Source organism: Caballeronia udeis, assembly GCF_044909315.1.
Lineage (GTDB): Bacteria > Pseudomonadota > Gammaproteobacteria > Burkholderiales > Burkholderiaceae > Caballeronia > Caballeronia udeis_A.
In genome coordinates, this window is the sequence record NZ_JBIYEB010000035.1 from 1 (window position 1) to 57,671 (window position 57,671).

Consider the following 57,671-nt stretch of genomic DNA (forward strand, 5'->3'; position numbering starts at 1 on the left):
CATCGACATCTTCACGTTCGCGATGTCCACTGCGCTGCCATCCGGCTTTACCCGGACTTTCACGTTGTAGTCGACCACGCGTTTGACTGGCACCATAATCTTCAACTTCGTCTCCCCTGCAGCGTTTCAAGACTTCAACTCTGACAGAGCGCGCGCCACGGTGGAATTCAGCATTGTTGAAGATGCGCTTCACGGTCCGTTAAGATTGCAGTCTCGCGTCGTTTTTGCATTTTCGCCGCCGCTATCCGTCACGGCCACCCGCGCCGACCCACACCGACCCACGCCCACCTGCCACCGACATGCATTTCGATTTCGTCGATCTGACGCTCATTGTCAATCTGGCCGACACCAGGAACCTCGCAAGAGCCGCCGAGCGCTGCCATATCTCCCCGCCCGCCGCGAGCAACCGTATCAAGAACCTTGAAGAGCAACTGGGTTTCAAGCTGCTGTACCGCACCAGCCAGGGCATGACGCTGACACCGGCGGGCGAGGCGTTCGTGCATCATGCGCGCCTCGTGCAGGAGCGCGTGGAGCATCTTGCGGGCGACATGCAGGAGTATGGCGAGGGCATCAAGGGGCATGTGCGGATCTGGGCCAATACCACCGCGATCAGTGAATTCCTGCCTTCGGTGCTGAGCGCTTTCCTGCGCGATCACCCGGATATCAATATCGACTTGCGCGAAGTACTGAGCGGCGAGATCGTCAAGGGTGTGGCGGAGAGCGCGACGGACATAGGCATTGTGGCGGGCAATGTGCACGCCGAGCACCTGGAGATGTTGCCGTATCGCGATGACCGGCTCGTCCTGGTGACGTCGCAGGATCATCCGCTGGCGGCGGAGCAATCGGTCGACTTTGCCCGTACGCTGAACGATAACTTCGTCGGACTGCCAACGACCAGCGCGATCCATGCGTTTATTGTCACCGCCGCCGATGCACTGGGCGCGCGTCTGAAACTGCGCATTCAGGTAGGTAACTTTGAAGCGGCATGCCGGATGATCGAGCAGGGTGTCGGCATCGGCATTGTTCCGGAGTCGGTCGCGAAACGCCACGGCAAGGCATTGAATATCCGCATGATCCGCCTCAACGATCCCTGGGCCGAACGTAAGCTCAAGATCTGCGTACGCAGCATGAAGGACCTGCCGCCGCTCGCACGGGCGTTGGTGGACCGGCTGACGAGTACTGCATAAGAGACCTCTTGAGCGCTACTCAAGCCGTGCGCACAAGAATTCCAGGAACAGCCGCACGACCATGGGCAACGTGCGCCCGACCAGCGTCTGAACTTCCATATGCCGCGCGTCCATGCCCCGGTCGCGGATCGGGATCATCACCAGCTCACCCCGTGCCGCACGGTAGCGAACCGTGACTTCGGCGGCGATCGAAATGGTGTCGGACATGATCGAGAAATTATGCAGGGCCTCGACATAGTTGCTCACCACGGCGGGTTCGAGCGTCAGCCGCTGCTGACCCACGACAATATCGAAGAGTTGCCGGATGGTCGTGCCGATGTCGGGCAGGGCGAGCGGATATTCACTCATTTGCGACACCGATAGGGTCTCGAAGCGCGCGAGCGGATGGCCGCAGCGCATCACGGCCATCATCGGCGCGGGTTTCCTGGACTCGACCTTGATTTCCCCGTGGGTGGTCCGGCTGAAGGTCAGGCCTATGTCCGTCTCGCCTTCGCGCACTCGCCGCGTGACCTCCGCCGGCGAGCTGACCAGCAACTGGAACACGATGCCCGGATATTTTTCGCGAAAGTCCGCAATGGCCTGCGGCAGGAATTCGATCGCAAACCCTTCAGACGCGGCGACTCGCACCTGACCGCGGCGCAGTCCATGCAACGCGTCGATGTCCTGCACCAGCCGGTCCGCTTCAAGCGCGGTCCTGAACGCGAACGCCGCGAGCATTTCGCCCGCTGCGCTCGCGACCATTCCGCGCGGCCGCCGTTCGAACAACGGTGTTCCGAGCGCTTCCTCCAGACCCGCGATCTGGCGGCTGATCGCCGAGCTGGCGACGTTCAGGCGGGTGGACGCCTCACTGATTGAACCGGTACGCACGACCTCGAGAAAATAGCGTAACGCGGTCTCCTGCAAATGGTGATGTTTCATTCTGGTCCGTTCGAGCGCATCTGCGATGCCGATTCGGCAACGGGCGATTATTGTTTCGATGATAGTCGCGACAAAATTCAGCGTTTAGTCTTGATTCCGAAAACTCGTCGAATGTGGGCTGAGCATCCCGGCAAAGCCCTTCCACTGGAGTCAGTACGATGAATGTTGCCGGTCGATTGAAGGTGGCGTTGCTTGCCGCTTTGCTGCTTCTTTCCAGCCACGCCTTCGCTGGAAAGTCCAACGACACGCTGGTTTATGCCTCGGACAGCGAACCGGAAAACATCTCGCCGTATCACAACAACCTGCGCGAAGGCGTGATCGTGGCGCACATGGTGTGGGACACGCTGGTCTACCGCGACCCGGCGACGGGGCAATACAAACCGGAATTGGCGACAGCCTGGAAGTGGGAGTCACCGACCTCGCTGCTGGTCGACCTGCGCCACGACGTCACGTTCCAGAACGGCGACAAGTTCAGCGCCGACGACGTGGTCTTCACGTTCAATTATGTGGTGTCGCCCGACTCGAAAGTGGTCACGCGGCAAAACGTCGACTGGATCAAAGGCGCGGAGAAAGTCAGCGACTATCAGGTCCGCATCCTGTTGAAAGCGCCGTTTCCGGCTGCGCTGGAATACCTGTCCGGCCCCACGCCGATCTATCCCGCCGCGTACTTCAAGAAGGTCGGGCTCGAAGGTTTCAGCAAGGCGCCGATCGGCACGGGCCCCTACAAGATCACGGCTGTCACACCGGGCGTTGGTGTGACCATGGTCAAGAACACCAGCTATTTCAAGGGCAGTCCGCTCGGCACGCCGAAAATTGGCACGGTCAGGTTCCTGGTGATCCCCGATCCGGAAACGCGCTCGGCGCAACTGATGACCGGTGCGGTCGACTGGATCTGGCGTGTTCCCGCCGACCAGGCCGACTCGCTCAAGGCGATGCCGAACCTGAGCGTGATCGGCGGTGAAACCATGCGGGTTGGTTACGTGTCAATGGACGCTATCGGTAGCTCAGCGCCCAATTCACCGTTCAAGGACGTGCGTGTGCGCCAGGCCGTGAACTACGCGATCAACCGCGGCGCGCTTACAAAAGACCTCGTGCGCGGCGGCAGCCAGCCGGTCTACGCGACCTGTTTCCGGACCCAGTTCGGCTGCGACATCTCGGGCGTCATCAAGTACGACTACAACCCGGCGAAGGCTATCGAGCTTCTGAAAGCAGCGGGTTATCCGAACGGTTTCGATACCGACATCTATGCGTATCGCGAGCGTGAATATGCGGAAGCGATTATCGGTGACCTGCGCAAGGTCGGTATCAACGCGCGCTTGCATTACCTGCAATACGCGGCGTTGCGCACGGCCCAGCGCTCGGGCAAGACGCCGATGACCTTCCAGGCCTGGGGTTCGTTCTCGGTCAACGATGCGTCGGCGTTCGTCAGCGTGTATTTCAAGGGTGGTCCCGACGACAGCGCCAAGGATCCGGCCGTGATCAAGGTACTCGATGCCGCCGATTCATCGAATGACCCGGGGGTGCGCAAGACGGATTACGCGCAGGCGCTCAAGCGGATCAGCGAACAGGCCTACTGGGCGCCGCTCTTTTCATACTCGACCAACTACGCGTTCACGAGCGACCTGAATTTCAAGGCGTACCCAGACGAACTGCCGCGTTTCTACGAAGCCAGCTGGAAGTAGCACGCTGCAACTCTGGCCCTTGCAGGCCGCTTTGCCGATGGCGTTCGACGCCATCTTCGCGCGCCTTCATCTATGAGGAAGCTCTCATGCTCGCCTATATTCTTCGCCGTCTCGGGCTGGCGATCGCGGTTGCACTGACCGTGTCGATCGTCAGTTTCGCGCTGCTGCATGTCTCGGGCGATCTCGCGACCTCGATCGCCGGGCCGGAAGCCTCCGCCGCCCAGGTTGAAGCATTGCGGGTGCAATACGGACTCGACCGACCGGTGACCTCGCAATATATCGACTGGCTGTGGCACGCGGCTCACCTCGACTTCGGGCGCTCGTTCTTCTTCCAGTCGTCGGTCATGGACCTGATTGCCGAGCGTCTGCCGATCACGCTGAAGCTTGGGGGCATTGCGCTGGCTATCGCGGTGTTCGTGGCGATTCCGCTTGGCGTGCTTGCCGCACTGTATCGCGATTCGTGGGTCGACCGGTTCGCGTTGCTGATCGCTGTGATCGGGCAGGCCATGCCGAGTTTCTGGTTCGGCCTCACGCTGATCCTGGTGTTCTCGGTCGGACTGAAATGGCTGCCCGTCGCGGGGAATTCGAGCTGGCAGAACTTCGTACTGCCAGCTATCGCGCTGGGTTACTACGCCACGCCCGCGATGATGCGGCTCACGCGCGCCGGCATGCTCGACGTGCTTGGCGCCGACTACATCCGCACGGCGCGCGCCAAGGGCCTGAGTCCCGCTCGTGTGGTTTTCAAGCACGCGTTGCGCAATGCGTTGATCCCGGTTGTTGCGCTGGCTGCGGTCGAACTGGGTTTCATGCTGGGCGGCTCGGTGGTGATCGAATCCGTGTTCTCGCTGCAAGGGCTCGGCCAGCTCGCTTGGGACGCCATCGCCCGCAACGATTTTCCGGTCGTGCAAGCGGTCGTGCTGATCATCGCGATGTTTTATATCGCGCTGACCTTCGTGGCCGATGTCGCCAACGCCGCGCTCGATCCGCGCATGCGTACCCGCTAGGAGAGCACCATGACGTCCGATGCCCGCATCCTGCCCGTGCTGCGCGTTGATGCAGCAGCCGTGCCGCCATGGCGGCGAATCCTGCGCCGCATGCTCGGCCAGCATGGCCTGACACTCGGCGCGGTCCTGCTTGGCCTGATCGTGCTGGCGGCACTATTTGCGCCGCTGCTTGCGCCTCACGACCCCTATGGGCAAGACCTCTCACGCCGTCTGGTGCCGCCTGTATGGAGCGCACGCGGCAGTTGGCAATACGTGCTGGGTACCGACAAGCTCGGGCGCGACTATCTCAGCCGGTTGCTCTACGGGGCGCGGGTGTCGTTGCTGATCGGCGTGGCGGCAGCGACCCTGTCCGGGTTGATCGGCACGACCCTTGGCGTGCTGGCCGGGTATTTCGGCGGCCGGGTCGACGCGCTCATCAGCTACGTCATCACCACCCGCCTCGCGATGCCGGTCGTGCTCGTGGCGCTGGCCATGTCGTCGCTGATCGGCGGCTCGCTCAAGACTGTGATCCTGCTGCTCGGCCTGCTGTTGTGGGACCGCTTCGCGGTTGTGTCGCGTTCGGTCACGCAGCAGTTGCGCGACGCGGAATTCATCGCGGCAGCCAAGGCAGTCGGTGCGTCGACCCCATACATCCTGCTGCGCGAATTGCTGCCGAATATTGCAAGCGCGTTGATCGTGGTTTTGACGCTCGAGATGGCACATGCGATCCTGCTCGAAGCCACGTTGTCCTTCCTCGGACTTGGTGTGCCGCCGCCCATGCCGTCCTGGGGGCTGATGATCTCCGAGGGCAAGGCGTACATGTTCTTCCAGCCCTGGGTCATCGTGATCCCGGGTGTAGCCCTCGCGGTGCTGGTGCTTGCGATCAACCTGGTCGGCGATGGCCTGCGCGACCTCAACGCGCCCGATGGCCGGAACTAGGAAGCAAACCATGAGCGTACTACTCGAAGTCGAAAACTTGCAGGTTGAATTGCCGACGCAAAACGGTCCGTTGCACGCCGTGCGCGGCATCGACTTCCACGTCGAGCGCGGCGAGATGCTGTGCCTGGTAGGCGAATCCGGCTGCGGCAAGTCGATGACATCGCTGGCGCTGATGGGCTTGCTGCCGCGCCGGGCGAAGCGGCAGGCACAGCGCCTGAGGTTTGACGGCGTGGACCTTCAGGCGCTGGACGACCGCGGCATGGCGAAGCTGCGGGGAAACCGCATGGCGATGATTTTCCAGGAGCCGATGACCTCGCTGAATCCGTCCTACACGCTGGGAAATCAGTTGTGCGAAGCGTTGCGCCAGCATCGAAAGGTGTCGGCGGCGCAGGCTCGCGAGCGGGCTGTGTATCTGCTCGAGCGGACGGGGATCACGAATGCGGCCGAGCGCCTCGGACAGTATCCGCATCAACTGTCGGGAGGTTTGCGGCAGCGCGTGATGATTGCCATGGCGCTGATGTGCGAGCCGGACCTGATCATTGCCGATGAACCGACCACCGCGCTCGACGTGACGATCCAGGCGCAGATTCTTCGCATGCTGCGCGACTTGCAGCGCGAGTTCGGAACCGCGGTGCTGTTCATCACGCATGACCTGGGTGTGGTCGCCCGCATTGCAGACCGGGTCGCGGTCATGTACGCGGGGCAGGTAGTGGAAACGGCGCCGGTTGGCGTGTTGTTCGGGCGGCCGAGCCATCCCTATACGCGCGGTTTGCTGAACAGCATTCCGGTGCGCGGGCGCACGCGACCCGGCACGCATCTCGCGGCCATTCCCGGTGTCGTGCCTTCATTGATCGGTGACATAACGGGCTGCGCGTTTCGTAACCGCTGCGAACGGGCTCACGATGCCTGCGCGCAGAAACCGCCGCTCGTGGCGGTGGAAGGCGGCCACTGCGCGCGTTGCGTGCTGGCCGAAACACTGCTCGAGGAGCCCGTCCGATGACACCCGCGATAGCTTCTTCGTCAGCCGCCGTACCGGGCCAGGATATTGCGCTGGAACTCTGCGCACTCAGCCGCACGTTTTCGATCGGAGGCGGATTGTTTCGTACCGCCCGCCAGTTTCAGGCCGTCAATGATGTCTCGTTGCGGCTTTACCGAGGCGAGACCCTTGGGCTCGTCGGGGAGTCGGGTTGCGGTAAAAGCACGCTCGCGAAGATGCTGCTCGGCCTGCTTGCGCCGAGTTCGGGCAGCGTGTTGATTGACGGCAAGCAGATCGATCCGCGTGCGTCGCTCGAGATGGCGAAGCGTATCCAGCCAATCTTTCAGGATCCCTATTCATCGCTGAATCCGCGCAAGACGGTGGCGCAGATTGTCGGCTTGCCGCTGATGCTGCATAAGCGCGGGAGCCGGGCTGAATGCAACGCCGAAGTCAAACGCATGCTCGATCTCGTCGGCATGCCAGAACGTACCCACCAGCAGTATCCGAACCAGTTGTCGGGCGGGCAGCGCCAGCGGGTGGCGATTGCGCGCGCGCTGGTCCTGCGCCCCGGGATCCTGGTCTGCGACGAGCCAACATCAGCCCTCGATGTCTCCGTGCAAGCCCAGATTCTCAACTTGCTGATCGATCTGAAGGCCGAGTTCGGCCTCAGCTATTTGTTCATCAGCCATGACCTGGGCGTGGTCGAGCATCTGGCCAATCGCGTTGCGGTGATGTATCGCGGCAGCATTGTCGAGGAGAAGAGTCGCGAGGCGATTTTTTCGAATCCCGAACATCCGTACACGCAAATGCTGCTGTCCTCGGTGCTGACGCCCGAGCCCGGTCTCGGCCTGCCCGAACTGGCGCCGTTCTGACGTTACCTGATCCCAGATCCTTGATCCCCAACCGGAGATACGACCCGATGAGTCGCACCCAAGCCATCGACCTGGCTACTTCCTATTTCGACGATGGTCATTTCATGCAGGTGCTGGCCCGGCGCGTCGCGCAACGCACCGAGAGCCAGTCGGCTGCGAGCCTGCCGGCGTTATACGCGTACCTGACTGACACGATCGTGCCTGAGCTTGAAGCGCTCGGCTTCACCTGGCAGATCATCGACAACCCGTTGCCGGGCAAGAGTCCGTTCCTGATCGCCGAGCGCATTGAAGATCCTGCCGCGCTCACCGTGCTGACCTATGGTCATGGCGACGTCGTTCTGGGCTATGAGGAACAATGGCGCAGCGGCTGCGAGCCGTGGAAGATCGTGGTCGAAGGCGACCGCTGGTACGGCCGCGGCACCGCGGACAACAAAGGTCAGCACACGATCAACCTCGCGGCGCTTGCACAAGTGATCGAAGTGCGCGGGGGCCAGCTTGGTTTCAACGTCAAGGTGATCCTGGAGATGGGCGAGGAAACCGGCTCGCCGGGGCTCGACGCCGTCTGTGCGCAATATCGCGACGCGCTGAAGGCCGATGTATTCATTGCGTCCGATGGCCCGCGCGTGTCGGCATCGCGACCGACGCTGTTCCTCGGTTCACGCGGCAATCTCAACTTCACGATGAAACTCCAGTTACGCGACGGCGCCCATCACTCGGGCAACTGGGGGGGCCTGTTGCGCAGTCCGGGCATTCGCCTCGCCAACGCGATTGCTTCAATGGTCGATGAGCGCGGCCGGATTCGCGTGAAGGGCCTGTTGCCTGAGACCTTGCCGCCAGCGGTGCGTGATGCGCTGACATCGATCGAAGTGGGCGGTGGCCCGAACGATCCTGAAGTCGATCCGCAATGGGGCGAGCCGGGTCTCACGCCGGTCGAGCGTCTGTTCGGCTGGAACGCGCTTGAAGTGCTGGCGTTCAAGACGGGCAATCCGGAGGCGCCGGTGAATGCGATTCCCGGTTACGCGTTCGCATGCTGCCAGTTGCGTTATGTGGTCGGCAGTGACAGCGACAATTTCATGCGCCATGTGCGCGAGCATCTGGACGCGCTCGGCTACAGCGATATCGACGTCGCGGAGAGCGGCACGCGGATGCACGCGACCCGGCTTGATCCTGATGATCCGTGGGTGCGCTGGGGTATGGCGTCGATCGAAGCAACCGTGGGTGAGCCACCTGCGTTGCTGCCGAACCTTGGCGGTTCATTGCCGAACGACGTGTTCGCGCAAACGCTCGGCTTGCCGACGCTATGGGTGCCGCATTCGTACCCGGCTTGCTCGCAACACGCGCCGGACGAGCACCTGCTTGGCAGCGTCGCGCGGCAGGCATTGCAGATCATGGCCGGCCTTTTCTGGGATCTCGCCGAGCAGGGAGCGCAAATCCGCACGCGCCGGGCCGCCTGAGCGCGTTGAAGCGTTGCGTTCAGAATCGGTCGGCCCTGAAGGGTTGCAGATCGACGAGGGGTTTTTCGCCCGTCACCAACTCCGCTATGAGCCGCCCCGTAATCGCACCGAGCGTCAGCCCGTGATGCGCGTGTCCGAATGCGAACCACAGGTCGTCATGCTTCGGTGCGGCGCCAATGATCGGCATCATGTCGGGCGTGCAGGGACGGCGGCCCATCCAGGGTTCGTCGTCGAGGCGCTGTTCCAGCGGGAACAAACCGCGTGCGATCGGTTCAACCGCGTCCAGTTGCACCGGCGTCTTCGGTGCATCGCGAAACGCGAGTTCCGCGCCCGTGGTGAGGCGGATGCCGCGTGACATCGGCGCGATCAGGTAACCGTTTTCAACATCGAGTACCGGATGGTTCAGGCGCGCATCCGGCCTCGCCGCATAGTGCATGTGGTAACCGCGCTTGACCGCCAGCGGCAGGGTGTACCCGAGCCGCCTCGTGACATCGCCGGACCAGGGTCCCATCGCGATCACGGCCGAACGCGCGCTCAGCAAACCCGCTTGCGTGCTGACGGTCCAGTGGTCCCTGAGCGTAGTCGCATCGCCGATAAAAAACCGTCCACCCAGCTTGTCGAAATACTGCGCATAGGCCGTGACCAGCGCGTTCGGGTCGGTGACGGAATCGGCCGCGGTGTAGCGAAGCGCGCCTTTCAGCGAAGTGTCGAGATCAGGTTCGGTCTCGCGCAAACGCGCCGGGTCGAGGGCGTCGAAGCTCACGCCGAACTCGCGCTGCCAACGCTGCACGACGGCCATTTCCGAATCCTGCTTCGCGTTCGTCCTGAACACCTTGATCCAGCCGCTAGGCCGCAGCAACGCGCTTGCACCGGCTTCGGCCGCGAGCATCCGGTGCTCCGTCACGCAATGCTCGATCAGCGTGGCGTACCAGCGCGCGATCACGGCATGCCGCGACGGATGCGAGTTGCGCCAATACTGCCAGAGAAACGGCGCGAGCTTCAGCATGGCGTTGGGGTGGTAGCGGACGTCGAGCGCGGTGTTGCGGGAATACTTCAGCAGAGCGCTCAACGCGCGCGGAAACGCGTACGGATAAACCCCTTCGCGCTGGATCAGTCCCGCGTTGCCAAACGAAGTCTCGTTGCCCGGAGCCTTGCAGTCCACGAGCGCGACCGAGCGGCCGCGCTTTTGCAGATGCACCGCAATGGATACGCCTACTATGCCGCCGCCGAGCACGACGGTATCGAATTTCATGTGGGTTTCCTCAACAGGTCAGGCCGGGGTCAGGCAAGCGCTGTCACGGCGACTTCGACGTCGCAGCCGGGCTTCATCAGCAGTGCCTGGACGCAGGCGCGCGTGGGGGCATGGCCCTCGGGAATCCACGCGTCCCACACGGCATTGAATTCGGCGAAGTGCTTCGGGTCGCTCAGCCAGATGTTGGCCGTGATCAGGCGGGTCTTGTCGACGCCGGCGGACGCGAGCAACGTATCGATCCGTCCGAGGATGTTGCTCGCCTGTTCAGTGATCGACTCGTTGGCATGGTCCGGAACCTGGCCCGCAAGATGGACATAACCGTTCGCGATCACCACCTGGCTCATCCGCGCGTTGGTTTGAAGACGTTTGATTTCGTTTGTCATGGTCTAGACGGTCGATGTGCCGGTCGTGCTTTCACCGGTGGTATTGAAAACGGGCGGCGCAGTGACGATCGATTTCAGCGATACCGTCGGCTGCGTCAGCTTCGATAAATCGGGCCGCGGACGGCGCAGGACCGGCGAGTTTTCGAAGGCCTGCTCCAGCGCATGAGCCACTGCGAGCGTCTTGTGATCGCCATGAAACGGCCCGACGATCTGCAGCCCGAAGGGCATGCTCTCGTGATCAACGCCACAGGGTATCGAGATCGCCGGGTGCGTGGTCAGCGTGATCACGTAGGTTAGCGCCAGCCATCGATAGTAATTCTCCTGCGCCCGCCCGCCAACCTGCGCGGCATACAACTCCCGCCATGGGAACGGCGAAACCGGCGTAGTCGGCGAGAGGATCACCTCGTACTCCGCGAAGGCGGACTGGAAGCGCTTGAATATGCGCGTTTGTTCGGCTTGCGCCCAGGCGCTGTCGGCAAGCGTCATGCTTGCGCCCAGTTCGTAGTTCGCCCGCGTATTGGGGCCGAGCGTGTTCGGGTCGCGAGCATACGCGTCGCGCAGGCCCGCGACGAAACTCTCCGCGCGGATCACGTCGAAGCAGCGGTGGACATCGCCGAGATCGAAGCTCACTGGCTCACAGGTATGGACCATCGGCTTGAGCGCCGCCATACGTTCGCGAAAGATCCGGCGGATGTTTTCATCGACGTCGCAGCTGTCGAAATCTTCCGTCCAGCCAATGCGCAATGTGCTCAGGTCCAGTGCTTGCGGCGTGGCAAAACTTAAGCGGTCGGACTCGTAGCCAAGCGGATCAGTCGCGGAAATGCCGGCAGTCGCAGCGAGTTGCAGGCAGGCTTCGGCAACGGTCCTGCCCATGGGGCCGACAACGGATATGGGCGTCCAGCCCAGCAGCTTGCGTGAGTTCGGCACGAGTCCGGGCGACGGCCGGAAGCCGACCACGCCGCATTTCGATGCCGGTATGCGCAGCGATCCGCCTGTATCCGAGCCGGTGCAGACCGGCAGCATGTCGCAGGCCAGCGCGGCTGCCGCGCCACCCGATGAACCGCCTGCATTCAACTCGGGATTGAAGGGGTTGCCGGTCGCTCCCCAGACCGGGTTACGCGTGTTCGCACCCGCGCCGAGTTCCGGAACGTTGGTCTTCGCGACGAGGATCGCACCTGCTGCACGAAGGCGTTCGACAAGCAGGACATCGCGGGACGGGACGTTGCCGCGGGACATTGGCGAGCCGTAGGTGGTCAGAAGGCCTGCGGTATCTTCCAGGTCCTTCACGCCGAGCGGCAAGCCATGCAGCAAGCCGAGCGGTTCTCCGTTCAAGACCTGGCGCTCGGCGCTTTTAGCAGCAATGCGCGCTTCGGGGTAACACGTGGCCGTGACCGCATTCACCGCCGGGTTGATTGCCTCGATCCGTTCAATACAGGCATCGAGCAACTCGACCGGGGAGATCTCTTTTGAGCCGATCATGCGGCGCAGTTCAACGGCGGATCGGCTGATCAGTTCAGTGTTGTGACTCATGACGTTGAAGTCTCCTTAAACGTGTTCTACGTGTGAACGCGCGTTCATGCAAGCGATTCGCCGGTGCGGTCTTTCAGCCAGATTACCGGCACGAGCGAGATCGCGCAGGCCGCGGCGACGTACCATGCCGGCGCGAGCGGGTTGCCGGTTTTCGTCACCAGCCAGCTTGCGATGAACGGCGAGAAACCACCGAAAAACGATGCGCTCACCACATAGGTCAACGCAATGCCGGTCGCCCTGACATGCTTCGGAAACAGCTCCGGGATCATCACGAGGACCGGCACGATCTGGCCGGCGACGAACACCGCGAGCAAGCCCGACACAATGCATAGAGCAGTCATTGAAGGGTGGTTGCCGAGGAATGAAAACGCCGGATAGACGGCCAGCAACATGATGACACGAGAGATCACGAGTACGCGCTTGCGGGTGAAGCGGTCGGCGAGCTTGCCGGTCAGCGGCGCGGCCACGAACAGGACAAGCGAGCTGACGACGCCCGATGTCACCGCGGCGGTAGGCGAAAGATGCAACGCGCGAACCGCATGGCTCGGCAAGAAAAACGCCGTGATGTACACCGACACGGAGCCGCCGAGTTCGGCGAACGTGCCTAGAATGGTCAGCTTCAGGTGCGTGGTCAGTGCCGCTTTTAAAGCGCCTTGAGGTCGGGGCGCACCGGGTGCGCGGGTCGCGCGGGTTGTGCTATTCACCAGCGTTTCCTCCAGGCGCCGGCGTATCAGCATGCCGGCTGGCGCGGCGATGATCCCAAGCAGGAACGGCAGGCGCCAGCCCCATTCGAGGACGGCCTGCTTCGGCAACGCAACGTTCACGAGGGTGGCGACTAGCGCACCGAGCGCGAGACCCAGCGCAGTTGCCGCAAAGTTCCAGCTCGCGAAGAAAGCGCGGGTCTGGTCGGTTGCATATTCGACCAGCAGCGTCGTGCCCGGCCCGAACTCACCGCCTGCCGCAAAGCCCTGGAGCAGCCGCGCGGCCAGCACGATCAGCGGCGCCGCCATGCCCGCGACCGCGTAGGGCGGGGCGCAGGCGATCATCGCGCAGCTCAGCGCCATCATCATGATGGTCAGGACCATCGCCTTCTTGCGGCCCACGCGATCCGCATAGGCGCCAATCACGATCCCGCCCAGCGGACGCACGACGAAACCGACGCCGAACACGCCTATCGACAGCAGGAACTGGTTTACCGGCGACGCGCCCGGGAAGAAAAGCTGACCGATCTGGATCGCGAAAAAGCTGTAGATGGTGAAGTCGTAGAACTCGAGCGCCGTGCCGACCGTGGTCGCGGCAATGACGTGCGTCTTCGACAAACCGGCCTTGCCCAGTACAAGTGATGACACGATCAGCGTCCTTCAATTTGAGGGAATCGACGTGAGTTATCATATACGAGAAAAAATAAAATTCTCATATCCGACAAAGATCTTGACCCCAGGTGTAGAGGCAAAGCGATGGCGAAAGCGGTGGTTGCAACGGCAGAAAAGGTGAAACGCGATGCGCCGCCGGCCCTCGATCACAAGACCGTGGGCGCACGGATTCGTGAAGCGCGCAAGGCGAGGGGGCTGACGCTGATGGAGTTGTCCGGGCGATCGGGAATTGCCGTATCGACTATTTCGAAAGCCGAACGCGGGGACATTGCGCTGACCTACGACAAGTTCGCCGCGCTTGCGCATTCCCTGCAGCTTGAATTCGACGCAATTTTCGGACGCACGCGGCTGTCGGCCAGCACGGCCGCACGACCCATGAGACCTTCTTTCACGGCGTCGGGCGAGCAGGTGATCTACGACACGCCGAACTACGAGTACGGCATGCTCGCGAACGACCTGACCGGCAAACGCATGGTGCCAATGCGTGCACATATCCGTGCAAGGGATGTGTCGGACTTTCCCGAGTACATCCGGCATGCGGGCGAGGAATTCGTGTTCTTGCTTGGCGGGTCGCTGGAGTTGCGTTTCGAAGACGGCAAGGTGTTCAGGCTTGAACCCGGCGACAGTCTTTATTTCGATAGCGCCGTCGGCCACGTGTATGTGACCACCAGCGAGGACGACGCGGAAGTGCTCGTATGTTGTGTCGATGCCGACGCGAGCCGTCCGGTGGACGCGATCTAGTTTTCAACAGGTACTTGCAGCGGTCAGGACCCGCTGGTCAGGGCTGCGGCGAGCGTTGCGGGAACGCCCGCACCGGCCGCTAGCTGCGGGGTTTTATGCCAATCCGCACAGCGTTGCAACGCGCGGCGCAAGTCGGCCGTCAAGCCCGTGCCCACCCGCACGCCCGGCTCGATATGCAACGACTTGAGTTCGAAAATGCCCTGCGTGCGATGCGCTTTTGCATCGACCCGTCCTATCAGGCGTCCGCGATGCAAGATGGGGAGTACGAAGTAACCGTACTTGCGTTTCGCGGCCGGCGTATAACACTCGATCACGTAGTCGAACCCGAACAACGTGCTCGCGCGCTTGCGGTCCCATACAACCGGATCGAATGGCGACAGCACCGTGGTCACCGTGGAAGTCAGATTGCCCGCCGCCGCATCGTCAAGTTTGTCCGCGAGGTCGCGATGCACGAAGGCGTCGGCCTTCCAGTCGTCGACTCGCACGGATATCAGCTCACCGGCATCGGCCAGTTCATGTAACGCCGAGGTGTAAGGACGGCGCGGCATGCGGTAATAGTCGGCGACCCAGTCGGCACGGACGATGCCGAGCGCGCGGCAAGCGCGCCTGAGCAGTTCCTGCGGGACGGCTTCGGCGGGCGGCAGGTCGCGCGCGTCATTCCAGTCCGGCAGCACGCGCTCGGTCACATCGTAGATCCGATGAAAATTGCGCCGTTCCGCGACCATCAGTTCGCCGGTCGCGAACAGCACTTCCAGGTGACGTTTCTCGGGTTTCCAATCCCACCAGCCGCTGCCGTTGCCGCCTTCGCGGGCGAAGTCCGCCGAGCGAATGGGACCGGTTGCCCGAATGCGTTCGAGCAGGCGCTCGATATCGTCACGATGTTTCGCATGCCAGTCCGCCGCGTATTTCCAGCCCATTCCGGCGGGATCAAGCATTCGGTGACGCAACAACCCGTAGTCTTCTATTGGCACAAGGCAGGCTTCGTGCGACCAGTATTCGAACAGGGAACCCTCGGCCAGATGCTCGTCGAGCCATTGCGACTGATAGTCGCCAAGGCGACTGAACAACACAAGGTAAGGACTGCGTGCGACCACCTGGATGGTGTCGATCTGCAGCTGCGCCATGCGTTGGATGGCGCCTAGCACGTCCGCTTTTGTCGCCTTGCGGCGAGGCGGCGCAAGCAGGCCCTGGGCCATCAGATGCAGGGTACGGGCGGCCGACAAGGGAATTGTCTTCATGCGGTGGGCTCATGAGCAGAGGCGCGTAGGTCGGATACGTTACCAGAGGACCGGTTTGATCGCTCGACGGCGAATCGCCTTCGGCGGACTCCTGGGCCACGCCGATGTGCGAGCTGACCTTCAAGCCTCGAATGCTGCGCGCGCCCGGCGCGACGCCGGAGATCCGCGCGAGGAGGAGGGCGGTCATGCCTGACCCGCTACGACCGATCGCGGCCCGGCCCCTCATACGCATCCCTGCCGTCGCCGTCATCTAAGCATTTTCCCCTACATGCAAATCGCTTGACTGCGAAAAAATGGCAACCTACATTTTGATCCTGTTCATACATGTACTTTTTTAGACGGATAAGTAGGTCCGCTTGTTCACTGCCGTAGCACGTCCGCTATTTTTACTACCGGGGGGTATATGAAGCTGGGTCGATACGCTGCATGTGCAGCGTTGTTGTCGTGTAGTTATGCTCATGCGGATTCTGGCGTGACGCTTTACGGTATTGTGGATGAGTTCTTTCAGTACGTTAACACAGGGAATCATTACACCGCAGCCATCGGGTCGAGTTCCGAATGGGCCAGCCGTTTTGGATTAAAGGGCTCCGAAGATATTGGCGGCGGCAACAAGGTCAATTTCCAGCTCGAGAACGGTTTTAATCCGAACGACGGCACATTCGCTTCCACAGGGCAGATGTTCAACCGGCAGGCGTGGGTGGGAATGTCGGGCAATTGGGGGGAAGTGAGACTGGGCCGCCAAAACTCGCCGGTCTTTTACGACCAGGGTTATCTGGACGCATTCGGGGCAGCGACTCAGGCATCCGGATTCAGCAACCTGATGACTTATGTTGTGCGCACGAGTAATACCGTGTCGTACCAATCTCCCGTCATAGGAGGCTTGCAGGCGGGGGTATACGCCGGTTTTGGCGATGCGGGCGGACTGCGCTCGGCGGGTTCGAGTTATCAGGCCGACCTCCAGTACAACAGCGGCCCGATTGCCGCTACCGTGGCATGGCAGGCCGTGAAGAATGCCTCTAATTCCTCGACCGACACCGCCGTCGAGGCAGGCGCCTCCTACACCATCCAGAAGGCCACGATTTATGCCGGTTATGCCGCCAGCAGATGGACGGACATTAATCTGAATGTCAATGTTTATGGTGTTTCCGGTAAATATCAATTCACGCCTACGGTATTTGTCGCTTTAGGCTATACCGCTTTGCACGATAAAACCCCCGCCGCCAATAATGCGAATCAGATTGCCGCAATGGCTCAGTATGATCTCTCTAAAAATACCAGCGTATATGGCACGGTTTCATATTTGACCAATCACAACCAGGCGTCTTATACCCTGGCCGGATCGGCTAATCCTGGCTTGCCGCTGGCTTATCCCGGCGCGAATCCGCACGGCATCTCGATCGGTATGTTCCATAAATTCTAGCGTTCATTTTCGGCGCGACACGTGACAAACATGTTCATACATGTGCGCTTAAGAATCACTTTCTTTCTCCGTGCGCTCAGGACGGAAAGGTCACCACGATCGGGGGCGCTGCAATGAAGAAACGTTTGAACAATGTGGGCGCGTCGAAAGCGGAAATGGTCGCTGCGGCGATCCAGGATGAGATCTTGACCGGGCGCCTGCCCTACGGCGTGTTGCTGGAAAGCGAGAGTGAATTGGTGCAGCGGTTTTCGGTCAGCCGGAACACTGTTCGCAAGGGCCTCGAGGAGTTGATGAACACGGGGCTGATTACCCGCAAGGTTGGCGTGGGTTCGTTTGTCACCTACAACGGCCAGACGCTTGATAGTGCGCTGGGCTGGTCAAAGGCGCTCGAAACGGCGGACGGCGGTGCGCAAACCCGGTTGCTGCAAATCAGCGTGATCCAGGATGAAAAGCTCGCTGCTGAACTCGTGCTGGACCAGCCTGCCTTTATTGCAGTGGACCGGCTGCGGGTGTTGGCGGACTCGGAGCGGCCGATCTCGCTTGAACTCAGCCGGATTCCGTTTTCCGACCGGTTGGCGGATCTGCCGTTGCAAGGGCTGATTGGCGGGTCGCTGAACCAGACCTTGATCGAATACGGAATGGCCGCGGATCACGGCGAGGAATGGGCGGAGGTGATCGGGCTCGAACAAGCTAACGCAGAGATCCTGAAGCACCCGCCGGGCAAGTCGTTCCTGCGGACCCGTCGTCTCACGCGTGACAAGAACGGCAACCCGGTCGAATACGTCGTCAGTCTGCTTGACCCCGCCTATTTTGGATTGCACCTGGAATTCTGAAAATACGCGAGGCGGGCGAGCGGGGCGGTGATATCCGGATTGGATATGGTCATCGCGCTTGATGGTTCACTAAGTTGTATTAACTAGTTACTGCCGCAGCCTGTGCTGCTTGAGTTCAACTTGATTGCCGGGAGTCCATGAAATGGCATTGATCGATAAAGTATTGAAACAGGCACTGACGTGCGTGATGGCAACAGCCGCCCTGGCTTCGTTCGCCGCGCACGCCGAAGATATACACGTGCTGAACTGGAAGGGGTACGGCACGGACGAGCCTTGGGCGCTCAAGGAGTTCGAAGCGAAGACCGGGTATCACGTGGTCAACGACTTCTTCAACTCCGAACAGGAAATGCTCACCAAACTGCGCACCAATCCGGGCGCGTACGACGTGGTGATGGTCAATAGCGCGTTCAACCAGCAAGCACGCGAACAAAACCTGCTGCAGCCTATTGACGTGACCGGGATGTCGAACGTCGCGGACCTGAACCCCAAGATGCGCCACTCGCACTTGCTTGAGATTGGCGGCCAGAGCTATGGCATTCCATGGGTGTGGGGCGTGACTTCATTCGCTGTCAACGACACCAAGGTCCATCCGGCGCCGGACACCATCCAGGCGCTGTGGGACCCGGCGTACAAAGGTCATGTCGGCATTCGCGACGACGCCATCGAAGCGGTCCAGTTTGCGGCTCTCGCCACGGGCCAGAACATCAACGACATCAAGAATCTCGATGCCGTCAAGGACAAGCTCAAGGCGCTGACCGGCCAGCTGAAAACATTCTGGAGTTCAGAGAACGACTGGAACCAGTATGTGGCGTCGGGGGTGTTTTACATCTCCACGTATTGGAGCGGATCAGCCGCACGCGCACGCAACAAGTTCAACTTGCCGGTTACCTTCGTGATCCCGAACGAGGGTGCAATCGGCTGGCTGGATTCGCTGTCAATTCCCAGGGGCGCGCATAACGTCGCGGGGGCGAAGGCCTTCATCAACTACATGATCGATCCGGGGTTCTACACGCAGTGGGATTCTCGCGTTGGCGCGCCGGTCTCGGCAAACGTCAAGGCGGTTGCAGCGTTGCCGGCGAATGCGTTCAACCGCGCGGTGCTGGCGAACCCGGCGGTGCAGTCGCGGATCCAGTTCCAGGAGCCGATCACCGACGACAAGCGCAAGGCCTACCTGCAGTTATGGCAGGAAATCAAGGCGCAGGCCGACTGACGACGTTCAAGGAAGTGCCATGAAATTTGCCCTCAGTTCGCCGCAAGGCAGACCGCTGGTTCGCGCCATGACGCTGGCCGGTCCCGCTTACGTGTGGCTCCTGCTTGCGGTGTTCCTGCCTTTGTCGGTCATGCTGTTCTACAGCTTCATGTCCGACGTGCCGACGAGCGGCGGCAACTGGACGCTGACGTTCCAGAACTACCTGACGTTCTTCGATGAACCCCTGTACAGGAAGCTGATGGTGCGTTCGCTGGGGCTCAGCGCCCAGGTCACACTGATCTGCACGGTGCTGGGCTTTCCGTGCGCCTACATGCTTGCGAAGGTAATACGCGGACGCACGCGTGAAGCGCTGTTCCTGCTGATCATCCTGCCGTTCTGGAGCAACGGGCTGGTGCGGATATTTTCATGGAACATGGTGCTGCGCAGTGGCGGAGTAGTGGACTGGGTGCTCAACCATCTGTGGCCGTGGACAGTCAACACCGACCTGATGTTCTCCTATCCGGCAATCGTGATCGGGCTGGTGCATTCCTACCTGCCTTATTCGGTGCTGACCGCTTATCTGAGCCTGCAGGCGATTGACGACTCCCTGATCGAAGCGGCCCGTTCAATGGGTGCGGGGCGCCTGACCATCCTGCGCCGGCTGATCCTGCCGCTTGCCATGCCCGGCATGCTGGCGGGCGCCGTGCTGACCTTCGTGCCGGTAGTGGGGGCATTCATGGAGCCCAGGTTGCTTGGCGGACGCAAGGGCACGTTCATTGGCACGGTCATCGAGGACCAGTTCGTCGCCGTATTCAACTGGCCGCTTGGCGCCGCATTGTCGTTCACATTGCTGGGCCTCGTGCTGGTCATCCTGTTCGCCGGCATGCGGCTCTCGCGGAGGAAGGACAAATGAAGCAGGACAACACCATGGGGTCGCTCGAACTCTCCAACACACCGCATACGCCGCGCCGCAGAGTGTGGAGCGTCGGCGCAGCCCTAGGCGCGATCGGTTACGGATACGTGGTCGTCATGATCGGCTTTCTGTATTTGCCGATCCTGGTCATGGCGCTGATGTCGGCGAATGCGTCGCCGCTCTACGAACTGCCGTTTCATTTCACCACGCACTGGTATCAGGCGCTTGCCGAGGACGGCGTGCTGAAGGCCGCTGCCTTCAGGAGCGTCGAGATCGCGCTGTGGACCACGCTGCTGTCCACCATTCTTGGCGTGATGGCGTCGCTGGCATTTTTTCGATACGACTTCGCGGGCAAGCGTTTCCTGCAGGCCATGCTGTTTCCGCCAATGGCGATCCCGTGGCTGATCACAGGCACGGCCATGCTGATCTTCTTCTTTGCGATCGGTATTGGGCGCGGCTTGCACGCCATCCTGCTCGGTCACGTGGCGCTCGCGCTGCCCTACGTGATCATCGTGGTCGGCGCGCGCTTGCGCACGTTCTCGCCTGAGCTGGAGCTCGCCGCCCGCTCGCTTGGCGCGAGCGGCTGGCAGATCACGTGGCGCGTGACCTTGCCCGCCATTGCGCCCGGCGTGGTGGCAGGGGCCTTGTTTGCATTCGCCGTGTCGTTCGACCAGTTCGTGGTGTCGTACTTCCTGTCGGACCCGGGCGAGACCACGCTGCCGGTCGAAATCTATAGCGCTATTCGCAAGGGTTTTACGCCCGAGATCAACGCAATTTCAACCATCATCATTGTCGTGTCGATGGGCACGATGTTGATCGTGTCACGGCTGTACCGGTTTGGTGGAGAACAATAATGGCCGAAGTCAACGTAATCAAGGTATCCAAGCAGTATGGCGAGTCACGCGCGCTGGATGACGTGTCCATCCGTTTCGCGGAGGGTGGGCTCTATGGGTTGCTCGGGCCGTCCGGCAGCGGCAAGACGACGCTCCTGCGCATGATTGCCGGCTTTGTGTTTCCGGATAGCGGGCAGATTCGTATCGATGATCAGCCGGTCGAGCGCTTGCCGGTGGAGCGGCGGGAGATTGGCATGGTGTTCCAGAACTACGCGTTGTTCCCGAACATGAATGTTGCCGACAACGTGGCATTCGGGCTCTCCGTACGGCATGTCGACAAGAGCGAGATCAAGCGGCGCGTAGGCGAGGTGCTGGACCTCGTGCAACTCGGCAGCTTGCACGGGCGCAGGATCAATCAATTGTCGGGTGGGCAGCGCCAGCGAGTAGCGTTGGCCCGCGCTATCGTGACGCGTCCTCGCGTGTTACTGCTCGACGAACCGCTCAGCGCGCTGGACAAGTCGTTGCGCGTGGACATGCAGGTTGAATTGCGCCGCATCCAGCGCGATGTCGCGATCACAACGGTATTCGTCACGCACGATCAGGAGGAAGCGCTTACGTTGAGTGATCGTGTAGGTATCCTGCGCGATGGCCGGTTGATCCAGGAGGGGACCGCACGCGACCTCTACGATCAGCCGTCCAGCGAGTTCGCCGCCACTTTTCTCGGCGATGCAAACATTCTCAGTGGTCGCCTGGAGACTGGCGGCATGCGCGTTGACGATGGCAGCCTGATTCGTTGCGGGGCGCGCTCAGCGGTATCGAATCAGACGAAGTGCGCGATTCGTCCGGAGAAAATCGTGCTTCAGCGTGCAAGCGGCGAAGCCATTCCGAGTGCGTATAACCGGCTCACGGCGCAGGTTGTGCATCATGTCTTTGCCGGCGTCAACACAACCTACATGCTCGACTGGTGCGGGAAGCGGCTCAAGGTCCACGTGCAAAATTCCGGCGACGACCTGATTCCAGTTGGCTCGCAAGTGACGTTGAGCTGGTCGCCCGACAGTACGATCCTGGTTCATTAGATCGCTGTTGAGACGAAGATTCCTCGAACGTCCGCGGCGTCAGCCTCCAAGGCTCAGGACCAACCGGAAGACCGGCGTGACCGGTTTGCCTGCGCCGCCGCGGGTTTCAACAACGGCCGCGGTGCAATCGTTGTCGACATCACAATGGAGGTCCGCGTCTCGCCATACAAATTGATCCGCCCGATAAGTTGCTCAAGGTGCGCCACATCCTTGGCGGCCAGCTTCATTACGTAAGAGTCCGCACCGGTTACGTGATAACACTCGAGCACTTCAGGAATGCCCTCAAGCACTTTCGTAAATTTGGCCTTGGCGGGCTGCGCGACTGTGATGCCGATGAGCGCCGTGACCTGATAGCCGACCTTATACGAATTCACGCGCGCGGCCACGCCTTCAATCACCCCATTTTCTTCCAGCCGCTTGACCCGCTCGGTCACGGCTGGAACGGACAAGCCAACAGTCTTTGCCAACGCCGTGAACGTGGCTCGGCCATCCATTTGAAGTTCTTCAAGGAGTTTCCAGTCCAGATCATCCATTTTTGCCTTGACCTTATATTTTCAGGTGATGGAGTGAGTCTACCTTAAAGATTGCATGTTCCTGGACCGTCGCCCTACCTATCATGGACGCTTTCACGGGAGACCATCATGCTCTTTCTGAAGGCAATGTTGATTGGCCTGTGCATAGCTGCACCGGTCGGTCCTATCGGGATGTTGTGTATCCAGCGCAGTCTCAGTCTGGGTTTTCGTTCGGGAATCGCCACCGGTCTGGGCGCCGCGAGTGCGGACGCGTTCTATGGACTACTCGGGGCGCTGGGTTTTGCGGGACTCGTTACCGCGTTTCCGAAGGGGGCATTGACCCTCCAGATCGCTGGAGGATGTTTTCTCGTCTACCTCGCATTGACTATTGTGCGCGGGCAAAGTGCGTCCCGGACATCTGAAACCGATGCATCCCCGACCGGGCGCTACTTTCTTTCCACATTCCTGCTGACGCTTTCCAACCCGCTCACGGTCTTGTCCTTCGTCGCCATCTTTGCGGCCGTCGGCGCGGCGCCGACAAGGACAGTGGGATTCGGCTATTTCATCCCGATGGTCATGGTCACCGGGGTGTTCCTCGGATCGCTTCTGTGGTGGCTGTGCTTAAGCGGATTTACCTCCGCGCTGCGGACACGGGTTTCAATGTCGATGACAAGAGGGATCGCCAAGGTGTCGAGCCTGGCCATCTCCGCGATCGGCATCGTCCAGATTGTGTCGGGCGGCTACCGGTTGATAACGGGGAGCTGAGTTGCCTTCTCTATTTTCGGGAGCGCAGGCTTAATGGTGTCAAGCGGAAAATCAGAAGTAAAATGCGCGCTTACGGCCCGTGGAAGCTGGTGCAAATCCAGCGCGGTCGCGCCACTGTGACCGGTTGCAGCGCAAACCGGAAGTCAGACCTCGGCGTCGTATAACTCTTTCTGACATTGGGGCGCGCACTCCCCGGGAGACATTCATATGACCGATACTGCCCACGATCCTGGCTTGCAGCCGGGCCGGCATCCACTCGATTGTCCAGCCTGGTGTACCGCGGCGAACACGCCCCCGCATCACTGAACCCGCTGCCCGCTTGGTCGCTTTGGCACGGCCAACAGCTCAGGCATGAGCTGGCATCCGCATCGCAATAGCGCTCATGGCTACCAGACGATCTCTTCGCGGCTGCGCATATCCGCCGGCTGGTCTCGTCGAAGCAGGCCATTGCATTGCATAGCGTCGTGGATTCCGCCGCCGGGCATGGCTGGTATCCAATCTTCGAATAACACGGTATCTCCCGCATGAAGTTCCGTCATTTCATCCTCACCTCCGCACTGACCGTTTCCGCATGGCAGGTTGCACAGGCCGCCGACGACTCGTCGTTGCCGCAGCCGGAGCAGCTTCCGGACCCGGCCACGCTGCCGAATATTCTTGTCACCGGCGACGTGCAGCATCTGCCGCAATCGTTCGACGGGCGATACGCGTCGACACAAGTCCTGACTCGCGCGGATCTGGACCATCTGTCGCCCAGTGACCCCAGCATCACGCAGGCCCTTGCGACACTGCCCGGCGTCACCGTTTCACAAAATGGCGGACCGGGCTCATTGGCCTCCGTCAGCATCCGCGGTTCATCGGGAAACCAGGTCGCCGTGTTCATAGACGGTATCCGCGTGGGTTCGGCGACCACGGGCCAGGCCGCGTGGGCGGACCTGCCGACCTCCGCCTTTGACCGCGTCGAAGTGATCTCGGGGCCGGCCGCCGCTTCATTTGGTGCGGATGCAGTAGGCGGTGTTATCCAGCTCTTTACCAACCGCGCGTCGAATCAGCCCAACCAGACCACCATTTCCACGGGCGGCGGTTCCAACAAAACGTTCGATACTCAATTCCGCACGTCAGGCAGCATTCCGTCTACGGGTCCGCTCGCGGCGCTGGCCGGACTGACCTACTCGCTGGGCCTGCACGACTACAACACCGCGGGAATCGATGCGACTCAGCCGTGGGCCTACGGGCATGAGGATGGCCGTAACCCGTACCATGCCCAGGACGTGGACGCACGCCTTGGCTACGCGCACGGCAACTGGTCGATCTCCACATTCGCGCTCTATCACCGGTCCGACCTGTCCTACGACAATGCCGGCGGCGACGACCGCCAGCTCGATCATCAACTGACGACCGGCCTTGCGTTCCACCTGGATATCACGCCGTTTACGCAAGTTGACCAGTCGGTCGGCTACGCCACGGATCGCCAGTTCCTCTATGCGACCAACCCGGCTATCCCGACCGATGAGATCGACTCAACACGCCTTGGCACGTCGACCTCGCTGACTCATCAGGAGCGCGGATACACGCTCTTCAGCCTGCCCCTGTCAGGCGAGACCAAGCTCGCCTACGACTTCACCCGCGAGCAAGCCTTCCTGCCGGTCGACATCCCGTCAGGCGTGCCGACGCGTAACGATTCGGCCGTGTCGCTGCATCAGTCGGCCACGCTGGGTGCATTGACGGTGTTCCTTGCGGGGCGCCACGAGATCATCCAGGGCCAGTCGGTGAATACGGGCAATGTTGCCGTTTCCTATGCCATCAATCCGGTTTATACCGCGCGCATTTCCTATGGCAACGCGTTCCGCCTGCCTACGTTCAACGACCTGTATTATCCGAGTTACTCGAACCCGAACCTGCTGCCCGAGCGCAGCGACACGGTCGAGGCGGCGCTCGATGCCACCACGTCGTTCGGGACGTTTACGGCTGCTGTTTATGACACCCGGGTGCACGACCTGATCGCTTACCAATCGGTGACCTATCTTCCTGTGAACGTAGGCCGTGCGCATATTCAGGGCATCGACCTGTCGTACAAGGGCATGCTCGGCAAATCGACGCCGGTCAGCCTCGCGATCGGCATCCTGAACCCGCAGGACGTCACCGATCAGACCTGGCTTAACCGTCGTCCGCGCCAGACCGTCAGCCTGAGCATTGACCACGCGTGGGACGAGTTCCAGTTGCACGCGCTGAGTACGGGCGTCTCACTGCTTTACGGCGGATCGACCTTCGATGACCAGGCCAACGCAATTTATCTGCCGTCGTACACTACGGTCGGTCTGCGTGCTGCCTATAAGGTCAACCCGCATCTCACCGTGTCCGCGAACCTGTCCAACCTCTTTAACCGGCAGTACGTGAGCGCATACGGGTACAACACGCTGGGCCGGACGGCTTTTGGTAACGTCGCGTATACGTTCTGACTACTTATCATCATCACCTGATCGAGACATCTTCATGAAGCGAATCCTGATCATTGGAATTGGTGCCGGCAACCCCGACTACGTGACCATACAGGCGGTCAATGCACTCAACGAAGTCGATGTCTTCTTCGTGATGGACAAGGGTGTCGCCAAGGAAAAGCTGATCGCGTTGCGAAAGGACATTTGCCGGCGTTTCATCAAGGGGAGTGACTATCGCTTCGCCGAGGCAACCAGTCCCGAGCGGGCACGAGACGTTGCCAATTATCGGGCGAGCGTCGAGGATCTTAACGATGACAAGCAGGTCGTCTTCGAGCGTCTAATTTCCGAAGAGATGTCCGACGGCGAATGCGGGGCGTTCCTGACATGGGGCGACCCGGCGCTGTACGACAGCACCATCCGGATCATTGACGCGATCATCAAGAAGGGCGGTCATGATCTGGAGTATGAAGTGATCCCGGGGATAAGCAGTATTCAGGCTCTGGCGGCTCAGCACAAGATACCGTTGAATCGCATTGGAGAATCAATCGAGATCACGACGGGGCGGCGGATAGCCGAGGGGTTCCCGGACAACGTCGACACCGTGGTGGTGATGCTGGATGCCGAAGGCGCTTACAAACGTTTCGCCGATCAGGACATCGACATTTACTGGGGCGCTTATATTGGCACGCCGGACGAAATCCTGGTGTCCGGAAAACTCAAGGATGTCGCCGGCGAGATTGACCGGATTCGTACGGAAGCGCGCAAGGCGAATGGCTGGATCATGGACAGCTATCTGATGCGAAGGAACAGGTCTCGCGGGGAGGGTTAGAACACAGGCTGCGAAAGTTTCCTTGAAGGCCGTACGGCTGACTAAACAATACCAATGCGCGCTGCGTCGTTGAACTTGGGTAACGGCTGGCGCGGTCATTGGTTATTCGGCGCCACGAGGCTTAGATCTTTATATCGACCACCAGTCCAATCGGGTTCCACCTGATCCCTTTGGTCTCTTCGCCTAAACCATCCAGCACGTCTGCCAGTGACACCGCTTGCCCATTGCCGCCAGGCGCCACGTAGGATTGCAATGCGGCGTCCAGCGTACTGACAGCGCTGGCAATCGGGCTGCTGTCCGTTGAACCCTGATCATTGCCGGAAGTGGAGCCGGAGGGGGCATCGAGTTGCCAGTCCCATGTGTCGGCTGAGCTATTGGGTTCCGCAGCCGTGGAACGGACAGTCTGCGCAAGCTCTTCGATGGATGAGCCAAGATCGACATAGGCCGATGTCACCGGGTCCGTTGACGTCGTGCCGGCGTCTTGCTGAGCGGGCGGAGTGAGGGCGTGCTGCAGGACCAGTGCCTGATACAGCGCCACCAGGAATTGCTGGCCTGCACTTTTATTCGCCTCACCCCGCGCCTGGGAGCTGGTCGTGCCCGTGTTGTCCGAAAAGGATTCCGTGTCGGTGGAACTGCCGGTCGTCGTCGCAAACCCGCTCGGGTCGATTCCCATGCGCTGCAACGTGAGCTTGAGTGCCTCCATCAAGGTATCCCCGCTTCCTGAGGATGTCGCGGTCTGCGTCCGCTTCGGAAGCGTGCTGCCCGGTATATTGGTCGGCGGTTTTGCCGTGCTATTGGCAAAATCCGAGGATGAAACTGACATGGTGGAAGCGAGAGCCATGATGTCTTCTGGTTGTCCTGTGATGTCGAAGCGGCTGTATCGATCAGTTTCGCAGTGCTGCCCATAGCAGGGTGGCGAATAGGTGAATTAGCTCGCCCAGACGTCATAACGGCATGGCCGTTGAAATCTTTAGTGATGTAATGAAAGAGTAAGAATTTGGGCAAGCCGCTCTGGCCTGACGAGGAAATTCCAGGGACCGGCATGGAGTGGAGAACCAAGGCGCTTTAAGCAGTAGCGATTCGAAGCGGCGTGACTGGCTTCCTGGCTAGACAAACCTGCCGCGCTCAGCAGGCGCGCAGCACTCATGTAACGAACACAATCCGGCTTTCCGTCCCCGAGCCGCACTCAACGAAATAGGAAGCACGGGCGGCCCTTATGTCGAGCAGGACACGTTCAACACCTTCAACACCAGGGATTTCGTGCAAATGGGTTTTGACAATAACGTCCGAGCCTGGCCTGGCTAACGCCTCGCGCCGGACTTCCATGAGATACCTGACGGCCTCTCGTTGATTCATAAAATATAGATTCATCAGCAACGTGTCCTTGCCGCAGTTGAAGCGGCCCTAATAGACGCTGCTTCCTGTCCCGCCCGCAAGCATTGCGAGGCACTGGAAACACAGGTAGATCCTGGCGCCGCTGTTAGCGGGCGGAGACTTTGCCCGACATGGCGTCGATCGAGACAAGACCCTCCTCGGCCTGATGACTATGGACAAGCGCCCGGACCTGCCAGGTGAGCGAGAAATCCGACGACTTATTCTGCCAGATGAGTCAGAAATCCGACTGCTTATTGCGTTCCTGTCCAGCATGGGGGGTGTAACAACAGCCCATTGCAAGCTGCGGGGGTGTCATTGGATCGGTCCTATGTGCGGTGCTACGATGCTCGCGAACGCAGTAACCTGCTTCGCTCCTGCGTGGATCGACCACTACTAATCGGCATCGAAACCGCGGCCTCTTTGACACCACATGCTAGCGGTTAAGGCGCTAAAAGGAATTTCGCTTTGACCTATGACGTCGTCATTGCCGGTGCCGGCCCCGTCGGCCTGTTTCTTGCCTGCGAGCTGCGCCTGGCAGACCTCTCGGTGCTGGTACTGGAGCAAGCCGGGGACCCGGACTCTCCCTTGAAACGGCTTCCGTTCGGCAGGCGCGGACTTTCGGTGCCCACCATCGAAGCGTTTTACCGTCGCGGTTTGCTGAACGACATTGCGGCTCCCCAACGCGCGAAAGATGACTCGGCCAGCGGCAGTGCTTCGGCTGCCGGGCAACGAGTGCAACAGCCGCGCCGTCAGGCCGGCCATTTCGCCGGCATCCCTTTCGATGACGACAACGTCGATACCTCGAGGTGGCCGTATCGGCTGCTAGGCCCGGCCGGCACCAGCATGGCGGCCGATATGGAGCGCATCGAGTCCGTCCTGACCGCTCGCGCAAGTGCGATGGGCGTTGAGATCAGGCGCGGCGTCGGCGTTGAAGACCTCGACCAGTCCGAGGAAGGGGTGACCATTCGCGCCGGTGGTGAGTCTTTTCGCGGACGCTGGCTGGTCGGATGCGATGGCGGCCGCAGCATAGTGCGCAAGGCAGGCGGTTTTGAGTTCGTCGGCACCGATCCCGAGTTCACCGGCTATTCCGTTCAAGTCGGGATTGCTGATCCGGATAAGCTCAGCCCGGGCCGCAACTACACGCCCACGGGCATGTATTTTCAGTCGCAACCGGGGACCATCGCGATGGCCGCGTTCGATGGCGGCGCCTTCCACCGAACCCAGCCAATCACGCTCGAGCGCGTGCAGGCGGTGCTGCGCCATATCTCCGGCACTGACGTCACCTTGACGGCCCTCCGGCTTGCCACAACCTGGACAGATCGCGCTTATCAGGCGACGGCTTACCGGAAAGGGCGGGTATTGCTTGCCGGCGACGCCGCGCACATCCATTCTCCCTTGGGCGGCCAGGGGCTCAACCTTGGGCTTGGCGACGCGATGAACCTTGGATGGAAGCTCGCTGCTACCCTCCGCGGCGACGCGCCGGCCGGTCTGCTCGACAGCTATTCGAGCGAACGGCATCCGGTGGGGGCACAGGTCCTTGACTGGTCGCGCGCCCAGGTCGCACTTATGCGGCCAAGCCGGCACGCGCGTGCGCTTGAAGCCATCATCCGTGATCTCATCGGTACGCGTGACGGCGCGACCTACTTCGCCGAGCGCGTGTGGGGTGTTTCTCTTCGCTACGATCTTGGCGACAGCCATCCGCTAGTGGGTCGCAGCGCTCCCGATTTCGAGTTTATTGACGGGCCGAAGCTCGGGGAGCTTCTCGGCAACGGCAAGGGCCTATTCCTGGACTTTGACGCTCGACCATCGCTTCAGGCGTTGACGAGCCGCTGGAGTGGACGGATCACGTATGTCGGACGTGACGCCAAGGATCGGCTTGGCTTGAGCGCAGTGCTCGTGCGGCCGGATGGCTTCGTTGCCTGGGCGAGTGAGGCTTCCCCTGATCATGAGGAGGCCGCTCAGGTCGCGTCGCGATGGTTCGGCGAACCCGAACCACTTTCCGCGTAGGCAGCCTGGATCATGGCCGCGATATAACCGTAGGCGAATGCATATCCTTGCAGACTACCCGGGTCGTCTACGTGCGTTGGACTATGGTCGGGAAGAAGCGACCCCTGCCAATTTAGATCTCGAAGAAGGCGCACCACGTTGAACATATTCACATCGCCTTCGTCAGGGTAGGTTTCAACAAAGTCGTTTTGCCTGCCTCGAATGTTCCGAAAATGAATCTGGTGGACTTTTCCGCGCTCCACCAGGTACCGAAGCAGATCGATTTGAGAATTTGGATCGGGAAGAGACTCTCCGGCAACACCTGTGTCGTACTGAAATCCGTTGTAAACATCGTCGTAGAGCAGCTCGTATTTCTTCATGCCCGCTACGAAATCGACCGCATCCCAGTTGTCGACGCCCTCGTAACCGAGCGGTAACCCACCAGGATCATAGGGGTGCACCGCCATCTTGACCTTGCTTTCCCTCGCAACTGGAATGACCCCTTTCAGGAAATAATCAATCCGCTCCCAGTACTCATCTGAAGACACTCGGCCGGCCTCCGTCAGAGGCAAATCGCGCCAGTTGCTTTCCAGTTTGAAGCTCGGACTCACGGACCCGCCACGTCCCTTTGCTTTGCCGTTGCGTCGAATGGGAATCATTGTCCAGTGGTAGTTGACAATTTCAATGCCAGCCTCTCCGGCCTTCCGTATGTTATTTCTAATCACATCGAGATATCGATCTCGCTCAGGTCCCGGCTTCATGACAATATAAGCCGAGTCCATCCTTGCGCCTTCTATCTTTATTCCCGAAGCATTGAATTGCTCTTGTGTCCTTTTGAGCGCGTCAACGTCCCAAGGCGCGCTTGGGTTAAGCCATCCACTTTTTATTCGAGGCGCGGATGCGTGTCCCTCGTCCAATGGCGATCGCCCTCCGGCAAGATTAATGGTTAAATGCTTTACGCCAAATCGTAGGTTATACTCAATATTCTCCCTGCTCAGAAAAGAAGCGCCCGCATGTGCATGATAGTCTCCTCCGGCCCGGATAGTGGGCTTTGATCCGCGTGCCCAGTCGGATGTCGAGCCTTCCGGCGTTGCCGATGCGCGAGCTATGCCGCTGGTGGAAACAGCGGCAGCGCCAATGACAATATTTTTGCTGAATTCACGCCTGTTCATATCGCTTCCTGTTCTTCTTCTCGCCTGAGCAGCAAAAGACGGAGATTATCTTTCACGAAATATTCCATCCCACTCGATGAACCATCGGAAGGCTGGACACCTCTGGTTGCCGTACCACCACTTCTTAGCTTACGAGCGGGTAGCCGCCCGGAACTTGTGCCGGAACCCCGCGATCAACGCTAGCTGATTGTTCGCAACAACGTCACGAACGAAGCCCCGTGCTCTCGGAGGCACACTCCACGCTGGCCGGTCCGGGGCTATTGGACACCGGTATTGCGCCGCTTCGTCGCGCCATACGATCCTCCTGCAATACCCTGCGCCCCGTTCGTGTAGCCAGGACCAGCAAGACTGCGACCAATCCCGTACAAAACAGATAACTCGGCGGAATGTAGCGGGCGTCGGTGAACTGCGATATCAACGAAATATAGAAGGGCGCCAGCCCGCCGAACAAGGTGACCGCGGTGTTATACGCAATCGCGACCCCAACCGAGCGGCCTTGCACGGTAAAGATCTGTACCAGCATCCCGGGATGCGCCGCTCCCTGCAGTGCCAGGAACAGCTCGCCAACCGCTTGCACCATCATCAGCCTGCGCGTCGTCGGTTCGGCCAGCAAGAACCAGAACAGCGGAAAAACGCATGTCAGCCAGCCGCCGATAAAGAAGAAGAACAGCCTGTAGGCGCCAACACGGTCGGCCAGCTTGCCGAACAGCGGCGAGACTACGCAGGACACCATGCTCATGACAATGATCCCTTGCAGCGACGAACTCAGCGACAAATGCAGCTGGGCCTGCGCAAAGTTCGGTAAATACACCTTCCATACGTAGCTTAGCGACGTGCCGGCTATCATCACTCCTACGGCACAGAGGAGCGCATCGCCATTCTCGTGAACAAAATCGCGCGCCCGGTTACCCAAAGGCAGGCGAACCGCCTGATGTGCCCGCATCTGCAGAAACTCGTTTGATTCCCCAATGTGATGCCGGATGTAGAAACCGATTGGCCCGACCAACGCACCCACAAGAAATGGCACTCGCCATCCCCACGCCTCCAACGCACCATGCGACAGATGAGTCGAAAGGAAATAGCTGCTTCCTGCTGACAACATCGTTGCAATGGAAATCGACAGCATATTGAAACTGCCATAGAACATTTTCTTGCCTGCCGGCGCCACCTCGTAAATGGTCACGGACGACAACGCGAACTGTCCACCGACTGCAAAGCCATGCACCAATCGAGCGACCACCAACAAGAGTGGGGCAACCAGCCCAAGCGTCGAGGCGCCCGGCGTCAGGCCCAGCAGCAGCGACCCGCCTGACATGGCCACCATGATCATGGACAGTGCCTTGACCCGGCCAACCCGGTCCGCGTAGAGGCCCATCATAATGCCGCCGATTGGCCGCATCAGAAACCCAACCGCGAGAGCGGCGAACGCCAGCAGCAACGACTCACGGCGATCAGTGGTGGAGAAAAACTGCGGTGCAATGATGCTCGAGAAATACGCGTACGCCATGGAGTCGAACCACTCGAACGTACCGCCTATCACGGTCGAAAGGACGACTTTCCGGATCTTCCTGGCTTCGCTTTGTACACCCATCTGCTTATCCCGCCGCTCGTATCGTGCGCAGTGTCTGTGCAAGGAAGTCCTGTACGGTCTCAAGGACCTGCATACCGTTGTGTGCGACGTTGTCCAGCTCGTCAAGGCGCACCGGGATGCCAGCCGCCTCGAACGATGCCTTGAGCGTCCTGAGCCGTTCCAGCCGCGTCGCACCGGCGTCGTTGATGCCCGGAACATACTGTGGGCTATCCTCGCGAACCGTGATTTCCCAGGTTTCGATATCGGCCTTGCCGACCACCATCTGCACCGGCACTCGCCGTAATGCCGCCGGATCGAATGATTTGCCGAAGTGACGCTCGAAGCCACCCATGCCTAGCCACCAATCTTTCGAGTGATCGAGTACGGTGACGGTGCCGGGCGCGCCGATCGACGCAGCCCATAGACGCTCCGGATGGACATATGCGAAGCGATGCACATACTGGCCACCGCCCGAGTAGCCGAACAAGGCGAACTGGTTGAAATGCTTGCCGTAGCGCTCGCCGACTTCGGTCACCATGTCCAGCAGTACCTCGTCATAGCGGATGTCACCCTCGACCAGGCGCTTGTAGCCGCTGCGATTATCATCACCGCATACGCCAACCGGGAAGAGGGGACACAGCACCATGCAACGGTTCCATCGGCCGAAAGGAACAAAGGCATCGCGGTATTGTGTGAACTGCCGCCGGGTGCCGTGAATTGCAACAACCAGTTCGACATCGTTGCCGGGCGTTGCTACCTCGCTCGGCACATACAGGACATAGGAAAAGCGAGGGTCGCGCTTGCTGGCATACACCGTCGTCGAACCCCAGTCGTATCGCACCATTGCTTGCTCGTGACCGGGACTGGAAGGTTTCTCCGCAACATCAAACATCCAATACTCCTCTCTAAAGTTCTCAGGCACGTCGAGGAATGCACTGACAGGTCAGGCGTCGAGCACTCACGCCGCTTCAGCAAGCGGCTCGTGCTGCAGGCTGTAGCGCGTGAAGACACGATTGAGCGCGGGCATTGGCGCGACGTCCATTTCGCCGCTGGCCGGCTGCATCACGATCATCGCGACCGTCGCCGTCAACGTGTGGCGCGTGCCCGGCCGCGGCGGGCGGCAGACCGAATACGGCGTGCCGAACGAATCGAACAGTGCGGCCTTTACCGAGTTGCGGTCGAGCTTCGGCGCCCCGTTCAGCAACTGACGCACGCGCCAGTCGCGGTAGTGGCTGTCCGCCGAATTCGCGCAGCCGGTGTCACGCAGCTTCGTGCGGGCGACCGGGCTGATCCAGTGGTTCGCGTGGACGATCAACTGGTCGTCGCCGGGGTAGATCGGGAATGCCTCGTCCGGGGCGCATTCGAAGTCGATGCCGAATCCTTCCGCCATGCCGAGCATGATGTTGTTGGAGCACGATTTCGGTGTTGTCGCGATCACGGCGAGCGCGTTGGCGAATACGGGTTCTTCGAGCACGCGCCGGCGCAGCAGCGAGAGCGGCACGCCAAGCTGCGTGAAGTCGCGGTCCGATTCGAGGTAGTTCGCCGTGATCGATACACCGGCCGCGTTCAAGCCGCTGCGCGCAAGCCCCCCGGCCTCGACGAACGTCAGGTAGTCGGGACCGTCTTCGTTGCGCACGCGCAGGACGATGCCCGTATCGACGCAATCGGCTTTCCAGTCCCAGTTCTGGGCGTGGATCAAATGCCCCGTCGCCGAGCGCGACGGCAGCACGAGCACGCCCGTGCAGCCATCCTCGTCTTCGGGTTGCACTGTCTTTTCGGCGCGCGCCTTTGCCAGCACTTCGGTGCGCGCGTTGATCATGACAATGTCCTCGTAAGGCACATCGGCGCCCGCGGCAATGCCGCGCATCTCGTCCAGATGCGCCGGCGCAAACTCGCCGATCACCCGCTCGAGCGCGCGGATCAGCGCCGTTTGCGACGCTTCGCTGTAACCGAGACTGCGCAGCGTCTGTCCGTAGCGCGACGCGCTCAGGCGCACGCGCGCAGCTACCGCGCGGCCGTATTGCACGCCGCGGTCATAGGGTTTGCCAGACACGCTGACAAAGGGAAACTGCTGGATCTGCGACATCGTGGGACTCCTCACCCAGGAAATCTGGGAGCGCAATGGGCTCGCAACGAATCGATTCTCAGATGAAAGAAGTAAAATAAAAAGCGTTATTTTATTTCCTGAAAGGAAACATTTTTTTGTGTTTCATGCGAGCATGCAGGCAACGCGACGCAGGCATTCGAGGAGTTTTTGCATGAGTGAAATCCGCATGTTGAAGACGTTTCTGGCCATCGAGAAGCACGGCACAATGGCCGCTGCGGCCGATCGCATAGCGCTCACGCACGCCGCGGTCGGAGCCCAGATGCGCACGCTGGAGCGCGTGTGCCAGCGTCAGTTGTTCGACCGCAGCGGCCGCAGTATTCAGCTGAACAACGCGGGCCGCTCGATCATCGAGCAGGCGCGCACGGTGGTGGCCGCCTATGATTCGCTGCTCCGCGGCGTGGCCGACACCCATGACATTGAAGGCTCGATCACAATTGGCTCGACCGCGTCGTCAATGGGCTTTCTCGCGGCGAACGTGATTCTTCTGAAGGTCGCCTATCCGGGACTCAACGTGCGCCTCTCGCACGGCAGCAGTGCAGATCTCGAGCGGCAGGTGCGTGTCGGCGCGATCGACGCGGCGGTGATTGTCGGCGAGCCGCGCACGACGACGCTGCCCGAGCTGTGGGAGGACCTTTACGAGGAACCGCTTGTGCTGCTTGCCAATCCCGCGATCGCGCCGGACGAGGCTTCGGTATCCTCATTGCTCAAGCGCTACCCGTTCCTCGGCTTCGAACCGGCTTCGCTGACCGGCACGCATGTGACGAGCCTGCTGCGGCGCCTGCGTGTGGAGGTGAGCCCGGTGCTGGAGATGAACTCGATTGCCGCGATTGCGGATCTCGTGCGGCAAAACGTGGGGATTTCCATTGTGCCGCGCCTGCGTCACGCAGCGTGGAGCGAAGACCCGTTGCTGTGTGTGAAGCCTATTCCGGGCACCACGTGGCGCCGTCACATTGGTTGGTACGAGTTCGGGCGGCAGCCTCGCGCGACAGCCATCGTCAAGCAGCAGCTACTGACGGTGCTGGCCAAATGAGTGCTGCTCGGTGCGGGTTCCTCAGCCGGTGCGCTCAGTGGCATCGTCTCGCCCAACGGACGAGCGCCACTGAACGCTCAACAGGTGCTCGCGCATGGAGCGTGCAGCCAATTCGCCATCGCGGGCTTTCATGGCGCTGACAATATTCTCGTGCTGCTGAGCAAAATAGCGCCGGGTCTCCTGGGCCGCGGTTCTTTCACGCACATCCGGCTTGACCCGCATGCCGTTGATGACTTCCATCAGGGCGATGAGAGCGGGGTTGCGTGTGGCCTGTCCGATCAGCAAATGAAATCGATGATCCCATTGCTGCCACTCCTCGTCATTTTTTGCGGCAGCGTTCTTCCGCGCGCATTTCTCAAGTTCCAGCAAGTCATCCCCACTCGCTTTCGTCGCGGCAAGTCCGGCAAGCGCCGGCTCGAAAAGCAGCCGCATTTCCGCAATGTCCGCCGGACTGGCTCCCGCGCGAAGCCCGCGTAGCGTCGGCGCAAACTTCAGTGGCCGCGCGCCCAGGTAGGTGCCGCGCCCGACACCTCGCCACACACGCCCCGAAGCCTCCAGCGAGGCAAGCGCTGCGCGCAGTTCCCGCCGGGTGACGTCCAGATCTTCGGCGAGACGTCTTTCGGGCGGCAGCACGTCGCCGTCCTTGAGCTGGTGCCCGACGATGTATTCCAGCAGCCTGTCCAGTAGTGGTTTTTCCATTTTCTCTTGCTGTACCAATAATGATTGGTTCAAAGGTACCAGAAATTGCTCCGTTTTCACATAACAGCAGATATTTTTTATCTACTAGAATGGCGTGAAACCAGGGTTATAACCGACTGAAGACCGGTATCGGCAGATATACCATTGTATTTTGTTTCCTATGAACCAATAGGAATTGGTTCGTTTAACGATTGCTTGTCGCCGCACAAGGAGTTGCGCATGTCGTTCACAACCCGCCCGGAACTGATTGGCACGTTCGGCATGGTGTCCTCCACGCACTGGCTGGCCAGTGCGTCGGCCATGGCCGTTCTCGAGCGAGGGGGCAATGCATTCGATGCCGCAGCGGCGGCAGGTTTTGTTTTGCAGATCGTCGAGCCGCATCTGAATGGGCCGGGCGGCGAACTGCCGGTCGTGTTCTACAGTGCACGCGAAAAACGGGTTCGCGTGCTGTGCGGGCAAGGCGTGACGCCCGCGGCAATGACCATACCGCGCATGCGCGAGCTAGGTCTGGAGGTCGTTCCAGGTACGGGGTTGTTGCCCGCCGTCGTGCCGGGCGCTTTTGGTGCCTGGATGCTCATGCTGCGCGACTACGGCCAGTTGCCACTTGCAGACGTGATGAGCTACGCGATCGGCTATGCGGAAAACGGCTATCCGGTTCTCCCGCGAATGACGTCGTCAATCCTGGCAATCAAGGATTTCTTCCAGACTGAATGGACCACGTCAGCTGAGCAATGGCTGCGCAATGGCGACGCACCCATGCCGAACCAGCTCTTCGCCAATCCGGCAATTGCAAACACGTACAAGCGCATCCTGGAAGAGGCTCATACCGGGCATGACCGTGCCGAGCAATGCGAACTGGCCAGCAAGGTGTTTTATCGCGGATTCGTGGCTGAAGCCATTGACCGTTACTTCCGGTCGACCGCGGTTCTCGACACCTCCGGCCAGCGTAACTATGGCCTGCTCAACGCGGACGATCTTGCTCGCTGGGAGCCATCCTATGAAGATCCGGTCTCATACGACTATGAGGGCTTCCGGGTTCACAAGACCGGCCCGTGGGGTCAGGGACCCATGTTCCTGCAGCAGCTCGCGCTCCTCAAGGGTTTCGAGCTGACCGCGATGGATCCAATGGGACCGGATTTCGTCCACACCATCATCGAATGCTCGAAGCTCGCGTTCGCCGACCGCGAGGTGTTCTACGGCGATCCCCGCTTCGCGCAAGTGCCCATGGACGTGCTGCTGAGTGACGCTTACAACGACGAGCGGCGCCGGCTGATCGACCCGGCTCGCGCGTCGTTCGAATTCCGTCCCGGCACGCTGGGTGACAGCGAACAACGTGCTGCGCTGATCATGGCGCTCGCGGGAAAACAGCAATCCGGCGGGTTCGGCCAGGGTGAACCGACGTTTGCTGCCCTGCCAGAGCTGCGCGGCGATACGGTTCATCTCGACGTGGTCGATCGCTGGGGCAACATGGTCTCGGCAACCCCGTCGGGCGGATGGCTGCAGGCCTCGCCTGCCGTGCCCGGTCTCGGCTTTAACGTCACCACGCGCGCGCAGATGTTCTGGATGGAAGAAGGTCTGCCGTCGTCGCTGGGTCCGGGGCGCCGTCCACGCACCACGCTTTCGCCCACGCTGGTCACGCGGGAAGACAAGCCCTATGCGGCGCTCGGTACACCGGGCGGCGACCAGCAGGACCAGTGGTCAATCCAGTTGTTTCTCCGGCATGTGCATGCCGGCATGAACTTCCAGGCCGCAGCCGATGCACCCTCGTTCCAGACCGCTCATTTCCCCGGCTCGTTCTACCCGCGCTCGATGCAACTGGGCAAGATGTCCGCGGAGTCGCGCTTCCCCGAGAGCACGCTAGCCGGGTTACGCGCGCGCGGGCATGACCTGACTGTCGCCGAGCCCTGGTCGTTGGGCCGCGTCTGCGCGGTCGCCGTCCGGGGAGGGCTGATGCGCGGTGCGGCGACACCTCGCCAGATGCAGGCATACGCTATCGGGCGATAAGCATCGCATCCCGAGACCCTATCCAATTCCCTCAGGGAGAACATGCTGTGTCTGCTGTCGCCGATCGTCTCGAAAGACTGCCTCTGTCGGGTTTCCACCGGAAACTCCTGCTCATCGGCGGGCTGGGCTACTTGTTCGATGGGCTCGATTCATCGTCGCTGGCATTTCTGCTGCCGGTCGTGAGCAAGCTCTGGAACCTGACGAGCGCTGAAACCGGCCTGGTCGCGAGCAGTACCTATATTGGATACTTCTTCGGGGCATTTTTATCGGGAGTGCTTGCTGATCTGATCGGCCGCCGCCGCATCATGATGACTGCGCTTGCGATCTACTGCGTTGCATCGCTCGCGAGTGCCGCCGCCAACGACTGGCACACGTTTTTTGCATTACGCGTAGTTGCCGGCTTCGGCTCCGGCGCGGAGACCGTGGTGATTGCACCATTCCTCGCCGAATTCGTGCCTCGACGTTACCGGGGCATCTTTTGCGGCGCATTGGTCGGCTTCATGTCGTTCGGTTACCTGGGGTCGTCCATAGTCGGCTTCACGGTGGTGAGAAACTTTGCCGATGGCTGGAGATACATGGCGGTGGTGACTGCCTTGCCCGTTGTCATGCTCCTGTGGTGGCGAAGGACCTTGCCCGAGTCGCCGCGCTGGCTGGAGAGCCAGGGCCGCACTGCGGAAGCGAACCGTATAGTGAGTGCCATTGAGTCATGGTTTAGTGACAAGGGCATCCCTCTGGCGCCCGTCACGTCTCTCGGCCAGAGCGCCGCATCCGTGCCCGTAAAAAACAGCGCGTTGCAGAACGTGCTCACGCTATGGTCGCCGCGCCTCGCGCGTACGACTGCAGTGAGCTGGTTGATGTGGTTCTCGGTTGCGTTTGCGTACTACTCGTTCTTCTCATGGATCCCAAGTCTGCTCCTCAAGGAGGGGCTCACCATGACGAAAAGCTTCGGTTATTCAATCGCTATTTATGGGGCGCAGATTCCCGGGTATTTTTCCGCCGCGTGGCTCAATGAACGGATCGGCCGGAAGGCCGTGGTGGCGTCCTACATGCTGCTGGGTGGAGTCGCGGCAATCACGCTTGCGTTCTCTCACACCGGCTTGCAAATCATGAGCGCGGGCATCTGCCTGTCGTTCTTCATGAACGGCGCGTTCGCCGGCGTTTATGCGTACACCCCTGAAGTCTTTCCAACAGCGGTTCGCACAACCGGTACCGGATCGTCTTCGTCGTTTGGGCGCATTGGTTCGGTGAGCGCGCCTATCCTGGTGGGACTTGTCTATCCCACGCTCGGCTTTATGGGTGTGTTCGCCATGACCACGACGGTTTTGCTGATCGGGGCCTGCGTGGTGGCTTTTCTAGGCATCGAGACCCGTAACCGGTCGCTGGAAGACATCGAGGAGGAGGGGCTGGAGCAGCACGATGTGCGAGGCCCGCTCAGTTCCACAGAAATGAACGGCTGAACGTCGTCCCCACCTTTACATCACCTCCACCTCATCTCGACATCAAGTCCATGCACTTCAATGAGATCGCGCCCGCGGCGCCGGCGGCGTCCACTACCCGAGCGCTTGAGAACGCGGACCTTGACCGCCTGGCAATGGCCTTGCGGCTGAAGGATCAGCCTATGGAGATCTTTCGTGCAGTTCATGCAGTGGCGGAACGCACAATAGGCCTCAGGCTGTTCACGATCATGTCCTACGATGCGCAGCGCCTTGAGGTGCAGCGAGTTTATACAAACATGCCGGACGTCTATCCCACTGGAGGGCGCAAGCAAAAACAGGGTACTCCGTGGGCCAGCCAGGTATTGCTGGACCTCAAGCCTTTTCGCGCAGAAACGCCGCAAGGCATCCAGGATGCGTTCGACGATCACTCGGTGATGATTGGCTTGGGGCTGGGGTCGATATTGAATATCCCGATCGCACACAACGGCGTATGCGTGGGCACGATGAACCTGACGCACAGGGAAGGGTGGTATACGGCGAGGCATGAGGAAATCGGCTTGCTAATTGGCGCCTTCCTTACCGCTGCGCTTATCAAGTGCCATACGATGCCGGCCCGCGATTTGACCGGCCGCTGACATGGACACGACCGATCGCATCACCCGAACGTCAACGCCGGCCAAACCCTTCGAGGCCCAGGGTTCCTGGCTGCTTGTCTTCGTCCTTGCTTATCTCGCGCTCATAGCCGATGGCGCAGACGTCATGATGTACGGCTTGACGCTCACGCGGATCAAGGACGAATTCGGGCTGAGCAATGTCGAGTCAGGGGCGCTGGGAAGTCTGACGCTGTGCGGCATGGCGATTGGCGGCATTATCGGCGGCTGGGCGAGCGATCGTCTGGGCCGGGTAAGGGTGGTCGTGTGGGCGTTGGCGCTTTTTTCACTTGGCGCCGGCATGCTCGGACTGACGCATAATTTCCTGGAATTCGCGGTGGTGCGATTTGTCAGTTCGCTGGGCATTGGCTCCATGGTGCTGGTCACCACACTGGTTGCCGAATACGTGCCCACGGAACGGCGCTCGCTGATTCTGGGCGCACTGCAAACCGGCATCTCGGCTGGCTACATTGTCGTCATCGCGCTGAGCAACTGGATCTTGCCGCACTATGGCTGGCGTACGTTGTACTACGTATCTGCGCTGCCGGTGCTGTTGGCGCTGGCCATAAAATTCTTCGTGCCCGAACCGGCAAGCTGGCAAGCGAGCCGCACTGCCGCGCGCACGAACGAAAGCGGGCTTGCCAGGAACCGCTATTACCTGATTTTCAGTAATCGGCAATCACGGATGCTGTTCATCCTGTGGACCCTGGCTTCAGTGTTCGCGCTTTCCGGATTCTATGGCCTGAACAACTGGCTGCCTACGTACCTGGAAAAAGAACTGCACATGAAATTCAGTTCGATGGCCGGGTACATGATTGGCACGTACGTGGTCGCGTTCGCCGGCAAGATCATTGCCGGGTGGCTCGGTGACCGCTGGAGTCGACGCGGTGTTTACGTTCTTGGCTGCATGGGCGCGGCGATCTTCCTGCCCGTGATTATCTTTTGGCACACGCGGGAGAACATCATCTATCTGATGTTCCTCTTCGGCTTCATGTACGGCGTGCCGTTGGGGACGATCGGAACCTTCATGTCGGAGAGTTTCGCCACTCCAATCCGCGGCACGGCTGTAGGCGGCTCTTATAACCTCGGGCGTTTCTGCTCGGGTGCGGCGCCCGTCGTCATCGGTTATCTGGCTACGCAGTTTTCGATCGGCATTGGTTTCCTGGTGGTCGGTGCGGTTTTCTTTTTAAGCGGTGTAACCGCACTGTTCATTCCCGATCGATTGCATGACACGCAGCGTTAGGCAGCGGGAGCGACGTCGTTGCGTTGAAACAAGATTGCGCAAACTGAGCGGGTAGGCGACCGGACTCTACAGCGTCCCCTCAAATTGCGCGAATTCGATCCAGTTCGGGTTTTTGCCAACCGGATACTGCCCGATCGCCTTGAGCGCACCGGTTTGCTTGTCGATGCGATATACGCTCATCTGTGTCGACAATTGTCCTGCTGCCAGCAGATAGTTTCCCGACGGATCGATATTGAATCCACGCGGCTGTTTCTCGGTCGGCCATGTGCCAATTCGCGTGAGCGTGCCCGATTTCTTGTCGACGCGAAACGACGCAAGCGTGCTCGAGGTCCGTTCCGATGCAAACAGGAAGCGGCCGTCCGGCGTCAGATGAACGTCGGCACCCCAAGGTTTATCGCCGGAAAAATCCGGCGGGACGATCGAGACGGTTTGCACGGGCCTGGCTGTGTCATTCGCTGCATTGAAAGCAAGAACATGCAGCTTGCCGTCGAGCTCATCGATCAGATAGGTAAACCGATGATCCGGCGAGAAGACGAAGTGACGCGGGCCCGATTTCGGCGGCAACGTATACGCGGGCACCGCGTCCTGCGTGAGTTGGCCGGTCACTGCATCGAATTTCAGGCGCAGCCACGCATCGGAGCCGAGAACAGAGGCAAACACATACCGGTTATCAGGAGCGTTCCTGATTGCATGAGCCATTGGCCCCGTTGGAACGGATTGCTGCGGGTCGCCCGCTAAACCATTCGTGTCAATGCGATTCACGGAAAGTTGATTGCCGCCGTACGAAGCCGAGAACAAATAGCGGCCCGTAGCGTCGGTGGAGAGGTAGGCCATGCTCTCCGCCAACGGCGAGGCCTTGAGCAGGATCAGGTGACCGTCCAGCGGGTTGATCGCAAAACTGAGCACGCGATACGGCTTGGACCGCAAGCCGGCATACAGATGATGGTGGTCGGGGGAAAGAGCCAGCGGCATGACGGTTCCGCCGACCGGAAGCGTCTCGACCTTCGAAAGCGCGCCATTCGATTGATCGAGCCGAAGCACTGAAATATCTTCGCTGTCGGCATTCGACACATAGACGTAGGTTGCTGCTTGCGCCGAGCTCATAAGGATGCCGAACGTGAGTGCAGCAGCAATGACGCGCAAGGTCGTTTTTATGTTCATGGACGGATTGAACCGGGTGAGTTGTTTTGTCTAGGCGCAGACGTTGGACAGGTCGAGGAACGGGCCGTACTTTCCTGAACATGCTTGAGAGCAAGCGCATTCCTAAGCTGCTTACTCGCTCAATTGAAAGGCCGCTACCGCGTCGGCCATTTGTTTCGCCTGCTGTTCGAGCGAACTGGCAGCTGCAGCCGCTTGTTCCACCAACGCTGCGTTCTGCTGGGTCACCTGATCCATCTGGTTGACCGCCTTTCCCACTTGAGCGATACCGTCGCTCTGCTCAAGACTTGCCGCTGTAATTTCGTTCATCAGACTGACGACCTTTTGAACCGCGTCGACAATCTCGGTCATGGTGTTGCCCGCTTGCACGACCAGGCCATTACCCAGCTGTACGTCATGCACCGATGTCCCTATTAACGTCTTGATCTCTTTAGCCGCATTCGCACTGCGTTGCGCGAGCGTGCGCACTTCCGTTGCCACCACGGCGAAACCGCGTCCATGCTCTCCGGCCCGTGCCGATTCCACCGCGGCGTTGAGTGCCAGGATATTCGTCTGGAACGCGATGCCGTCGATCATGCCGGTAATCTCGGCAATCCTGTTGGAGCTCGTGCTGATCGCATTCATCGTGGCAACCGCACGTCCGACTACGTCGCCTCCGCGTTGCGCCACGTCCGCGGCCGTCGCTGCCAGCTTGCTTGCCTGTTGAGCGTTGTCCGCGTTCTGTTTGACTGTCGAGGTCAGTTCTTCCATGCTCGCAGCCGTTTCTTCGAGCGACGCCGATTGCTCTTCCGTCCGGCTCGATAAATCTATGTTGCCCGCGGCGATCTCGCGCGCGCCGGTATTGATCGCGTCGCAATTCGAGCGCACGTTCATCACGGTGTCCGACAGGCCGAGCTGCATTCGGCGCATGGCATCGAACAGTTGCCCGATTTCGTTGCGGCCGCTTTGTGGAATCACGCTCGTGAGATCGTTCGCGGCGATCTGGTCGAGAGAGGCAACGGCCCGCTTCAGCGGGTCGATCACGATGCGTCGAAGTGCGAGATGAGTGACCGCGATCAGGCAAAGCGCTCCGATCACGCCGATGATCACCAGGGTGATCACCCATCCATGTTCGCGTTCGCCCTGCGCCAGGGTGTCTTTCATCAAGGAGTTCGAGAGATTCTGAAAGGCCTCTACGTTCGATGAATATTTTGCGCCTGCGCCCGTTATTTCCTTGTCGTTGATCGCGGCATAGGCGGTTGTGTCGCCACCGCGCAGGGCCTCGCTTGCTTTCGTCAGCAGGGCCGCGAGAACATTCGACGACTCGACGAGCGATCGCTGCAGCGTCTCATCCCGGCCGGCGAAACCAGGCGCGTCGCGAAATTTGCTCGTTTCAGTGGCGGCCCGATCGAAAGTGACCTGCGCGCTTTTCAAGGCTGAGTCGCGCGTGGCGGTGTCATTGCGCTCCTTGAGAGCGGAATAAGCGCGTGTGAGCGCCGCGCGCGTGCGTGTCGTGTCCTTATAACCGTCGTTGACCAGGATTTCCTGTTCGGCGATTTGATGCAGGCGACGGGCGTTGTCGTTTGCGCGGCCGAGCATAAGGACTCCCACTATCGCGCCCACAACGATCATTGAGGCGAATACGAAAAGCACCACGAGCAGGTTGGAGCGGATTGTCACGTTTCGCATATTTTTAGTTTGAATGGTCGACCTTAATGGGTTAACGGCGCGCGGAGGATGAACTTGACCCATGCGCCACCGTTGCACCTGGGTGCAAGGTGGTAAAGGTTGGGTAAGAGTGAGTCGCGCGGTCAACACCGGATGACATTGAGTCAGACGTTGGTTCCGGCAGCTAGCGGAGCACGCAGTTCGACCCGCTCGATCTTCCTGACGATGACCAGGTAGCTGAACACGGTGAGAAGGGCGTTAATACCGACGAACACCAATGCGCCATTGAAGGATCCGGTCCTGGCAACGAGATAACCAATCACAATCGGCGTCACGATGCCCGCGACATTGCCGAACATGTTGAAGATCGCACCGGACACGCCAATCACCTCCTTGGGTGATGTATCCGCGACCACCGCCCAACCGAGCGCACCAATACCTTTGCCAAAGAAAGCCAGCGACATCAGTGCGACGACAACCCAGTCTGTCGTCACATAGTTGCATCCGATGATGCACACGGATAAAAGCATGCCGCCAACGATCGGGACCTTCCGCGCAATCGTCAACGAATGACCGCGCCGGATCAGCGCATCTGAAAAGACCCCGCCGAGCACGCCTCCTGTAAAGCCGCAGATCGCGGGCAACGAGGCAGTGAGTCCGGCTTGCAGGATGGTCATGCCACGGGCCTGGACAAGGTAGATCGGAAACCAGGTCAGGAAGAAATAGGTCAGGACGTTGATGCAATACTGGGCCAGGTACACGCCAAGGAGCATGCGGTTCGACATCAGCTGCCGCACATAAAACCAGGTCCCCGGGCTGGCCGCATTGGCATGGGGAGTCCTTCTTTGCGGATGGACCAGGCCGCCGCCGTTCTCGATGTGTTCGAGTTCGGCCTTGTTGACCCGAGGATGATCGCTCGGGTTCTTCATGACCTTGAGCCACGTCAGGGCAAGCGCAATGCCTGCAACACCCATGACCAGATAAACGTTTTGCCATCCGAACGAGTGGGTGATCCAGGCCATGAGCGGCGTGAAGATAACCGCGGCGAAATACTGGGCCGAGTTGAAGATGGCCGAGGCCGTGCCGCGTTCGGCGGTCGGAAACCAGCTTGCTACCACTTTCGCGTTTGCGGGGAAGGCGGGGGCTTCGGCCATGCCCATCGCAAAACGCAACACGAACAAGGCAATGACGGCGGCGCCCGCGCTGCCCGCGAGACCGATCGAACTTTGCAGCAGGGTGAAAAGTGACCACAGGAAAATGCTTGCGGCATACATGCGGCGGGCGCCGAAACGGTCGAGCAACCAGCCGGCCGGTAACTGCGACAACACATAAGCCCAACTAAATGCGGAGAAGATGTAACCCATGCGAATCGCGTCGAAGCCAAATTCGCTGCGCATGGCCGAGCCGGTGATCGACAGTGTGGCGCGGTCGGCGTAATTGAGTGTGGTGATGATGAAGATCATCAGCAAGATCAGGTACCGGACGTTCGTGCGCTTGGCGATGCCGGCAATGCTTGCAGAGCGGCTTGATTGCATGGTGTGTCTCCGATCGTTGCAGCTGGATAGCATTGAAATATCGATGCGCGGGACTGTCCGTGACGTGGGTGACCATGTGGGTCGTCTTGCACGGATGCCGGAATCAATAGATCAATGCTTCGTTGCTTTTGGGAAAAGTGCCGGGCGCGAATGCGTTGCCGGCACTTTTCGTTTGTCACTGCATGCTTATGCTCCATCAGCAGTAGCACTGCTCTTGAGCGATCTGCTTATCGTGCTATTCGTGCTATTGCGGGCCCAGTTTCTTGATGAGCACGTCGAGCCGGGCCATTTCGTCTTCGTCGAGATCGGTGAGCGGGGCGCGCACCGGGCCTGCACTGTGGCCGACAAGCCTGGCGCCCGCCTTGACGATGCTCACCGCATAACCGGCACGACGGTTGCGAATGGCGAGATACGGCAGGAAGAACTCATCGATCAGCTTGCCGACCGTTGCGTGATTGTCCGCCGAGATCGCCCGGTAGAAGTCCATCGCGGTCTTCGGAATGAAATTGAACACGGCCGACGAATACACCGGCACGCCGAGCGCCTTGTAGGCGGCTGCGTAGACTTCAGCAGTCGGCAGGCCGCCGAGGTACGAGAAGCGATCGCCCAGGCGGCGGCGGATTGTCACCATGTTCTCGATCTCGCCTACGCCGTCCTTGAAGCCGATCAGGTTGGGGCAACGGTCCGCCAGCCGCTCCAGCACGTCGGCGTTAAGCTTCGAATTGGCGCGGTTGTAGACAATCACGCCAATGTCTTTCACTGCCTTGCACACCTGTTCAACGTGCACGGCGATTCCTTCCGGACAGGCTTCAGTCAGGTAATGCGGCATCAGCAAGACACCGTTTGCGCCCAACCGCTGCGCTTCCTGCGCGTACTCTATTGCCACGCGCGTGGGGCCGCCGGCACCGGCGAGAATGGGCACTTTGCCCTTGCAGGTTTCCACCGCAGTGCGGATTACGTTCAAGTAATCGGTTTTGGTCAGGGAAAAGAATTCGCCCGTTCCGCCTGCGGCGAACAGGGCGGTCGCGCCATAAGGCGCAAGCCATTCGAGGCGTTCCGCGTAGGTGTCGGCGCGAAAGTCGCCTTGCTCGTCAAAGTCGGTGACCGGGAAGGACAGCAGGCCATCCGACACGATTTGCTTGAGTTCTTGCGGTGTTGTCATAAGTAAAACGTCCAGATTTTCTTAATTGTTAGTCATCGTACAACATGAGCAGCGTGCTTTCAAATGAAACGCTGTAGGTACTGATACTACTGCATTGTTATCGATTTGCGTGGCAAAATGATTGCGCAATCGTTGTATGATGACAGATGTTGTAAGACGCAATGTGTCAACAATCCGGAAAAGGATGAGTCGAATGGACCAACCCCCTCTCTATATCCGCGTTCACCCGCAGGACAACGTCGCCATTGTTGTCAATGACGGCGGTCTCCCGGGGGGCGCGGTCTTTCCAGACGGTCTCGTGTTGCGCGAGCGTGTGCCGCAGGGCCACAAGGTCGCGCTCGCGGATCTCGCCGAAGGCGCCGAAGTCATCCGCTATAACGTTGTGATCGGATATGCGCTCAAGGCGCTGCCCAAGGGAAGCTGGATCAACGAGCACGTGATTCGCATGCCAAGTCCGCCGGGGCTTGAAGGCTTGCCTATCGCGACGGTTAAAGCACCGGCGATGCCGCCCCTCGAGGGTTTCACCTTCGAGGGGTATCGAAATGCGGACGGTTCAGTCGGGTCACGCAACATCCTTGCGATTACGACGACCGTCCAATGCGTGGCCGACGTAGTCGAGCATGCGGTCGTGCGGATCAAGGCCGAACTGCTGCCGCGTTACCCCAACGTCGACGATGTCGTTGGCCTCGGACACACCTATGGATGCGGTGTCGCTATCGATGCACCGGATGCCATGGTGCCCATCCGCACGGTTCGCAACATCAGTCTGAATCCGAACTTCGGCGGAGAAGTGATGATGGTGAGCCTCGGTTGCGAAAAGCTGCAGCCGGAGCGGCTGATGCCGCCGGGGACGATTCCGATCGCAACCGTTGGCAACGTCGACGACTTGGCCGACATCGGCGAGCTCGCGCATGACTCGAACGGCGATGTCGTGGTCCTGCAGGACGACGCGCACGTCGGCTTCCAGTCGATGATCGACTCGATCATGAAGATGGCCGAGGGTCACCTCCAAAGGCTCAATAACCGGCGCCGCGAAACCTGTCCGGCGGCCGATCTCGTGGTCGGCGTGCAGTGTGGCGGCAGCGATGCATTCTCGGGACTCACGGCCAATCCGGCCGTCGGATTTGCCACCGACCTTCTGGTTCGCGCGGGCGCCACCGTCATGTTCTCCGAGGTGACGGAAGTTCGTGACGGCGTTGACCAGCTGACTAGCCGCGCGGCCACGCCGGAAGTGGCGGAGGCGATCATTCGCGAGATGCAGTGGTACGACGATTACCTGCAACGTGGCAGCGCCGATCGCAGCGCGAATACGACGCCGGGCAATAAAAAGGGCGGCCTGTCGAACATCGTCGAAAAGGCGATGGGCTCGATTATCAAATCGGGTAACGCCGCCATTTCGGGGGTGCTGTCTCCTGGCGAAAAAGTGAAGCAGAAGGGTTTGATCTACGCGGCGACGCCGGCGAGCGATTTTATTTGCGGAACGCTGCAGCTCGCGGCAGGTATCAACCTGCATGTCTTCACGACCGGACGCGGCACGCCATACAGTCTGGCCGAGGTGCCGGTCATCAAGGTTGCAACACGCTCGGACCTGGCGCGCCGCTGGCATGACTTGATGGACGTCAACGCCGGCACCATCGCAACAGGGGACGCGACCATCGAAGACGTCGGCTGGGAATTATTTCGGCTGATGCTCGAAGTAGCGAGTGGCCGCAAGCAAACGTGCGCGGAAAAACTGAAGCTGCATAACGCCCTGGTTCTGTTCAATCCGGCTCCAGTGACCTGATGGCGGTCAGCAGGCAGTAGGACAGGCTGTTTGATACGACGTCGCAGATAGCGCTGCACGCGCAGTGACATGGAGGAGCAGACATGAAATCCCGCTATCGGTGGGTGGTGGCCGTGCTGTTGTTTTTTGCCGGCATGCTCAATTATCTCGATCGTGCGGCGTTGTCCGTCGTCGCGCCAATCATCAAGCGTGAATTGCATATCAATGACGCCCAGATGGGCTTGCTCTTCAGCAGCTTCTTCATCGGCTATTGCGTGTTCTGTTTCGTAGGCGGTTGGGCCGCCGACAAATATGGGCCGCGCAAGGTGTTTATGCTGGCGGCAGGTTTCTGGTCGGTGTTTTGCGGGGCGACTGCTTTCGCCGGCAGCTTCGCTGCACTTATGGTCGCGCGGGTAGCGTTCGGGGTCGCGGAAGGGCCAATGGGGACAACCACCAACAAGTCGATTTCCAATTGGTTTCCGCGCCGGGAAGCGGGGAGAGCGGTTGGCCTGACGAATGCCGGGCAGCCGCTTGGCGCAGCGGTTGCTGCGCCGATTGTCGGGCTGGTCGCGCTGCAGTTCGGCTGGCGCATTTCGTTCATCGTGATTGCTCTGTTGGGCTTTGCCTGGATGGTGTTTTGGTGGCGCTGTTTCCGCGATCAACCCGGTGACCATCCCGCTGTGTCGCGAGAAGAAGCAGAACTGATCGCGTCCGATCGTCACCCGACACGCTCTGCTGATACCACCACTTCCAGCGATGAACCCGCCGGTGTCTTTTATTATCTGTTTTCCGTGCCTGTACTCGGTGTAGCCATGGCGTTCTTCGCCTTCAACTACGTGTTGTATTTTTTCCTGTCGTGGTTGCCCAGTTACTTTACCGACTATCAGCACCTTGATATCAAACACATGAGCATTGTGGGGATTCTGCCGTGGCTTGGTGCAACGGCCGGCTTTGTTCTGGGCGGCATCATTTCCGATGCGCTTTACAAGCGAACCGGCAACGTGCTCTTTGCGCGCAAGACGGTGATCATCATGGGATTGAGTATGGCCGCGCTCTGCGTGCTACTCGTATCCCGCGTGGATTCGCTGGTCCCGGCCGTTGCACTGATCGCCGTCGCCAGTCTTTTTGCTTTCATGACGCCGCAGGCATGCTGGTCCCTGTTGCAGGACATCGTGCCAAGGGACCGGATTGGCGCGACCGGTGGTTTCGTGCACTTGCTTGCGAACCTTGCGGGCATTCTTTCGCCGAGCATTACCGGTTTCATGATTCAGTACGGCGCGGGCTATTCATCGGCATTCGTGCTGGCCAGTGCGTTGGCGGTAGTTGGAATGCTGGCTTTGTGGCTTGCCGTACGTGAACATAATGTCGCGCGCTTAAGGCGCGCGCCTGTGTAAGACACGGGTTGGATTTTCTCGATGTGCCCGCAAAACACTGGGATAACCGCGGTAGACGTTAGAATCGCCAGCGTTATCGAAGAGGTCGGGATGGAGCAAATTGACGAAGGTAAGCAGGACGATGCAATTAGCGGTCCTGCGGAGAGTGTGACCCTGATCGACGTCGCCCGCGTTGCCGGCGTCGCCCCCATGACGGTATCGCGCGCGTTGCATCGGCCCGAACTCGTTCGCAGTGCAACACAGAAGAAGGTGCTTGATGCGGTCCGTGCGACCGGCTACGTGCCGAACCTGCTGGCAGGGGGGCTCGCAAGCAGCAAGAGCCGCCTGGTCGCTGTCCTGTTGCCTACCATCGCCAGTTCCGTCTTCGCAGATACTGTCCAGGCGTTGATGGACGGATTGACCGCAGCGCGATATCAAACCTTGCTGGGATTGACAGGTTATTCGCCGCAGCGTGAGGAGGCGCTTGTCGAGGCCATTCTGGGGCGCCGGCCGGATGGGGTCGTGCTTGCGGGTACCGACCACACGGATTCCACCATCGAACGGCTTACCCGGGCGAAGATTCCCGTCGTCGAGATATGGGACCTGACCGATACCCCGATTGACATCGTGATTGGTTTTTCACACGAGAAGCTTGGGGAGGAGCTTGCACGACACCTCATGAAAAAGGGCTATCGACGCTTCGGCGTTTTGTCGGTCGACGATCCTCGCGCGCTTCGCCGTGCCAACAGCTTTATTCACGAGCTGCAGCGCCACGACATCAACACCGTTCCTTTTGAAATACGTCACGCTCCCGCTACTTTGCAGGTGGGGCGCGAAGGGGTGTCGGCGCTATTGAACGGAAGCGCGCCGGAGATTGTGGTCTGCAGTTCGGATACGCTCGCGCAAGGGGTGCTGGCGGAAGCTGCAAGCCGCGGATTGAAGGTGCCTCAGGATCTGGCTGTGATGGGATTTGGCGACCTGAGTACGGCGGCGCACGTTTATCCCGCGTTGTCGACCGTGCGGGTAGATGGCGCCGCCATCGGCGCACGCACCGCACGGGCGTTGCTTGAGCGTTTCTCCAATGACCATCAAGGGAAGCGCTATCCGGTTCGCCTGGATACGGGCTTTACGATTATCGACCGGGATAGCGCCTGATCGGTCCGATGAAAGAGGCGGCGGAGCATTAGCTTTTCGCCGCGCGACGTTCGACGTTTATAGAAACGTGTCCAGTGCGTTGGCCGCCACGAAGACGGCGATCGTCTGCTTCACATGCGAGCGGATGTCGCCGCGGACATCATCAAGGCTTTCGCCCATCAAGGCTCGCATGAGCATTGGCGAGACGATCGCATCGAGAATCTGCGTCGCGAGAGTGCGCGAATGCCGCTTGGCTTGCGCACGCGCCTGAGGCTCGAGGGTTCGGCCGGAATGCTCGGCGATCATCGTCGCCACCGCTTCTATTGCGCGCGACCTGCCGGCGTCGCTCGTCAGTTTCGCAAGTGTCGGAAACCGCGGCGCATCCGCCACTACCATTCTGATAAGTCCAATTACCTCGTCGCTGAGCAATCGCGTGACGAGCGTTTGCGTCACCGTTACCAGCCGTTGCGCAAGCGCCGTTGATTGCGGCGCTTCAAACACGAGATGCAGGCTGCGTTCGCAGGTTCGTGTGACTACCGCAGAAAACAGTGCTTCCTTGCCGCTGTAGCGGCTGTAGAGCGTTGCCTTGCCCGCTCCTGCCGCTTCTGCGATGCGTTCGAGCGATGTCCCGCCAAAGCCGTGTTGAAGGAACATGGCCGAGGCGGCGTCGAGAATCCGTTCTTCAACGTCTCCCGCCATCGCGTTGGATGGACGACCTTTCTTGCGCGAGAACATCGACCTGATCGGGCACAAAGTCGTCTCTGCATCAACATTCTTGGGGATCCGGCTCACCTCTGTTCCTTACAGGAAATCACACGGGGATTATCGCAGGAATTTTTAATAGAACGATACCGTTCAGTTCTATTGTAGAATGCATCTCAATATTATTTTGGAGAGTGCAATGGCCGGAAGTGAACGCGAAAACAGCACGCCCTCCGGCGAAAGCGCGGCCGGCGGCGATCACGCCGAGGCGGGCAAAGGGCAGGGGCAGGAAGAGGAAACTTCCACGCCGATGAGCCCGGGGCGCAAGCGCCTGAACGCGGTCATCGGAGGGGCGGTGCTGCTGGTCTGCGTGGCTGCGGGCGTTGCTTACTGGCTGCATGGCCGGCACTACGAAAGCACGGACGACGCATTCATCGACAGCAATCAGAGCCAGATTGCGTCGCAGGTCAGCGGGCGGGTTGTTGAACTGCTGGTCGCCGATAACCAGCACGTCGAGAAAGACCAGCCGCTGCTACGGATCGACCGGCGCGATTTTGAAGTGAAGCTCGAACAAGCTGAAGCGCAGGAAGCGAATGCGGTCGCGCAAGTCGCGCAGGCGCGCGCCGACCTGCTGTATCAGACCGCCAGCCTCGCGCAGCAGACATCGCAAGTGCGGGTGGCGGAAGCTGACCTGACGCAGGCAAAACAGGATCTGGCCCGGTACACGGGAACCGATCCTGCCGCCATCACGCGCCAGCAACTGGAGCAAAGCCAGGCGACGGCCAAGAGCGCGTTCGCCAAGCTCGATAGCGCGAAACAGGCGGTGGAGGCGGGCGAGGCGCAGGTTGCGTCGCAGAGAACGAAGATCGATGCCGCGCTGGCGTCGGTCCGCCAGAACCATGCCGATGTAGACAATGCGAAGCTGCAACTGAGTTACACCGAAGTCCTCGCTCCGCAAGCAGGGAAGGTGACGCGCCGCACGGTGAACCTCGGTAACTACGTGACGCCCGGGCAGGCACTGGTGGCGGTCGTTCCCGACGAAATGTGGGTCACCGCCAACTTCAAGGAAACGCAGCTTGTTCACATGAGCGTGGGACAACCGGTCGATGTCACCGTGGACGCGTATCCGGACAAGGTTCTCCATGCGCACATAGAGAGCCTGCAGCGCGGGACCGGGTCCGTCTTCAGCAGCCTGCCCGCGGAGAATGCAACGGGCAACTACGTGAAGGTCGTGCAGCGCCTGCCCGTGAAGATCGTCTTCGACGGTGACGACTGGCGCCATCTGCCGCTCGCTCCCGGCCTCTCGGTCAGCCCGCGCGTGACGGTGCGGTAACCATGGCCGCTACCTATGCAGCCCACGCATCATTGCCCAGGTCGGCGGCGGGGCCGTTCAACCCCTGGCTGATCGCGGTCATCGTGTCGATCGCGACCTTCATGGAAGTGCTCGACACCACCATCGCGAACGTGGCGCTCCGTCATATTGCCGGCGGTCTTGGCGCGAGCCTCGACCAGAGCACGTACATCACGACCAGCTATCTCGTGAGCAATGCAATCGTGCTGCCGATCAGCGGATGGCTTGCAAATGTGGTGGGCCGCAAGCGTTTCTACATGATCTGCGTGTTGCTGTTCACGGTGAGCTCGGTGGCCTGCGGGTTCGCGACCTCGCTGCCCATGATGATCGTCTTCCGCGTGCTCCAGGGCCTGGGCGGCGGCGGCCTGGCTCCCGTTGAACAAAGCATTTTCGCCGATACCTTCACACCCGAAAAACGCGCGATGGCGTTCGCGCTGTACGGCTTCACGGTCGTCACGGCGCCTGCCATCGGCCCGATGCTCGGCGGCTGGATCACCGAGAACTATTCGTGGCACTGGGTGTTCCTGATCAACCTGCCCGTCGGCATAGTGTCACTGGTGCTGACGTGGATGTTCGTGAGCGACAGCAAGCTGGTGCAACAGGAACGGCGCGCCCTGCTTGATAAAGGGCTGCGAATCGACTACCTGGGTTTTTTCCTCGTTGCGGTTGGTTTCGGTTGCCTGCAGATCGTGCTCGACAAGTTCGAGCGCGAGGACGGTTTTTCATCGAATTTCATTTGCCTGTTCACGGTGATCTCGGGCGTTGCGCTCGTGGCGCTGGTGATTCGTGAACTGACCACCGCACAGCCGATCGTGAACCTGCGGCTTTTCAAGTCGAGCGCGTTTGCCATCAGTTGCAGCGTGATGTTTGCGTTCGGTTTCATCATCAACAGCACGACGCAGATGCTGCCGCAATTCACGCAGGAACTGCTCGGCTACGACGCAACCAATGCCGGCCTGACGCTCGGTCTGGGTGGCCTCGTCACGCTGTTCATCATGCCGGTGGCGGGCATTGTGACGGGGCGCCTGTTCCAGCCCAAGTGGCTCGTCATGATGTCGCTCGTCGGCACCGGATTCGCGCTGCTTCATACGTCGGGTCTCGACTTGAACATCGGCTTCTGGGATGTATCGCTGTCGCGGCTTTATCAGGTCATCTGGTTGCCGTTCCTTTTCATTCCGCTTTCGACCGTGCAGTTCATCGGCATTCCGCCGAAAGAGAATAACAATGCGTCGGCGCTGATCAACATGATGCGCAACCTCGGCGGTAGTTTCGGCGTGTCGCTCGTGACCACACAGCTCGCATGGCGGGAACAGTTCCACCATGCAAGGCTCGCCGAGCACATCACGCCGTACAACGGCTTTGTCAGCTCGCTTGGATCGATCGCCTCGACGGTCGAGCAGCAGGCGTCGGTCATGAGTTACCTCGACGTCTTCATCATGCTGGGCGTGATCTCGCTCGTGCTGGCTCCCATTTGTTTGTTGTTGCCGAAGCTGCCGAAGGGGGCACAGGTCAATGCGCATTGATTATCGATGGATTCCGTTTGTAGCTTTCTTGTCGGCCTGCACGATGGGCCCCGACTTCCAGCGTCCCGCGTTGCAGACACCGGCGCAATGGCCGGAGGCGCCGGCCACTACCGATGTTATTCGTTCGGTCGCGGTGCCTGAACCCGTTGACCCGCTGTGGTGGAACAGTTTCGGGGATCCACTTCTGACGGAGCTGGTCACGCGCGCCATGGACAGCAATCTCGATCTCAAGATCGCGGCCGCGCGGCTTGCCGAGTCACGGGCGCAGTTCGGGCAGGCGAAAGCAGACGAGGCCCCTACGTTGAACGGCAACGCGTCCTACACGCGTGAGCTTCAGAGCGCCGATGGCGTCATCGGCTTGCTTGGGGGCAGTGGGTCACCATCGGCCACCGATACCAACGGCTTGGGTGGCCGGCAGGGGGGCATACCAACGCAAAGCGCCACATCGAGAGCATTGCCGCCGTTCAACCTGTATCAATACGGCTTCGATGCATCGTGGGAACTCGATCTCTGGGGCCGCGTGAGGCGCACGGCAGAAAACGCGAGCGCCAGCGTCGATGCTCAAAACGAAGCGAGACACGACGCGATCGTGTCGACGGCTGCGGAAGTCGCCCGCGACTATCTCAATCTGCGTGGCACGCAGGAGAAGCTGCGCATCACGCGAGAAAATCTGGCGTTCGCCGAGCGCACCGTGCAGTTGACCAATGAGCGCGCCAGGCATGGACTCGCAACCGATCTGGATGTTGCCAATGCGCAAAGCCAGGCCGAGTCGAACGCCGCGGATATTCCGCAGGAAGAGCAGCAGGAGGCGAAGCTGATCAACGCCATTGGCGTCTTGCTCGGCGAGTATCCGCAAACGCTCGCGGCGGAGCTGAAGGAAGGGCCGACCGTGCCTGTGGTCCCGCCGCGCGTGCCGATCGGGCTTTCATCGGAACTCGCGAGGCGCCGGCCGGATATCCGCGAAGCGGAAGCTCAGCTTCATGCGGCGACCGCGAATATCGGTGCGGCGAAGGCGGATTTTTTCCCCAAGATCACGCTCTCGGGAAGCGTCGCCATTCAGGCGACGCAGTTTACAAATCTGGGTAGCTGGGGCGCGCGCAGCTATAGCGCGGGGCCGAGTCTTTCGATTCCCATTTTCGAAGGCGGGCGCCTGCGCGCAACGCTCGCCCTGAGGGAGGCGCAGCAGCAGGAGGCGGCGATCACCTATCGCAAGACGGTGCTCTCGGCGTTTCAGGAGGTCGACGACGCGCTGACGGGGTTTGCGGCCGAACAGCGTCGCCGGGACCGGCTGGAGGCAAGCGTGCAAGCATCAAAACGCGCGTTGGATATCGCAAACAAGCGCTATATCCGGGGGCTGTCGAATTACCTGGATGTGTTGACGGCGCAAAAAACCCTGCTGACGAACGAGCAGCAATGGGTCGACAGCACGTCGACGGTATCGACGAACCTTGTCGCGCTGTACAAGGCGCTGGGCGGCGGGTGGGACGCGGAGGCCGGGCAGTACGCCAGTGGCGGCTTGGCGTCGCCGGCCAAGGGAGAATGAAGCTGGACGATTGATGTTTTAGAGGGACTGTCACGCTGTTAAAGGCAGGGCCGCCAAAGAAATAGAACATGAGTATTCCTGAATTACTCGGCAAGGCAGCCCGGCATCGGATTGCCGGTCATCGCTTCCCACGCTTCAAAAGCCTGTGTGTGCGTGTTTTTTAAGCAGTTTGCGCATGAGCCGCATGGCTGCGTGCCTGTCGCGGTGGTTTTGCACCAGTACATCGAGCACGACCCATGCTGGTCCATCGCTAGCCACACATACTCAGGCAGAACTTCACCGGCCAACGCCGCACTGTCTCGGAGGCTGGCGCCTACTGCCGCGGTGCTCGCTTGCACTTTCTGCTCCCTCTCGCTGTGCTGCCGTCATCAGGTGAGCAGGGTGGGTGGGCGAAGTGCATGGACCGCTAAAGATCAGCCGCTATCCGCCGATAAATAGAGGAAGTTTAAGTTTTTCCGCCAACCGTCACGTAGCGAGCAAGCAATCAAACGGACGAACGGCAAGCTGCATCACTCAGGCAGAAGCTTTGACGATTGCTCAAAAGCCCGGCTGCCCGTCCTCGAATTGGCATCGCAACTTCTCCAGGCGAGTGCATTGTCCATTGCCGCGTGAGCCCTCGAAAAGTCGGCGATATGTTGATGGAGGCTGGCGCAAGCACGCCTGCAAGGCATCCGTTATTGGGCTTGCAAGACAGCATTTTGAAAGAATGTCATGTGGACGTGGGTTCGCTAAAGCAGAAATCGCGCGTTTCAATCTTAAATCTACAAGGTCATTTTGATGAGCCAGTTCAAAGTTGTGACCCGTCTGTCGGTCGCCTTCGGTGCATTACTCGTTCTTCTCGGCGTAGTTTCCATCGTCGGCTTGTTCGGCATGTCAAAAATCAACGACGCCCTGACGAGTATCGTCGACCGCAGCACGGAAGAAATGACGCTGGCCCAGACGATGCGCTCCTCGCTGGACCAACGTTCCATCGCCATTCGCGACATGATGCTGGTCGATAACGAGGGCGGCGTGAAGGCCAATGTGGAAAAAATAGAGCACGAAGAAGGAATCTATGCGGATGCGTCGCACGCCTTGAATGACATCTTTGTGTCGAGCGGGGTCATCACGGACACGGAGCAAACACTTCTTGCACAGCTGAGAACAGATGAAACCTCAACGCTGCCGCTGATGGCCA

The 57,671-nt window shown here is 60.2% G+C and carries 48 protein-coding genes and 2 pseudogenes (1 of these 50 running past the window's edge); 30 read left to right on the forward strand and 20 right to left on the reverse strand.

Translation table 11 applies throughout. The annotated features are described in order from the left end of the window. Positions 1–105, reverse strand: a pseudogene (locus tag ABH944_RS37360) (electron transfer flavoprotein subunit beta/FixA family protein); the annotation flags it as partial. A gap of 194 nt (positions 106–299) precedes the next feature. Between ABH944_RS37360 and ABH944_RS37365 the strand changes: the two are divergent. Next, positions 300–1,187, forward strand: coding sequence for a LysR family transcriptional regulator (locus ABH944_RS37365; RefSeq protein ID WP_404612897.1), 888 nt, complete (start codon positions 300–302; stop codon positions 1,185–1,187). A 15-nt stretch (positions 1,188–1,202) separates the two neighbouring features. On the opposite strand, the gene ABH944_RS37370 is transcribed toward ABH944_RS37365, so the two are convergent. Then, positions 1,203–2,105: a LysR family transcriptional regulator gene (locus ABH944_RS37370; RefSeq protein ID WP_404612899.1), complete on the reverse strand. Its 903-nt coding sequence runs from the start codon at positions 2,103–2,105 to the stop codon at positions 1,203–1,205. A gap of 158 nt (positions 2,106–2,263) precedes the next feature. Between ABH944_RS37370 and ABH944_RS37375 the strand changes: the two genes are divergently transcribed. From ABH944_RS37375 to ABH944_RS37400, 6 genes are all read left to right on the forward strand, one after another. Next, a complete protein-coding gene (locus ABH944_RS37375) occupies positions 2,264–3,787 on the forward strand; it encodes an ABC transporter substrate-binding protein (protein WP_404612901.1) in 1,524 nt (507 codons plus the stop codon). 86 nt (positions 3,788–3,873) lie between these two features. Continuing rightward, positions 3,874–4,791: an ABC transporter permease gene (locus ABH944_RS37380; protein ID WP_404612903.1), complete on the forward strand. Its 918-nt coding sequence runs from the start codon at positions 3,874–3,876 to the stop codon at positions 4,789–4,791. 9 nt (positions 4,792–4,800) lie between these two features. Next, on the forward strand, positions 4,801–5,709 hold the full coding sequence (locus ABH944_RS37385; protein WP_404612905.1) for an ABC transporter permease: 909 nt from the start codon (positions 4,801–4,803) through the stop codon (positions 5,707–5,709). 10 nt (positions 5,710–5,719) lie between these two features. Continuing rightward, positions 5,720–6,709 carry an ABC transporter ATP-binding protein gene (locus ABH944_RS37390; protein WP_404612907.1) on the forward strand — a complete coding sequence of 330 codons (990 nt, stop codon included), beginning with the start codon at positions 5,720–5,722 and terminating at the stop codon, positions 6,707–6,709. Next, a complete protein-coding gene (locus tag ABH944_RS37395; protein WP_404612910.1) occupies positions 6,706–7,557 on the forward strand; it encodes an ATP-binding cassette domain-containing protein in 852 nt (283 codons plus the stop codon). The genes ABH944_RS37390 and ABH944_RS37395 overlap by 4 nt, the downstream gene beginning before the upstream one ends. Before the next feature lie 47 nt (positions 7,558–7,604). After that, the gene (locus ABH944_RS37400; protein WP_404612912.1) at positions 7,605–9,011 is read left to right on the forward strand and encodes a M20 family metallopeptidase; all 1,407 of its coding nucleotides are present in this window, start codon (positions 7,605–7,607) and stop codon (positions 9,009–9,011) included. A 19-nt stretch (positions 9,012–9,030) separates the two neighbouring features. On the opposite strand, the gene ABH944_RS37405 is transcribed toward ABH944_RS37400, so the two are convergent. From ABH944_RS37405 to ABH944_RS37420, 4 genes are read right to left on the reverse strand one after another with little or no spacing between them, the layout of a single operon-like run. Then, a complete protein-coding gene (locus ABH944_RS37405; RefSeq protein WP_404612914.1) occupies positions 9,031–10,263 on the reverse strand; it encodes an NAD(P)/FAD-dependent oxidoreductase in 1,233 nt (410 codons plus the stop codon). A 29-nt stretch (positions 10,264–10,292) separates the two neighbouring features. After that, the gene (locus tag ABH944_RS37410; protein WP_404612916.1) at positions 10,293–10,646 is read right to left on the reverse strand and encodes a RidA family protein; all 354 of its coding nucleotides are present in this window, start codon (positions 10,644–10,646) and stop codon (positions 10,293–10,295) included. Between the two features lie 3 nt (positions 10,647–10,649). After that, positions 10,650–12,176, reverse strand: coding sequence for an amidase (locus ABH944_RS37415; protein WP_404612918.1), 1,527 nt, complete (start codon positions 12,174–12,176; stop codon positions 10,650–10,652). A gap of 44 nt (positions 12,177–12,220) precedes the next feature. Beyond that, positions 12,221–13,525, reverse strand: a complete 1,305-nt coding sequence (locus ABH944_RS37420) for an MFS transporter (protein WP_404612920.1) — start codon at positions 13,523–13,525, stop codon at positions 12,221–12,223. Between the two features lie 108 nt (positions 13,526–13,633). Between ABH944_RS37420 and ABH944_RS37425 the strand changes: the two genes are divergently transcribed. Continuing rightward, positions 13,634–14,290: a helix-turn-helix domain-containing protein gene (locus ABH944_RS37425; protein ID WP_404612922.1), complete on the forward strand. Its 657-nt coding sequence runs from the start codon at positions 13,634–13,636 to the stop codon at positions 14,288–14,290. 23 nt (positions 14,291–14,313) lie between these two features. Here ABH944_RS37425 and ABH944_RS37430 read toward each other — a convergent pair whose 3' ends face one another. Then, a complete protein-coding gene (locus ABH944_RS37430) occupies positions 14,314–15,528 on the reverse strand; it encodes a winged helix-turn-helix domain-containing protein (protein ID WP_404612924.1) in 1,215 nt (404 codons plus the stop codon). A 403-nt stretch (positions 15,529–15,931) separates the two neighbouring features. On the opposite strand from ABH944_RS37430, the gene ABH944_RS37435 reads away from it, so the two are divergent. The 6 genes from ABH944_RS37435 (at position 15,932) to ABH944_RS37460 (ending at position 21,792) form a co-directional block, all read left to right on the forward strand. Continuing rightward, positions 15,932–16,948 carry a porin gene (locus tag ABH944_RS37435; protein ID WP_404612926.1) on the forward strand — a complete coding sequence of 339 codons (1,017 nt, stop codon included), beginning with the start codon at positions 15,932–15,934 and terminating at the stop codon, positions 16,946–16,948. A 113-nt stretch (positions 16,949–17,061) separates the two neighbouring features. Continuing rightward, positions 17,062–17,781: a GntR family transcriptional regulator gene (locus ABH944_RS37440; RefSeq protein ID WP_404612928.1), complete on the forward strand. Its 720-nt coding sequence runs from the start codon at positions 17,062–17,064 to the stop codon at positions 17,779–17,781. Positions 17,782–17,923: 142 nt separating this feature from the next. Beyond that, positions 17,924–18,991 (forward strand): ABC transporter substrate-binding protein, encoded by a 1,068-nt coding sequence (locus tag ABH944_RS37445; protein WP_404612930.1) that lies wholly within the window; start codon positions 17,924–17,926, stop codon positions 18,989–18,991. A 19-nt stretch (positions 18,992–19,010) separates the two neighbouring features. Continuing rightward, complete coding sequence (locus ABH944_RS37450) at positions 19,011–19,883, forward strand: ABC transporter permease (RefSeq protein ID WP_404612932.1); 873 nt, start codon at positions 19,011–19,013, stop codon at positions 19,881–19,883. Then, the gene (locus ABH944_RS37455) at positions 19,880–20,737 is read left to right on the forward strand and encodes an ABC transporter permease (RefSeq protein ID WP_404612935.1); all 858 of its coding nucleotides are present in this window, start codon (positions 19,880–19,882) and stop codon (positions 20,735–20,737) included. The genes ABH944_RS37450 and ABH944_RS37455 overlap by 4 nt, the downstream gene beginning before the upstream one ends. After that, complete coding sequence (locus ABH944_RS37460) at positions 20,737–21,792, forward strand: ABC transporter ATP-binding protein (RefSeq protein WP_404612937.1); 1,056 nt, start codon at positions 20,737–20,739, stop codon at positions 21,790–21,792. Before ABH944_RS37455 ends, ABH944_RS37460 begins: the two co-directional genes overlap by 1 nt. Before the next feature lie 53 nt (positions 21,793–21,845). Here the strand turns inward: ABH944_RS37460 and ABH944_RS37465 are convergent, their stop codons facing one another. Then, a complete protein-coding gene (locus ABH944_RS37465) occupies positions 21,846–22,325 on the reverse strand; it encodes an Lrp/AsnC family transcriptional regulator (protein WP_404612939.1) in 480 nt (159 codons plus the stop codon). 108 nt (positions 22,326–22,433) lie between these two features. Between ABH944_RS37465 and ABH944_RS37470 the strand changes: the two genes are divergently transcribed. The 3 genes from ABH944_RS37470 to cobF all read left to right on the forward strand — a co-directional run bounded on the left by ABH944_RS37470 (position 22,434) and on the right by cobF (position 26,333). After that, complete coding sequence (locus ABH944_RS37470) at positions 22,434–23,069, forward strand: LysE family translocator (RefSeq protein ID WP_404612941.1); 636 nt, start codon at positions 22,434–22,436, stop codon at positions 23,067–23,069. 524 nt (positions 23,070–23,593) lie between these two features. Continuing rightward, complete coding sequence (locus tag ABH944_RS37475; RefSeq protein ID WP_404612943.1) at positions 23,594–25,525, forward strand: TonB-dependent receptor domain-containing protein; 1,932 nt, start codon at positions 23,594–23,596, stop codon at positions 25,523–25,525. A 34-nt stretch (positions 25,526–25,559) separates the two neighbouring features. Then, a complete protein-coding gene (gene cobF, locus ABH944_RS37480) occupies positions 25,560–26,333 on the forward strand; it encodes a precorrin-6A synthase (deacetylating) (RefSeq protein ID WP_404612945.1) in 774 nt (257 codons plus the stop codon). A gap of 121 nt (positions 26,334–26,454) precedes the next feature. On the opposite strand, the gene ABH944_RS37485 is transcribed toward cobF, so the two are convergent. Further along, positions 26,455–27,036 (reverse strand): hypothetical protein, encoded by a 582-nt coding sequence (locus ABH944_RS37485; RefSeq protein ID WP_404612947.1) that lies wholly within the window; start codon positions 27,034–27,036, stop codon positions 26,455–26,457. Positions 27,037–28,172: 1,136 nt separating this feature from the next. Here ABH944_RS37485 and ABH944_RS37490 point away from each other — a divergent pair. After that, positions 28,173–29,714, forward strand: coding sequence for an FAD-dependent monooxygenase (locus ABH944_RS37490; protein ID WP_404612949.1), 1,542 nt, complete (start codon positions 28,173–28,175; stop codon positions 29,712–29,714). Here ABH944_RS37490 and ABH944_RS37495 read toward each other — a convergent pair. The 4 genes from ABH944_RS37495 to ABH944_RS37510 form a co-directional block, all read right to left on the reverse strand. After that, positions 29,666–30,865: a mannonate dehydratase gene (locus ABH944_RS37495; protein WP_404612951.1), complete on the reverse strand. Its 1,200-nt coding sequence runs from the start codon at positions 30,863–30,865 to the stop codon at positions 29,666–29,668. The genes ABH944_RS37490 and ABH944_RS37495 overlap by 49 nt on opposite strands. Before the next feature lie 202 nt (positions 30,866–31,067). After that, on the reverse strand, positions 31,068–32,456 hold the full coding sequence (locus ABH944_RS37500; RefSeq protein ID WP_404612953.1) for an MFS transporter: 1,389 nt from the start codon (positions 32,454–32,456) through the stop codon (positions 31,068–31,070). 4 nt (positions 32,457–32,460) lie between these two features. Continuing rightward, positions 32,461–33,327, reverse strand: a complete 867-nt coding sequence (locus ABH944_RS37505; protein WP_404612955.1) for an alpha/beta hydrolase — start codon at positions 33,325–33,327, stop codon at positions 32,461–32,463. A gap of 66 nt (positions 33,328–33,393) precedes the next feature. Continuing rightward, a complete protein-coding gene (locus tag ABH944_RS37510) occupies positions 33,394–34,521 on the reverse strand; it encodes a C45 family autoproteolytic acyltransferase/hydrolase (protein WP_404612957.1) in 1,128 nt (375 codons plus the stop codon). A gap of 172 nt (positions 34,522–34,693) precedes the next feature. Between ABH944_RS37510 and ABH944_RS37515 the strand changes: the two genes are divergently transcribed. Continuing rightward, complete coding sequence (locus ABH944_RS37515) at positions 34,694–35,572, forward strand: LysR family transcriptional regulator (protein ID WP_404612959.1); 879 nt, start codon at positions 34,694–34,696, stop codon at positions 35,570–35,572. Positions 35,573–35,593: 21 nt separating this feature from the next. Here the strand turns inward: ABH944_RS37515 and ABH944_RS37520 are convergent, their stop codons facing one another. After that, complete coding sequence (locus ABH944_RS37520; RefSeq protein WP_404613052.1) at positions 35,594–36,271, reverse strand: FadR/GntR family transcriptional regulator; 678 nt, start codon at positions 36,269–36,271, stop codon at positions 35,594–35,596. A 219-nt stretch (positions 36,272–36,490) separates the two neighbouring features. On the opposite strand from ABH944_RS37520, the gene ABH944_RS37525 reads away from it, so the two are divergent. The 4 genes from ABH944_RS37525 to ABH944_RS37540 are packed head-to-tail and all read left to right on the forward strand — an operon-like array spanning position 36,491 to position 41,604. Beyond that, positions 36,491–38,275 (forward strand): gamma-glutamyltransferase family protein, encoded by a 1,785-nt coding sequence (locus ABH944_RS37525; RefSeq protein WP_404612961.1) that lies wholly within the window; start codon positions 36,491–36,493, stop codon positions 38,273–38,275. A gap of 47 nt (positions 38,276–38,322) precedes the next feature. Continuing rightward, positions 38,323–39,732: an MFS transporter gene (locus tag ABH944_RS37530; RefSeq protein WP_404612963.1), complete on the forward strand. Its 1,410-nt coding sequence runs from the start codon at positions 38,323–38,325 to the stop codon at positions 39,730–39,732. Between the two features lie 50 nt (positions 39,733–39,782). Continuing rightward, positions 39,783–40,346, forward strand: coding sequence for a GAF domain-containing protein (locus tag ABH944_RS37535; protein ID WP_404612965.1), 564 nt, complete (start codon positions 39,783–39,785; stop codon positions 40,344–40,346). 1 nt (position 40,347) lies between these two features. Next, complete coding sequence (locus ABH944_RS37540) at positions 40,348–41,604, forward strand: MFS transporter (RefSeq protein WP_404612967.1); 1,257 nt, start codon at positions 40,348–40,350, stop codon at positions 41,602–41,604. 66 nt (positions 41,605–41,670) lie between these two features. Here the strand turns inward: ABH944_RS37540 and ABH944_RS37545 are convergent, their stop codons facing one another. The 4 genes from ABH944_RS37545 to kdgD all read right to left on the reverse strand — a co-directional run bounded on the left by ABH944_RS37545 (position 41,671) and on the right by kdgD (position 47,106). Continuing rightward, on the reverse strand, positions 41,671–42,765 hold the full coding sequence (locus ABH944_RS37545) for a lactonase family protein (RefSeq protein ID WP_404612969.1): 1,095 nt from the start codon (positions 42,763–42,765) through the stop codon (positions 41,671–41,673). Positions 42,766–42,876: 111 nt separating this feature from the next. After that, positions 42,877–44,430, reverse strand: a complete 1,554-nt coding sequence (locus ABH944_RS37550; protein ID WP_404612971.1) for a methyl-accepting chemotaxis protein — start codon at positions 44,428–44,430, stop codon at positions 42,877–42,879. 143 nt (positions 44,431–44,573) lie between these two features. Further along, on the reverse strand, positions 44,574–45,944 hold the full coding sequence (locus tag ABH944_RS37555) for an MFS transporter (protein WP_404612973.1): 1,371 nt from the start codon (positions 45,942–45,944) through the stop codon (positions 44,574–44,576). A gap of 244 nt (positions 45,945–46,188) precedes the next feature. After that, entirely contained in the window at positions 46,189–47,106 is a 918-nt protein-coding gene (kdgD, locus tag ABH944_RS37560; RefSeq protein ID WP_404612975.1) for a 5-dehydro-4-deoxyglucarate dehydratase, read from the reverse strand. Between the two features lie 193 nt (positions 47,107–47,299). Between kdgD and garD the strand changes: the two genes are divergently transcribed. The 3 genes from garD to ABH944_RS37575 all read left to right on the forward strand — a co-directional run bounded on the left by garD (position 47,300) and on the right by ABH944_RS37575 (position 51,396). Next, positions 47,300–48,889, forward strand: a complete 1,590-nt coding sequence (garD, locus tag ABH944_RS37565) for a galactarate dehydratase (protein WP_404612977.1) — start codon at positions 47,300–47,302, stop codon at positions 48,887–48,889. Positions 48,890–48,972: 83 nt separating this feature from the next. Beyond that, positions 48,973–50,262 carry an MFS transporter gene (locus tag ABH944_RS37570; protein ID WP_404612979.1) on the forward strand — a complete coding sequence of 430 codons (1,290 nt, stop codon included), beginning with the start codon at positions 48,973–48,975 and terminating at the stop codon, positions 50,260–50,262. A gap of 90 nt (positions 50,263–50,352) precedes the next feature. Further along, complete coding sequence (locus tag ABH944_RS37575) at positions 50,353–51,396, forward strand: LacI family DNA-binding transcriptional regulator (protein WP_404612981.1); 1,044 nt, start codon at positions 50,353–50,355, stop codon at positions 51,394–51,396. A 57-nt stretch (positions 51,397–51,453) separates the two neighbouring features. On the opposite strand, the gene ABH944_RS37580 is transcribed toward ABH944_RS37575, so the two are convergent. Further along, complete coding sequence (locus ABH944_RS37580; protein WP_404612983.1) at positions 51,454–52,167, reverse strand: TetR/AcrR family transcriptional regulator; 714 nt, start codon at positions 52,165–52,167, stop codon at positions 51,454–51,456. Between the two features lie 109 nt (positions 52,168–52,276). Here ABH944_RS37580 and ABH944_RS37585 point away from each other — a divergent pair, with 109 nt between their 5' ends. From ABH944_RS37585 to ABH944_RS37595, 3 genes are read left to right on the forward strand one after another with little or no spacing between them, the layout of a single operon-like run. After that, positions 52,277–53,410 (forward strand): HlyD family secretion protein, encoded by a 1,134-nt coding sequence (locus ABH944_RS37585; protein WP_404612985.1) that lies wholly within the window; start codon positions 52,277–52,279, stop codon positions 53,408–53,410. A gap of 2 nt (positions 53,411–53,412) precedes the next feature. Then, entirely contained in the window at positions 53,413–54,951 is a 1,539-nt protein-coding gene (locus ABH944_RS37590) for a DHA2 family efflux MFS transporter permease subunit (RefSeq protein WP_404612987.1), read from the forward strand. After that, positions 54,941–56,494, forward strand: coding sequence for an efflux transporter outer membrane subunit (locus ABH944_RS37595; protein WP_404612989.1), 1,554 nt, complete (start codon positions 54,941–54,943; stop codon positions 56,492–56,494). Before ABH944_RS37590 ends, ABH944_RS37595 begins: the two co-directional genes overlap by 11 nt. A 156-nt stretch (positions 56,495–56,650) precedes the next feature. Here ABH944_RS37595 and ABH944_RS37600 read toward each other — a convergent pair. Then, positions 56,651–56,754: pseudogene (locus ABH944_RS37600) on the reverse strand (DDE-type integrase/transposase/recombinase); the annotation flags it as partial. Positions 56,755–57,271: 517 nt separating this feature from the next. Between ABH944_RS37600 and ABH944_RS37605 the strand changes: the two are divergent. Then, positions 57,272–57,671 carry the 5' end (the start) of a methyl-accepting chemotaxis protein gene (locus tag ABH944_RS37605; protein ID WP_404612991.1) on the forward strand. 1,166 nt of this gene lie beyond the right edge of the window, so only the first 400 of its 1,566 coding nucleotides appear in the window; it begins with the start codon at positions 57,272–57,274; the stop codon falls past the right edge of the window.

Excerpts from the sequence above, each read along its gene's own strand:
- ABH944_RS37400 (WP_404612912.1), top strand. The coding sequence starts at position 7,605 with ATGAGTCGCACCCAAGCCATCGACCTGGCTACTTCCTATTTCGACGAT.
- ABH944_RS37465 (WP_404612939.1), bottom strand. The coding sequence starts at position 22,325 with ATGGATGATCTGGACTGGAAACTCCTTGAAGAACTTCAAATGGATGGC.
- ABH944_RS37475 (WP_404612943.1), top strand. The coding sequence starts at position 23,594 with ATGAAGTTCCGTCATTTCATCCTCACCTCCGCACTGACCGTTTCCGCA.
- ABH944_RS37505 (WP_404612955.1), bottom strand. The coding sequence starts at position 33,327 with ATGTTTGATGTTGCGGAGAAACCTTCCAGTCCCGGTCACGAGCAAGCA.
- ABH944_RS37390 (WP_404612907.1), top strand. The coding sequence starts at position 5,720 with ATGAGCGTACTACTCGAAGTCGAAAACTTGCAGGTTGAATTGCCGACG.
- ABH944_RS37495 (WP_404612951.1), bottom strand. The coding sequence starts at position 30,865 with ATGAACAGGCGTGAATTCAGCAAAAATATTGTCATTGGCGCTGCCGCT.
- ABH944_RS37520 (WP_404613052.1), bottom strand. The coding sequence starts at position 36,271 with ATGGAAAAACCACTACTGGACAGGCTGCTGGAATACATCGTCGGGCAC.
- ABH944_RS37590 (WP_404612987.1), top strand. The coding sequence starts at position 53,413 with ATGGCCGCTACCTATGCAGCCCACGCATCATTGCCCAGGTCGGCGGCG.
- ABH944_RS37375 (WP_404612901.1), top strand. The coding sequence starts at position 2,264 with ATGAATGTTGCCGGTCGATTGAAGGTGGCGTTGCTTGCCGCTTTGCTG.
- ABH944_RS37460 (WP_404612937.1), top strand. The coding sequence starts at position 20,737 with ATGGCCGAAGTCAACGTAATCAAGGTATCCAAGCAGTATGGCGAGTCA.
- ABH944_RS37415 (WP_404612918.1), bottom strand. The coding sequence starts at position 12,176 with ATGAGTCACAACACTGAACTGATCAGCCGATCCGCCGTTGAACTGCGC.
- kdgD (WP_404612975.1), bottom strand. The coding sequence starts at position 47,106 with ATGACAACACCGCAAGAACTCAAGCAAATCGTGTCGGATGGCCTGCTG.
- ABH944_RS37545 (WP_404612969.1), bottom strand. The coding sequence starts at position 42,765 with ATGAACATAAAAACGACCTTGCGCGTCATTGCTGCTGCACTCACGTTC.
- ABH944_RS37365 (WP_404612897.1), top strand. The coding sequence starts at position 300 with ATGCATTTCGATTTCGTCGATCTGACGCTCATTGTCAATCTGGCCGAC.
- ABH944_RS37575 (WP_404612981.1), top strand. The coding sequence starts at position 50,353 with ATGGAGCAAATTGACGAAGGTAAGCAGGACGATGCAATTAGCGGTCCT.
- ABH944_RS37430 (WP_404612924.1), bottom strand. The coding sequence starts at position 15,528 with ATGAAGACAATTCCCTTGTCGGCCGCCCGTACCCTGCATCTGATGGCC.
- ABH944_RS37410 (WP_404612916.1), bottom strand. The coding sequence starts at position 10,646 with ATGACAAACGAAATCAAACGTCTTCAAACCAACGCGCGGATGAGCCAG.
- ABH944_RS37450 (WP_404612932.1), top strand. The coding sequence starts at position 19,011 with ATGAAATTTGCCCTCAGTTCGCCGCAAGGCAGACCGCTGGTTCGCGCC.
- ABH944_RS37585 (WP_404612985.1), top strand. The coding sequence starts at position 52,277 with ATGGCCGGAAGTGAACGCGAAAACAGCACGCCCTCCGGCGAAAGCGCG.
- ABH944_RS37455 (WP_404612935.1), top strand. The coding sequence starts at position 19,880 with ATGAAGCAGGACAACACCATGGGGTCGCTCGAACTCTCCAACACACCG.
- ABH944_RS37595 (WP_404612989.1), top strand. The coding sequence starts at position 54,941 with ATGCGCATTGATTATCGATGGATTCCGTTTGTAGCTTTCTTGTCGGCC.
- ABH944_RS37550 (WP_404612971.1), bottom strand. The coding sequence starts at position 44,430 with ATGCGAAACGTGACAATCCGCTCCAACCTGCTCGTGGTGCTTTTCGTA.
- ABH944_RS37385 (WP_404612905.1), top strand. The coding sequence starts at position 4,801 with ATGACGTCCGATGCCCGCATCCTGCCCGTGCTGCGCGTTGATGCAGCA.
- ABH944_RS37425 (WP_404612922.1), top strand. The coding sequence starts at position 13,634 with ATGGCGAAAGCGGTGGTTGCAACGGCAGAAAAGGTGAAACGCGATGCG.
- ABH944_RS37405 (WP_404612914.1), bottom strand. The coding sequence starts at position 10,263 with ATGAAATTCGATACCGTCGTGCTCGGCGGCGGCATAGTAGGCGTATCC.
- ABH944_RS37535 (WP_404612965.1), top strand. The coding sequence starts at position 39,783 with ATGCACTTCAATGAGATCGCGCCCGCGGCGCCGGCGGCGTCCACTACC.
- ABH944_RS37515 (WP_404612959.1), top strand. The coding sequence starts at position 34,694 with ATGAGTGAAATCCGCATGTTGAAGACGTTTCTGGCCATCGAGAAGCAC.
- ABH944_RS37470 (WP_404612941.1), top strand. The coding sequence starts at position 22,434 with ATGCTCTTTCTGAAGGCAATGTTGATTGGCCTGTGCATAGCTGCACCG.
- ABH944_RS37445 (WP_404612930.1), top strand. The coding sequence starts at position 17,924 with ATGGCATTGATCGATAAAGTATTGAAACAGGCACTGACGTGCGTGATG.
- cobF (WP_404612945.1), top strand. The coding sequence starts at position 25,560 with ATGAAGCGAATCCTGATCATTGGAATTGGTGCCGGCAACCCCGACTAC.
- ABH944_RS37570 (WP_404612979.1), top strand. The coding sequence starts at position 48,973 with ATGAAATCCCGCTATCGGTGGGTGGTGGCCGTGCTGTTGTTTTTTGCC.
- ABH944_RS37395 (WP_404612910.1), top strand. The coding sequence starts at position 6,706 with ATGACACCCGCGATAGCTTCTTCGTCAGCCGCCGTACCGGGCCAGGAT.
- ABH944_RS37500 (WP_404612953.1), bottom strand. The coding sequence starts at position 32,456 with ATGGGTGTACAAAGCGAAGCCAGGAAGATCCGGAAAGTCGTCCTTTCG.
- ABH944_RS37525 (WP_404612961.1), top strand. The coding sequence starts at position 36,491 with ATGTCGTTCACAACCCGCCCGGAACTGATTGGCACGTTCGGCATGGTG.
- ABH944_RS37540 (WP_404612967.1), top strand. The coding sequence starts at position 40,348 with ATGGACACGACCGATCGCATCACCCGAACGTCAACGCCGGCCAAACCC.
- ABH944_RS37435 (WP_404612926.1), top strand. The coding sequence starts at position 15,932 with ATGAAGCTGGGTCGATACGCTGCATGTGCAGCGTTGTTGTCGTGTAGT.
- ABH944_RS37370 (WP_404612899.1), bottom strand. The coding sequence starts at position 2,105 with ATGAAACATCACCATTTGCAGGAGACCGCGTTACGCTATTTTCTCGAG.
- ABH944_RS37440 (WP_404612928.1), top strand. The coding sequence starts at position 17,062 with ATGAAGAAACGTTTGAACAATGTGGGCGCGTCGAAAGCGGAAATGGTC.
- garD (WP_404612977.1), top strand. The coding sequence starts at position 47,300 with ATGGACCAACCCCCTCTCTATATCCGCGTTCACCCGCAGGACAACGTC.
- ABH944_RS37380 (WP_404612903.1), top strand. The coding sequence starts at position 3,874 with ATGCTCGCCTATATTCTTCGCCGTCTCGGGCTGGCGATCGCGGTTGCA.
- ABH944_RS37485 (WP_404612947.1), bottom strand. The coding sequence starts at position 27,036 with ATGGAGGCACTCAAGCTCACGTTGCAGCGCATGGGAATCGACCCGAGC.
- ABH944_RS37510 (WP_404612957.1), bottom strand. The coding sequence starts at position 34,521 with ATGTCGCAGATCCAGCAGTTTCCCTTTGTCAGCGTGTCTGGCAAACCC.
- ABH944_RS37555 (WP_404612973.1), bottom strand. The coding sequence starts at position 45,944 with ATGCAATCAAGCCGCTCTGCAAGCATTGCCGGCATCGCCAAGCGCACG.